Origin of the sequence: Serratia sp. MMO-28 (assembly GCF_037199905.1) — a bacterium.
GTDB lineage: Bacteria > Pseudomonadota > Gammaproteobacteria > Enterobacterales > Enterobacteriaceae > Chania > Chania oryzae.
On record NZ_JBBCVB010000001.1, the window covers coordinates 230687 to 288357 of the forward strand.

The following is a 57671-nucleotide window of genomic DNA, read 5'->3' on the forward strand; positions in this document are numbered from 1 at the left end:
CGGTGTTGACGATGTTCAAACTGATATCCAGCGTTTCGTCTGGCAGTAACCTTGATGCGGACAACTGCAGATTACGGTAGGCGAATTGGGTATAGCTCAGGCCGAACCCGAAAGGAAACAGCGGGGTGAGACGGCGTTTGTCGTAGTAGCGGTAACCGACAAAAAGGCCTTCACCATAATAATGGCGTAAATTCTCTCCTGGGTAGTGCAGCCAGGCCGGGGTTTCTTCCAACGTGTTGGGGATCGTGACCGTCAGTTTGCCGCTAGGGTTGGCCCGGCCAAAAAGAATATCGGCAATGGCGCGGCCCATTCCCTGGCCGGCAAAGAATGTTTCCAGCACGGCCTTACAGCAGGGCAACCAAGGCATCACTACCGCATCGCTGTTGGCCAGCACCACCACGACATTAGGCTGAACCTGTGCCACTGCGCGGATGAGGGCTTCATGGGACGGTAGGATATTCAGATCTTTGCGATCGCCGTTTTCACCGTCTTCACCGATGGCAGTGCTGACAAAAATCACGGCAACGTCCGCCTGGCTGGCAAGATCGACCGCTGCTTGCTGTGCGGGTTCATCTATCAGGTTATCGTTAGGGGTGCCAATGGCATATTGGATCTGAAAATCATGACTGGCGACGTCAAAAATCTCATCCAGTGGCCGATCAAGCAGATAAGGCCGGGTGGTCGCACAGCCAGAACCCTGTATTACCGGTTCCTGTGCCGGTTTGCCCAGAATGGCGATCTTATGTGTATGGGCAGGCGTCAACGGCAGTAATTGTTCCTCGTTTTTCAGCAGCACGATAGACTCTGCCGCCAGTTGCTGGGCCAATCGGTGATGGTGGTCAAAATCCGCCCGCACATCTTGGCGGCGATTGCGCTGCACTTTATCAATCAGCGTCAGCATACGCATACAGGAGCGATCCAACAGTTCTTGCGGAATATCTCCCCGCTCAATGGCGGCGAGTAACTCTTCTTTATAACCCCGTGTTTCCGGCATGGCCAAATCGTTACCCGCCAGGAGCGCAGCAGGGCGATCTTTGATGCCGTACCAGTCGGACATTACCAGCCCCTGATACTGCCACTCATCACGCAACACGCGGGTGAGCAGAAAGGGATCTTGAGAGGTCTGCACGCCATTGAGCCGGTTATAAGAGGACATCACTGTCCAAGGGTTGGATTTCTCAATCGCGCGCTGAAAGCCTGCTAAATAGATTTCTCGCAGAGCACGTTCCTCAATCACCGAATCCATCTCGGTGCGGCGATATTCAGAGTTATTACCGGCAAAATGCTTGAGGCTGGCACCAACGCCGGCATCCTGTAAGCCATTGATCAGGGCGGCCGCGAGATCGCCACTGATAACCGGATCCTCGGCATAATATTCGTATCCTCGCCCGGCCAGCGGCGTACGGCGAATGTTGATTCCAGGGCCAAGCAGGATGCCGACGCCCATCTCCTGGCATTCATGAGCCAGAGCCTGGCCCATCTGGTACAGCAGTGCAATATCCCAACTGCAGCCGAGGGTAGAGCCATTGGGGAAGCAGGTCGCTGGCTTTGAGTGGCTGAAGAGTGCTTCCGAGCCGCCGCGGGCGGGTTCTGGGTTCTGAACCAGATCGCCCGCGTTTTGCGTGATAACGGACAGGAAATCATCCATGCTCCAGTTTTCACCCTGATCAATCTGTGCGGTGCTGTAGCGGACGCCATAGGTACCGTCCGTCATCACGATATCTTTTATTCCGTGCTGCGGCTGTGAGGACGTGCGCCACAGCCCGCTGCCGGTCAGCAGCGCCACTTTCTCGGCCGCAGACATGGCCGCAATGGTTTCTTGAAAATGGTTATTCATCGTTGTAATCCTTGGTATTACAGTGAGCTTTGTTTGCGTAGGGTTATTTTTTGGATGATGTCCCGATAGGTTTTTTCATTTAGGGAATAGAAGGTCACGAATATCCCACCAAGGAAAAGCAGGGCTGCAGGGAATAACGTCATCATAATGTTGATGCCCTCTAAAGCGCTGCTGCTAATATTTTCAGAACTATAATCAAAGTAATCCAGCATTAAACCGGCGCAGCCACCGCCGATCGCCATGGCGATTTTGGTGATAAAGTTAAAGAAACCGTAGATAGCCCCTTCGGTACGGACATTATGTTGCCACTCGGCATATTCCACGGTGTCTGCAATCATTGACCACATGGTAACGAATCCCATACCCAGCGTGATGCTGTAAAGGCAAACCCCGCCCATGATTAACCCGATGTTGTGGCCTGCCAGAAAGTATTGCATTAACAGGCCGATGATACCTATTGCCAGTGCCAGCAGGGTCATGTTCTTTTTCCCCATGGCGGCGATAAGCTTCTCGGAAATAACGGTGCCGGCAATATAGGCGACGGACTGAATGGCAAAAAACGTGGCGGTGAAACCTTCATCCTTAATAACATATTTAATGAAGTAAATAGCAATCGCCATCCAGACGGTATAGGCAATATAGAAAAACACGGTGAAAAGCGACAGATTAATCAAGGGAGTATTGCGGCTTACCGCCGTGAACATCTCTTTCAGCGTTGGCGAAACGGCAATATCTTCGTCAACCGCGACACGTTCTTTAGTCATACCGAAGCAGGCCAGAAAGAAGAAGGTCGCCAGTAGCGCAAAACAGGAAACCGCGAAGACATATCCGGTATGTTGCTCAGTAAAACGGCTGATAATGGCGTCTGCGCTCGTGGATACCATCATATAACCGATGATCGCAAAGACGAAGCGGTAGACGGACAGTGAAGAACGCGAAACCTCATGTTGTGTCAAGCGGTTGGTGAGGGCCGAATAGGGGGTGTTAACGGCCGTATAGGCCAGGCAATAAAGGGTGTATGAGATTAAAGCGTAATAAAATTTAAATTCACCGCTAAACGTCGTGAAACATAATATGGTGAGTATTCCCAGCGGAATAGAGCCATAGAGTAAATAGGGGCGTAATTTGCCATGGCGGCTGTGGGTTTTATCGACGGCATAACCGATAAAAATATTAAAAACGGCATCGAGCACCCTGGCGATGACAAAGATTAAACTGGCTTCTGCTGCTGAAATACCATAAATATTCGTGTAGAAATAAAGTAAAAACAGCGACACAAAGCCAAATGAAAGGTTAGAGGCTAAATCGCCAAAGCCGTAGCCAATTTTTTCAAGAGTACCTATTTTTATATAGCTATGAGAAAGTTTTCCCTGGTGTGTATCCATTGCGATGATCTCACGGATGGTGTTCCCCTAGTATACTTTGGCATTTTTATCCGTCTTTCCGTTATTTGTTCGCTGAGTTGCCTTTTTTTGTCTTTTCCAATGCTTTTAAATAGAGTGTGATGGCCATCACGGGAGTGCTGCAATATTCACCGTGATGTTCTATCGTTTGCAGAGTACAGAAGATAGAAAAGCCCTCTTTATCGCTAAAGAGGGCCTGGGAAGAAGAAGGGTAAATCAGGCTTCGGCTTCAGCCGTCACCTTGTTTTTGTCGGAATTCATACAGCTGTAGATGACCGGCAGCACCAGCAGCGTCAGCACCGTAGCAAAGCCCAGGCCGAACATGATGACCACCGCCATACTCTGGAAGAAGGCATCGCTCAGCAGCGGTGCCAGGCCGAGCACGGTGGTAAAGGCGGTCAGCAGGATCGGGCGTAAACGCGAGGTGGCTGCATCGATAATCGCCTCCAGCATCGGTTTCTCCTGGCGTTGCAGGCCGATCTCTTCCACCAGCACGATCCCGTTACGGATCAGCATACCGCTTAAGCTCAGCAGGCCGATCAGCGCCATAAAGCCAAACGGAATACCGGTGAGCAGGAAGCCTAACGTGACCCCGATCAGCGCCAGTGGGATGGTGAGCCAAATCGCCACGGCGTTTTTCAGTGAGCTGAACATCAGCACGGTGATAATGAACATGATCACAAAGGCGATCGGCAGGCTGGTGAACAGCCCGGCCTGTGCCTCTTTGGTACTTTCATAGTCACCGCCCCATTCCAGCTCATAGCCGCGCGGCAGCGGGATGGCGTCAATCCCCGGTTTGATGCGTTGCAGCAGTTCTGCAGAGGTTTCACCGCTCTGGGTGCTTGGATCTGCCTGCACGGTCAGAGTACGTTTGCGATCCAGACGCATGATTAACGGATCTTCCCACTCGGTCTTGAAGCCGCTGACCACGTTATCGATCGGGATAAACGCCTGGCGCGCCTGGCTCCAGATCATCACGTCGTTCAGCCGTTCGGCATTCAAGCGTTCGGAATCCGGCGTTCTCAGCACAATCGGCATCAGCCGGGTGCCATCGCGGTACAGCCCCACGGTGACGCCGCCAAAGCTCATACGCAATGCGCTGTCGATTTCGCGTTTATCCACTCCCAGCTCACGGCCAAGGTAGTCGGAGAACTGCGGACGGATCACCTTGCTGCGTTCCTGCCAGTCGTGCATCACGCCATCGGCATTCGGATCTGAACTGGCCACTTTCTCTGCCTTGGCAGCGAGCGTGCGCAACACGTTCGGATCCGGTCCAATAAAGCGCGCTTCGATCGAGCTGTTGTTGGACGGGCCGAACATGATGCGTTTGGCCTGGGCGTTAACCTGCGGGTAATTATCGCGTACATAGGCTTCGATTTGGCCGATCATGCCCGGGATCTGGTTGAGCTGTTTGGCCCGCACCATCACCTGCGCATAGTTGGAGTATTGCCGCTGTGCGTTATAAGTGAGCATAAAGCGCATGGCGCCCTGGCCCACGGTGACCATGGTATCGCTGACGCTCGGCTGCTCCTTGATATGCTGTTCGATCTGGGCGGCGATCTTCTCGGTATAGGCGATATCGGTGCCGTACGGCAGCCAGATGTCGACAAAGAAGATCGGCGTGTTGGACGGCGGGAAGAAGCTCTGGCGTACGCTGCCAAAGCCGATCACCGACGCCACCATCAGCGCCGCCAGCACCGTCAGAGTCACGGTACGTTGGCTCAGCAGTTTGCTCAGCAGGTTGCGATAGACGCGGAACAACCAGCCATCGTAAGGGCTTTTGGCCGACTCACCCTCTTTCGGTTCGGCGATTTTCTGCTTTTCAAACGCCCATTTGGTGAATACCGGCGTCAAGGTCAGCGCGGTGAACCAACTCAGCATCAGCGAGATCAGCAGCACCTGGAACAATGACTTACAGTATTCCCCGGTGGCGTCGTTGGACAACCCGATCGGAGCAAACGCCAGGATGGCGATGATGGTGGCACCCAGCAACGGGAACATGGTGCGTTTCACCACATTACCAATCGCTTTCAGGGTGCTTTCCCCCTGCTGCCGCCCTACCAGCACGCCTTCGACAATCACGATGGCGTTATCCACCAGCATACTCAGGGCGATCACCAGTGCCCCGAGCGACACCCGCTGCAGCTCGATGTTGAACAGCTTCATGATCAACAGCGTGCCGAGCACGTTCAGCGCCAGCGACGCGGCGATCACCAGGCCGCTGCGCACCCCCATGAAGATCAGTAGGGTACCGACCACGATCAGCAGGGCCAGCAGGAAGTTCATGATAAAGCCGTTTACCGCCCCTTCCACTTCATGGGACTGATCGTAGAAGACGCTGATGTCCATCCCGGCGGGGCGTTCGGCTTCCAACTGGGCCAAACGGGCTTTGACCGCTTCCCCCACCACAATTACGTTGACGTTCGGCGCAAAAGAGACGCCGATGGACAGCGCAGGTTTGCCGTTGGAGCGATAGATATTGTTAGGGGAATGCGTAAAGCCCTGAGTGATGGTGGCGATATCACGCAGGTACACGCTCTTGGCACTGCCCGGTTCGCTGATCAGCAGGTTGCCTAATTCCTGCACGTTAGAAAACTCCCCGGTCGGGTGCAGCCTGATCGACTCACTGCCGACCAGCAGATCCCCGGCATTGGACACCACGTTCTGCCGGCTCAGCAGATCGAACAACCGCTGCGGGATAATATTAGCGGCGGTCATCTGGGCGCGGGAGATTTCGATCTGCACTTCTTCCGGGATGATACCGACAATGCCGACTTTCCCGACGCCGGGCACCACCACCAGTTCACGGCGCAGCAGTTCGGCGAAGTTACGCAGTTCCTGGTTGCTGTAACCATCCCCAGACAGTGAGAAGAAGAAGCCGTACACATCCCCGAAATCATCATTGACGATCGGCGGGCTGGAGCCAGGAGGCAAACGCAGGGTGGCATCGTTGATACGACGACGCAGCACATCCCAGATTTGTGGCAGTTCCGCCGCGCCATATTCAGCACGAATATTGACGGTGATCTGTGACAGGCCGACGCTGGAGATCGAGGTCACATTATCAATGTAGGGCAATTCCTGGATGGCGTTTTCCAGCGGCAGGGTCACCTCTTCTTCCACCTGCTGTGCGGAGGCCCCTTCGTAGCGAGTGACCACCACCGCCGTTTTAATGGTAAATGCCGGATCTTCCAGCCTGCCAATGTTGAGAAAAGCGATCACGCCGCCAATGCCCAACAGCAGGATCGCCAACCAGATACGGGTGCCATTGTTGATGAAGTTCTCTGTCAGTTTCATCACAGACCTCGCTCACGGACCCAGGCGCGCACTTCTTGATTAGGGCGCAATTCACGGGTACCGGCTGCTACGATCCGTTCGCCATCGGCCAGACCGGAAACGATCTGGATACCATTGGCGGTTAATTGTCCGGTTTCAACCCGGCGTGATTCCACGAACAGCTTCCCATCCTTTTCTTTCACTACCCAGACGTGGGGCTGATTACGCGGTGTATTATCCGGATCAAATACCGCCTCTACGGGCACCACAATATTGTTGGCCTGCGTGGCGTTAGCCAGGTTGCCGAGGTTTATTTTTACGCTACCGCTCATGCCGGAGAGCATCGGCAGGTCTTGTGGGCGTGCCATGCTCAGTGTCATTTGATAGGTCAACGAGCCTGACGTGGTGTTGGTGGTGTGTTCTTTATACTGAGCGGTGAATTCGCGGCCCGGTAAATTATTCAGAACGACTCGAGGTTGATACTTGGCGTTGTCTGCATCAATGATGATGAACAAGTTCTCGGGAATGCTGAAAATAACATCCAGCGAATCCAGTGCGTTCAAGATGGCGATAGGCTGGCCTGCCGGGACAACCTGATAGTTACGCGCATCCACAGACGCAATGATGCCCGCGAAGGGGGCGCGGATTTGCATATCGCTCAATTCTTCCTGAGCAAGCTTCAGCGCGGCCTGGGCTGAATCACGAGCGGCCCGTTGTACGTCAAGCTCGGCACGTGGGATCACATTGCGTGCGCTCAGCGTGGCGAAACGGTTGAACTGTGCCTGTGCCAAATCGAAGGTTGCCTGGCGATCTCTAAGGCGCAACCGAGCATCATTGCTGTTGAGTTCAGCAATCAGCTGCCCTTTGCTGACGCGTTCACCTTCACGCACCAGCAACTGTTGCAACTGGCCAGGGCGTTTAAAGGCCAAATAGGTTTTATCACCGGCTACGATCCTGGCGGGGAAGATCCGCTCGCCTTGCTGGGCAGTGTTCATAACATCAAAAATGCTGACCGGACGCGCGCTTTCGTTATTTTCAGGAGTCCCTCTGTCACAGGCGGAAAGGGAAAGTGTGAAAAGCAGAACGGCAACAAGTTTTATATTCACGATGCAATCTCTTGGGATCAGATTTTAAGGGAGCGATGATTTAACTCATTTACCTGCGTACGCTTGCGCGCTGCGGTTTATCGCTCGTCTGGGCCTACTCCGGCCCTTATTCCCGCACCAGATGGCGAGAATATAAACGACTCGTGGCATCTGTTCGGATGGGGTAACAGGCAACGAGCTAAGTTTTCAAAAAGGTACAACAGCACCACGATAGTCAGGGAACCCAAACGATGGGTGGTTCACACCACAACCATCCCGTCTCTTCATGCATTTACAGACAACAAATGCAACTGCTTCATCCTCCTCTTTATGTTGAACATGACTCTTACGAGAGTAGGTCATAACTACGCCGGACGACAGGGAAAATCTGTTATTTCAATCATCCCTGTGTTGTGCTCAAGGTTGCAATCGTTTCCTTCAGTTTCAACCACTCGCAGCTTTTACAAGTTTAGTGTGCCTATGGCAATTGCGATGAAATTATCTTCATGACATGACGATTGAACGCTATCTAAACCCTTACCCAAGCCCCTTGAGGCGTGTAGTCTGGCAGATACCTTGCAGAGTATGTGACACGTTTGTGTCCCTCTTGGTTGAGTTTAAGATGATAAAATGGTTGAAGTCACTAGTAGATCAGGAACTTTCTCGTGCAAAATACCTATAAAGTCAGAGGGAATTCTCGCTTTGGTTGTTTGGCAGTGCCAATCAACTGACAGTTTCCCCATGTCGAAGAGCCGTGATGGGGGAAATGACCGCATTTCCAGAAAAATACCCTTTGGTACTTTGTGAGATTTCCTTTAATACTTTAGTGAGACCACCATGGTAGAATTTCTATATAAGAAATATCCTGGCCATATATTTTATGGTTTTTTAGATGAATGGTGGAGCTAATTGATTCTTGTAATTCTTTATCTAAGAATTTATAAGAAACATCCTGTTTAAATAGTTAAACTGTTTCTAAATATCGTGTTTTCTTTGAAAAAATTATATTGATCTGCTTCTGGCGTCACGCTATCCTTGGCACCTATACAAATGGAACGTAAATAACTTACCTCAATACTACGCTTTAATAAAGGCATGAGTCTCGTGCCTTTATATCAAGCGTAGATTTGTTCTATCGTTAAGAGGAACAATGCTAGGGTTGGTTTTATTTCACTTTTATATAAGGATGATGTTGTGAAAAAGATTAATTTGTTCGAAGCTAATTCAATCGTTGGCGGTACTTGCGAGACGACTTGTACTGTTCGTTACGTTAAACAATCAGCTACCGTTTGCAACGCAGTAACCACTTGTGTAGACAAGAATGGTAAAGAGATAAGCACTTCTTCTGCTCCTACCAGCCTGACCGACTGCGGTATCATTACTGCAGGCTAAGTATTAGCTTAATTTTCCTGTACTTCAGGAAATAACTTCAGCGCTGGTGCGGGAAGAATTTTCGCATCAGCCTGTTTAAGTGTTGTGCTTTTTAATGGACAGGGATGTGATTGCTGCTGGCATTATAAGCAGCGCAAACGTGCTAAAAAGACAATGATTGTCCCTCCTGTTATAAGAGCTAATTAATATGCCTTTTTAGGACGTATTGTTTATGTTCAAGAAACCCTTGTATCTCATCGCTTACACCCTTTTTGTGATTGTTATATCTTCTCTGATAACAACCGCTTATTTCCATTATTTTATTCTTAATCAGAGTTCGGGTGATGGTGCAGAGCAGACTAGCCTGCAGGCAGTGAGCGCTCAAGAGGTACAAAACAGTCCAATAAAGGACGATAACAGCATCATCGAGTTATTCTCTTATGCTTGCCATTACTGTTCAATTAACGAAGAAAATGTGGATAAGTTGGAAGCGCGTATGCCGCAAGGTTCCAAATTAATCCGCCTGCACGTTAATGGCGATCAAATGGGGGCATTTTCACATTCAGCACCACTGTTTGCGACGCTGACCGTGATGGGTATTGAGCCGAAATACCGTGAAAGCGCGTATAAAGCCGTTATCAAAGATAAAATTGACCTGAGCAACACACAGAATCGCGATCGTTGGTTACAGGACAATGGTATTGATCTGGCTGCCTACACCAAAGCCAGCCAGTCTCAGCAAGTGAAAGACCTGCTGAATTATATGACCGAAGTGTCAAAATATTACAAAATTAATGCTACACCGACGTTTATCGTTAATAAGAAATGGTTAGCGCAACAGGATCGAGAATTCCCTGAATTTATCGATAAACTGCTGTCGTTGTTACAACATGACAAGCCGCTGGAGCAATAATGCGCTTATTTGCCGTGTGGTTTTATTTGGCCTGGAGAAATTCTCTCACCAAAATAGCGCGGAGTTTCAATCCAATCCGCCGTGCACACGGTAGGGTGATTTGTTGGATGCTGCGGTATGGCGATTATCGGCTATTACTCGGGCTGGCGGCCGTAGGCCGCTGGCTCAAGTTGAGTAATAGGGGAGAGCGACAGCGTGCCTTTGTGGCCGCTGCCAATAAAAGATGTTTGATTGATGACGATCGCCAGGTCGATTTTGTCAAAATCAGCCAGCGCCGTCGCCTGTTGGAACTGGCGGCAACCTTTGGCCAGAATTCACAGGTGATGGCTCAGCTAGAGCGCTGTAAAGCCGAGCTTAACGCCGTGGTTGAACCTTTGCATCAGTCTGGTTCACCCGTGGTGTTGGCTCCGTTGCATATGGTTTCCGATATGTTGGCGGGGTTGGTGGGGGGAGCGGCATATCCTGGTAAAGCGACGGTGATAGTGTCTGCCAGCATCGAGATTTATAACGAAAAATTTCGGCAGCGCGGGGGAGTCGATCTCTCTTACTGCTCTATTCATGATGATAATCGCGCGATTGCTGGCAATTTAATGACGGCAATTATGGAAGCCACTGAACACCAGCGCAATATTATGATATTCCCGGATATCACCCCGGATTACACCGTAAATGCCAGTAAGGCCGAGACCGCAAAATTACACTGTAGATTATTTGACCGCCCAGCCAATGTGCACAGCGGGGTGATCCGTATTGCCAGAGCGCTGTCGGCGCAGGTGGTTTTTTATTATTTGTATTATGACAAAGAAATAAAAATTCATATTTATCCGCCAGTACCAGCCCGCAAACTGAAAGCGGAGTTGCCCGAAATTATTGAAGCATCCATCACCCGGCACCCGGAAGACTGGCTGCTTTGGCACTCACATTCGTTATTTTTTATCAATGAATAACCTGGAAATTTAAGAAGTCAGATCATGGAAAAGATAATCCCGACGCTGGTTTTTCAAGGCGAAACGAATGAATGTGGGTTGGCCTGTATCTCCATGATGGCCGAGACGCAGGGTATTAGTGCGCCGCTGGAAAGTTTGCGCGAACGCTATCCTGCTTCACAACATGGCACTTCGTTGGCCACGCTGTGTACCATTATGTCGGAATTGGCGATGCCTGCTTATCCGGTGGCCTTTGAACATGATGAACTGGCCGAGTTACCGCTGCCAGCCATTCTGCATTACGGTGCCAGCCACTATGTATTACTGGCTTATCGTAAAGGGAATTACGTCTGCGTAATGAACCCGGCGATTGGCCAGCAATTGCTGCCGATAGAGTCTTTAAAACGGGAAATCAGCGGCTATGCGTTGGTATTGGACGGCGAAACGCAGGCCGATCCCCAGGCACTGGCCAACGTGAAGCGTAGCAAGGGCTCGCGCGCCATGGAGTGCATGAGCCTGAAAGAAACCGCAAGTATCCCCGGTATTTACCGCCTAATGGTGCTGGCGTTTCTGATTTCTCTAACCCTGTTCATTATGCCGACGATGGTCAGTAGCGCCATTAATAAAGTGTTCTCCTCGGCGGGTGAAACTGATTTCCCGTATTTCTACTTCCTGCTGGCGTTTGTGGTGTCGACCACGCTGGCATTTGCCGTGCGCTGGATCACCGAGCGGTTTATCAAACGCTTTGTGGTGGTGAACAGCGTGGCGGGTTTCTCGCGTTTACTGAGTAATTCGCTGAACTTTTTCGATAAACGTGCGCCGGGTGAGGTATTCAGCCGTTTTGCCAACTGGCAAATGGCCTCGGGGATCAAGATTGAGTTGGATAACGGCCTGCGTACCGACTGGATCATCGGCGCGATCGCACTGGCGGTGATGTGTTACATGAGCCCGCTGTTGGCAACGGTGTCGGGGATTGGCGTTACGCTGATGGGGTTGGTCAGCGTCTGGGCAATCTATCGCGATCGTTTCTACACGCAGCAGATGCAGGTCAAAACGGCCGAGCAGAGCGATTTTATTCTGGAAAGTATCCAGGGGTTTTCCACCATCAAATCGGCCGGCCTGGATAGCCAGCGCAAGAGCCTATTTGCCAAGTATGCCCTGTCATTGTTTACCTGCCGTCAGCAGCAGAAGGTTTATGAGCAGGTGAAAAGCAGCCTGTATCAGATGATTGGCAGCCTGGAGATGGTGTGCTTTATGTTCCTGGCATTACCGCTGCTGAAAAACGGCTCGATTACGCTGGGTGAGTTCTTTGCCTATAGCTTTGTGCGTGAGATTTTTACTTCGTACATCACCAAAATCTTCTATGCCATTCTGCAGAAAAACCAGCTTCATGTGATCGACACCCGTGCACGTGACCTTTTCCCGCCGTTGCCAGAGCGCAATGAAGCGGATGATGCTATTCCTGCACCGAGCCCAGCGTTCACCGCGCAGTTGCGTTATCACAATATTGCTTTTGCCTATGATGCCCAACAGCCGGTGTTGCAGGATCTCTCGCTGTCGCTGGAACCTGGCCAAAGCATTGCCATAGTCGGTGAGTCTGGCGCAGGCAAAAGCACCCTGCTGAAAGTGATGACCGGCCTGATGGCTCCGCAGCAAGGTGAGGTGATAGTGGATGGCAAGCCAGTCGACTATCGCCAGGTCTATTCCCTGTTCTTCCTGCAGAGTCAGGAAGATATTCTGTTCAACGCCTCGGTGTTGCAGAACATCACGCTGTTTGATGAGGGGTTTGATGAACATAAACTGCAGCGGATTGAGCATTCTCTCAAGGGCTTGAACCTGACCCCGGTGGTGGAGAAACTGCCGGGTGGCCTGAATGCCCTGATCCGTGAAAGCCATGCCGGGTTGTCATTAGGCCAGCGTCAGCGCTTGCTGTTGGCACGCGCGATGTACAGCGATTGCCCGGTTCTGGTGTTAGATGAACCTACCGCCAATCTGGATGAAGACACGGCACATCGGGTGATGACCACCCTGCTAGCGCACTGTCGCGAATACCATAAAACGCTGATCACCGTTACCCACAGTGAAAGTGTACTGCCGATGTTCGATCGTGTTTACCGTATGTCCAGTGGGCGTATGGAGCGTGTTTCTGCGGAGTTTGAGCCTCAACCTACTCTGACGGCGGCGGTGTGCTGATGAAAACGCCAAGTCAAAGAAAGATGCGGATACTGATGTTGATGGGTCTGCTGGGGATTGCGGCGCTGGTTGGCGTGGCGATCTGGTATTTCACCGCACCTAAGCAGACTCAGGCACTCAATACCGCGGTAGTGACACAAGGTGATATAGAGAAAACCGTGCTAGCTACCGGCATCCTGAAACCGGCACTGCAGGTGAGCGTCGGTGCACAGGTTAACGGGCAGTTGACCAAGCTGTATGTGAAACAGGGCGATCGCGTTACCCGCGGGCAGTTGCTGGCGGAGATTGATCCAACGTTACAACAGAATGAATTACGCAAATCAGAAGCGGCACTGCAAAGCGCTCAGGCACAGAAACAGGTCACGCAGGCAACGCTGCGTCAGTATCAGCAAGAGCTTAATCGCCAACTGCGGCTGGATCGTGACAGGTCCGGCGTTAAAAGCGATCTGGAAAAGGCGCAGGCTTTGTACCAGACGCAGGTAGCACAGTTAAAAGTTAACGAAGCACAGATTGTGCAGGCTGAGATGGCACTGGAAACGGCTAAAGCCAACCTGGGTTTCACCCGTATTGTGGCCCCTATCGACGGTGAAGTGCTGGGGATTGTCACCAAGGAAGGGCAGACCATCGTCTCATCGCAAACCGTGCCGACCATTCTGGTGCTGGCGGATCTCGATACCATGACGGTTCACACCCGCATTTCTGAAACCGATATCCTCAAGGTGCGCGTTGGGCAGCCGCTGTGGTTTTACGTGGTGGCCGATCCTAAACAGCGTTATGACAGCGTAATGGGCTCGATTCAGGAAGCACCAAACGATGCTTTGCAGGAAAACAATCTATCGACATCGACGAATCAGCAGCCTTCAGCGGTCTATTACAATGGCGTTTTTGCTATTGCTAATCCTGAGCGCCTATTGCGTACCTCAATGACTGCACAGGTATTTATCATCACCGAGCAGGCGAAAAATGCCTTGCGCGTACCGATCACCGCGTTAGGTGCGCAGCAGGAGAAAGATCGTTACCAGATACAGGTGATGGAAGGGGATCAGCCGGTGTCACGCTGGATCCGCGTAGGGGCCAACGACAGCCAGTTTGTGGAAGTCAAAGAAGGGCTGAAAGTGGGTGAGCGCGTGGTATTACCGGGGGGCACAGGTCATGGCTGATCAGCGCTCTCCATTGATTGAGCTGCGTGGCATCTCACGCCACTTTGTCTCCGGGTTACAGACGGTCGCGGTGCTGAAGAATATTTCTCTGACTATTCAGCGTGGCGAAATGGTGGCGATCATCGGCGCTTCCGGTTCGGGGAAATCCACGCTGATGAACATCATTGGCTGCCTGGATAAGCCGACAGAAGGTGAGATGCGCATCAAGGGTATCTCAACGCAGTTGGCCAGCAGTGAGCAACTGGCGCAATTAAGAAGCCAGTACATCGGATTTATTTTTCAGCGTTATCACCTGATGCCTTACCTGAGCGCCGCTGAAAACGTGGCTATTCCGGCACTGTACACGGCGATGCCCTCCGCAGAGCGGCAGACGCGCGCGGAATACCTGCTGACCCGGCTCGGGCTGCAACAGCGCATGGAGTACAAACCGGCACAGCTTTCAGGTGGGCAACAGCAACGCGTCAGTATTGCCCGTGCGCTGATGAATGGGGCTGAAATCATTCTGGCCGATGAACCGACCGGGGCGCTTGATAAGGCCAGCGGTCAGGAACTGATGGGGATCCTGCATTCGCTGCATCATTCCGGCCACACCATTATTATCGTTACCCACGATCGCGACGTTGCCAATCAGGCGCAACGGATTATTGAAATCAGCGATGGTGAAATTATCGCCGACAGGCACAACGAAGCCGTACCGCCACAGGATACCAAACCGGCGATGCCGGTAGCCGCAGCCACCGGGCGTGCGCTGTTCTGGCAGAGCGTCAAAGAGGCGGTCAAGATGGCCTGGCGGGCGCTGCTTGGGCACCGGGTGCGGGCCTTTTTGTCGATGCTGGGCATTATTATCGGCATTTCTTCCGTCGTATCGTCCATGGCCGTCGGCGAAGGTGCACGGCAAAGTATTCTTGAGCAAATCAGCCAACTTGGTACCAGCACGCTGGAGGTCCGCCCTGGTTTGGGTTGGGATAAACCCCGCCCTGATTTTGCCCGCTCTCTGAAGCTGTCGGACGTTGAGCTGTTGGCGCGTCAGCCCTATGTTGACAGCGTTTCCCCGGTGTTCAGCAACAGCGTGACGGCCGTGCGCGGGGGGAAAGAGGTGTATGTATCGCTCTCCGGCATCAGTGACGCCTATTTTCGCGTGCGTGGCCTGCGCTTTCTTTCCGGTAACAGCTTTACCCAGCAGGATCTCGATGAGCGGGAACCGGTGGTCATCATCGATCCCGAATTGCGCTCGACGCTGTTTGCAAAAAATGAACAGCCTGAAGGGGAGATTATTCAGCTTGCCGGCGCACCCTATCGGGTTGGCGGCGTCGCTGAACCTAAAGGGGGCAAATTCAGCGGTATGATGCTGGGGGCGTGGATGCCCTATACCTCATTATTGGAACGTATGTCTGGCAACATGCCGCTTGAATCGATCACCCTGCGTTTACGTGACGGTTTCTCGCTGAGTGAAGCACAAACTGACGTGGAACGCTTGCTGGAGCAGGCGCATGGTCAGCGTGATTTCTTCACTCAGACCAACGATCAGATGACTGAGACCATGCGCAAAGCGTCGGATTCAATGTCGCTGCTGATTACCGCCATTGCGGGCATCTCGCTGCTGGTGGGCGGGGTCGGCGTGATGAACATCATGCTGGTTTCGGTTACCGAGCGGACTCATGAGATCGGTATTCGTCTTTCCGTTGGCGCGCGCCCGGCTGACATTATGCGTCAGTTCCTGATTGAAGCCATGGTGATCTGCTCGCTGGGCGGGATGATTGGCATCATTGGCTCCGGGATCGCCGGATTGATTTTTGCTCAGGTTACGCAGCAATTCACCATGATTTTCACCTGGCCACCCATCGTGCTCGCCTGCGGATTTTCTGCGCTGATCGGCCTGGGGTTCGGCTTTTTCCCTGCGCGCAACGCGGCGCGTCTTCACCCGACGGAGGCGCTGGCGCGCGAGTAATGATGAATAAAATTTCTCTAGCCATAACGATCTCACTCTTGCTGACCGGCTGCGGCTCCTTAGTGAAAAGTGATTATCAACAGCCAATGTTGTCGGTGCCGAAGCAGTGGCGGGTGCAAGACACCGGTTCGGGTTTTCTTAAGCAAACCGATCACTGGTGGGATAACTTCAACGATCCGCAGCTCTCGATGCTGATCGGCCGGGTGCTGACCAGCAACAACGATCTGGCGATCGCCGGTTTGCAACTGCGGCAGGCGCGCTTGGCCGCCGGGTTGACCAACACCAACCTGACGCCGAATGTTGCGGTAAATGGCGGTGCCAGCAACACCAAGAATCTGCGGGAAAACCGGGAGCCTGTGGAGGCTTACAGTGCTTCGGTTGGCCTGAGTTATGAGCTGGATCTGTGGGGGAAACTGGCACGTGCGCGTGAGCAGGCCGAATGGCTGGTCAAAGCATCAGAACAGGACCGGCAGAACACGGCGTTAACGCTGATTGGTACCACCGCACAGCTTTACTGGCAGATTGCCAACGTTAATCAGCAGATAGTGCATCAGCAGGCGGGCCTGGAGATTGGCAAGCAAACGCTGGAGATCGTGCAGTCACGCTATGCGGCCGGTAGCGCCGGGCAGATCGAGCTGTTACAGGCGCAGCAATCGCTGCTCGATCGTCAAAACCAATACCAGAACCTGCTGCAACAGCGCGAAGCGGCACGCAACGCCATGGCGATCTTGTTCAACCGTTCACCGAACGATCGTCAGCCTGAGCGGGCGTCATTGGATGTCACGCAAAACGTCCCTATCGCCCAGACGCTGCCGCTGGACGTGATCTCCCGCCGCCCAGACGTTCAAGCTGCCGAGGCTCGTTTGCGCGCGACCTTGGCCGGTTCCGACGTTGAACGCCTGAGCTTCTACCCAACGCTGTCGCTGAGTGCCACGCTGGGCGCGGGCAGCGCTATTTTCCAGCAGTGGTTCAGTAACCCGTACCGAACGCTGGGCACTAATGCCGCACTGCCGTTTGTGCAGTGGAATACGGTGCAGTTGACCATCGAGAAATCGGATCTGGACGTGCAGCAGGCGGCGATCACGTTTCGTAGCAAGGTCTACAACGCCCTGTCGGATGTGGATAACGCCATGACGCAGCGCCTGAGTTATCAACAACAGCGCGCTAATCAGCAACAGAATCTGCAGCTTGCTGAGCAGCGTTGGGCGTTGGCGAAAAGCCAATATGAAGCGGGAGCTATTTCCTTCCAGGCACTCTTGGATGCTGAAGATGCCCTGCTGAACAGCAAAATCAATCTGTCGCAACTGCAGTACAACTACCTCAACGCCACCATGACGCTGTGGTTGGCATTGGGCGGCGGCGTGGAAAAAGACAATGATAGGAAAGGAATAAATCATGAATAGTAACGCGTTGCCACGTCGTGTAGTGGTTACCGGATATGGCGCAGTGACTCCCATGGGGATGAATGCGGCGCAAAGTTGGGCGGCAATGATGGACTATCAGGTTGGTTACCGTCATATCGATAAATCCCAGGCCGGGATCCAGTCATGTTTCATGGGGCTGATTGATGACGAGCCTAACCTGAAAGGGATCCCCGCCGCGATCCGCCGCCGCCTGCCACGCTTTGCCCGCCTGGTGCTGGGGGCCGCACGTGAAGCGATGGAGATGGCGTTTAACAGCGCGAGCCCGGCGGATTATTACGACTTGCTGGATTGTGGCACCATCATCGGCAGCGGCTGGGCCGGCCAGGATGAAACGATCGTGAATTATGATTCTTACCTCAGTACCGGGTTGGGATCGCCGTTTGGCTGTTTCATGAGTATGCCGAACGTCGCCACGGCGGCCTGTAGCCTTTACTGGGGCCTACGTGGTTACCAAAACTCACCGATTGCAGCCTGCGCCACGGGTACTATCGCCATTGGCGATGCCTTTGAAGTGATCCGCAGCGGGCGAGCATCCATGATGCTGGCCGGGGCTGGTGAGTCTTTACGTGCTGACCTTACGGTTTGGAACATTGATGTCTTGCGTGCGTTGGCACGTGAACAGGAAGATATCAAAAAGGCCTGCTGCCCATTCAGCCTTGATCGCAACGGTTTCGTGCTGTCTGAAGGTGCAGCCGTGCTGTGCCTGGAGGAGCGTGAAGCGGCATTGGCGCGCGGTGCGACCATTCTGGGTGAGATCAAAGGGTATGGTAACTATTCTGATGCCTTCGATTTCACTGCGCCTGCTGACGACAAGATTGCCAGGGTAAAAACCATTCAGTATGCGTTGAAACAGGCTGGCTTGGCGGCTACCGAGATTGACTATATCAATGCGCATGGCACCTCAACGCCGCTTAACGATCTGAACGAAACCGAAGCGATCAAGCTCGCATTAGGTGAAGCGGCTTATTCCACACCGCTTTCCAGCACCAAATCCTACTCTGGGCACCTGATCGCTGCCGCAGGTAGTTTTGAGTCCATCATTTGCCTGCAGGCATTACAGCATCAGCTGATGCCTGCCACTTGCCACCTGAACAATCCCGATCCGGCCTGCGATCTGGATTATATCAGCGAGGGACATCGCCCGGCTAAGTTGCAGAATACGTTGAATCTGAGTTTTGGTTTTGGCGGTGCCAATGCCGCTTTGGTGATCGGGCAGGCATGAGCATGATCCTCAACTATAGCGTGCGTGATGCAGAAGAGTGGGCGGCCTTTTCCGGGGATTACAACCCGATCCATTTTGACCTGCAGTACGTGCGCAACATGGGGGCTGAGCAACTGAGCGTTCACGGCATGCGCGCCATGCTGGATATGAAACGGCACCTGAGCGCAGCGCTGCTTGCGGCAACGCCAAAGGAAGATTTTTATAGCTTCAGCACGCGTCTGCGTCACCCGGTGCTTTGCCATACCCCCTACCAGTTACAGATTACGGAGAAGGGTTCGCAGGTCACCGGCAAGTTGCTTGACAGTGCCACACAGGAAATCTGTTTCAGCAGTAAGTTGACGGCGGCTCAGCCGTTGGTGCAGGTGAATGGTGGGCAGGAACATCGGTTAGCGTTGGCAGAGGTGATGGCGCTTAGTCAGCAATTCCCAGGGGATGCGGCAGACGCTGCTCAAACCTGGGGGTTCTTCGATGCGTTGCTGTTCCAACTGGTAGTGAAGTCACCCGAAACCTTGGCCATGGTGACAGAGACATTGCCAGAGCTGACGGCGGCAACGCTGATCGAGGTGTTTGCCCAGATCCCGGTAGTGCAGACGCATCATGAAACCCACTTCAGCGCGAAATTATTGAGCCCAGACGCGCATTTTCACCTGGTGGATCATGTGGATTACGCCATTCAGCCGATGTTAATCATGGGCAACCGAGAAGGCGGTTTTGTATTACGCACCGAGATCCAGGCCAGAGTGCAACAGCAGCCGCTGATAACGACCGCAGTCACATTGAAAACATGGCCGTTGGCCGGTAATTAAATAAGGATATAAAAATGGAAAAGTACGAACAGGTTTACAGCACCGTTTGCGAAATGATTTGTGATGCGAAAGATCTGGAGATGTCCGATTTATCGCCAGAAATGCCTCTGCACCAGCTGAAGCTGGATAGCCTGGACTATGTCGAATTGATGGTGTTGGCCAAGCGTGAGTTTGGTGTGACGCTCACCGCTGAAATGTTTATCGATAAGCCGGAAATGACGCTGGGCGAACTGTGTCAATATTTGGTAGAGCAGCAAGACTAACGCTATGACTAAACAATGGGTATTGGTTACCGGCGGCAGCCGGGGCATTGGCCGTGCGCTGGTGGAAGAGTTGGCCAAACAGTGGAATGTGGTATTTACCTGCCGCAGTAGCCATGCGCAGAGTGCTGAGGTGATTGAAGCCTGCGCCGGTTTACCCGGCTGGGTAGAAAGTTGCGTCTGTGATGGCAGTGATGAAGAGGCCGTTAATCGGGTTGCTCCCGAGCTGCTGGCGCGTTTGGGCGCGCCTTTTGCGGTGATCCATAATGCGGGTATTACGCTGGATGGTTTGCATATTCAGCAAAACGGCGACAACTGGCGGCAGGTGATGGAGACCAATCTGAATGCCATATTCTATTGGAACCGGCACCTGTTGCCAGCCATGTTGGCGCAGGGGGAGGGGGCATTGGTCTTAATGTCTTCTGTCTCAGGGATCAAAGGCAACATTGGGCAAACGGCCTATGCTGCCACCAAGGCGGCGATGATTGGCATGGGCAAATCGTTGGCGCTGGAAGTGGCACGCTTTGGTATCAGGGTCAATTGCCTGCTGCCGGGCATTATTGAAAGCGACATGACGGATGCGATCCCCGCCGAGGCATTGAAAGCGCTGCGCAAGCAAATTCCACTGCGTCGTTTGGGTAAAGCCAATGAGGTGGCTCGCGCGGCGGCGTTTATGATTGGCGATGACAGTCGCTATATGACCGGGCAAACCCTGGTACTCGATGGCGGTTTAACCGTTTGATCTCGTGTTTTACCCAGACTCTAAATAATTCGAGTTGTATGCAGGTGGCTGCAGCATTCCCGATGGGGCGAGCAATGTAGCCAAGACCCATACAGCTCGAAGTATGACTCGCCTATTGCTGTATTGGGGAGATCTCACCGTCCCTCTCTTCTTTTTTAATCTCGTCTATTCCGATAGCCAACAAATTTTGCGGTGCTCACTGCCAATATCTTGCTATGGGTAAGCATGGCTGCATTGATATTTTTCACTGATGAATGAAAGTTTTTTAATTGCGGGTTTTTTCTTGTTTATAAACAAGCTTAATCCTGTAAATTATTGTTAATGTATTAATGGTTGTTCGTAATTAATTGGTTTTTATTGTTGTTTTTAATTTGTCTTTTTTTATGGGTTGGCGTTTTTGTTGGGATTATTCTTGCCTTGTTTTTTCGACACTTATACTTTGATTTTTTGACTTAAACGTTATTTATCAGTAAATTGACTTGCCGCTGCTTTGTTTTTTATTTATTGATTTTATTGTGTTTTTATCATGCCGATGGATTTTTGTTGTTTTTCTATGCAGAGTAATGTCGATTAGGATTGGGTTAATTAAAGCATAATATATTTAAAATCCTGCTGAGTCACCTGAAGAAATATAGTGGCGATTACTATGGTTTCATTGATGCTGGTTATAATTAATTACCTGGGCGCCATTATTTATAGGCAAGGGAGGTAGGCGCAGGGTTAAAAAAATAGACATTGCAAAGGAGTTCTATTAGATTGTTTTTGCCTGCTTTTTGTTTTTTATGTCAAAGAACGGCTTCTGTAGCAGGTATTTAATCCGCCGTTTATTATCCAGAGTTAAAATTAATTTAATCCAAATTGTTCCTATTTCCTTGGATGGAGATGTTATTCATGAGTAAAATAATTAGCTCGATAGGCAATACCTCATTAAACCGCCTCACGCTTGCTATTCTGGGCAGCCTGGCGTTCAGTTCCTGCTACGCGGCCGATCTGCCTGCCAGTGGTGTGGTGAAGTTTGGTTCCGGTACCATCAGCCAGCCCACCAACCAGCAAATGCAAATCAGCCAAAGCAGTGACAAGCTGGCGATTGAATGGCAGAGCTTTAATATCGCCGAAGGTAACAAGGTCAATTTTCAACAGCCGAGCAGTAACTCGATTGCATTAAACCGGGTGGTGGGCACCGAAGGCTCCAAAGTGATGGGGCAATTGAACGCCAATGGCCGGGTATTCCTGGTCAACCCGAATGGCGTGCTGTTTGGCAGCAATGCGCAAGTGAACGTCGGCGGGCTGGTGGCATCTACTCAGGATTTGACCACCACCAACTTCTCTCTCGGCAAGTACAATTTCAGCGGCGGTAACAGCCCAGCCAGCGTAGTCAACCAGGGCACCATCACTGCCAAAGACGGCGGGGCGGTAGTGTTATTGGGCGGCCAGGTCAGCAACCAGGGGAATATTCAGGCCAATCTTGGCAGCGTGAAGCTGGCAGCCGGTAAAGCCACCACCCTGGACTTTGGCGGTGATGGGCTGGTAAATATTCAGGTCACCGGCGCGGCGGCCAATGCGCTGGCGGAAAACAGCGGTTTTATCCAAGCCGATGGCGGCCAGGTGGTGATGAGCGCTGCCTATGCTAACAGCAACGTGCTGCAAACCGTGGTGAATAACACCGGTACGATCCAGGCACAAACCCTGAGTAATAAAGCAGGCAAGATCGTGCTGAGCGGTGGCCAGCAGGGGGGGGTTAACGTGGACGGCATTCTGGACGCCAGCGTTGCTGACCAAGGTAACGGCGGTAATATTGAAACCAGCGGCCAGTCGGTGAATGTTAACGCCAGTGCCAGTGTGGATACCCGCGGCTTTGGCGGCCAGACCGGTACCTGGACCGTGGCTGCCGACAAGCTGAACGTGAATGACAGCACCAGCAGCAACAAAGTCTCGGCACGTGCGGTCACTAATAGCCTGCGCACCAGCAATGTGGAACTGATCAGCAATAGCAGTGACTTGACGTTGGACAACGACGTCAGTTGGAGCACGGCCAATCAGTTGCTGCTGGCGGCACAGGATAACATTGTGCTGAATGCCAACCTGAAAGCCACCGGCAAAAATGCGGGCGTAGCCTTTATTGAAGGCGGCGACTATGTGCTGGCTAAAGGGAAAAGCGTTACCCTTTCCGGCCAGGGTGCCAGCTTCAGCAATAATGGCCAAAGCTATACCGTGATCCAGAATGTGGCCCAGCTACAGGCGATGGAAAACGATCTGGCGGGCTACTATGTGCTGGGCAATACCATCGATGCCAGTTCAACGGCGCAGGGGGCAGGGTTTAGGCCTGTGGGGAGCAGTGCTAGTTTTAATGATGGGAACTCTTTTAGTGGTATTTTTTCAGGATTGGGGAATACCATCAACCAGTTGACCATAAAACAAACACCTATCAGTACCTATGATTCTTCTGCATATTACTCTATGAGTTATATAGGTTTATTTGGAACCTCTATGGGTGAGATCCGTAACGTAGGACTGATTGATACAGATATCAATCCTGTGCATATAGATAGTGTTCAGCCTATAAATTATTATGTAGGTAGTCTTGTTGGTCGGCAATATGGGGGACTTATTCATGATGTCTATGCTAAGAATGTTAATATTACTGTTAATGCCAGTAAAACGTCTGACTATTCTCAAATCGGTGGATTGATTGGAGGGGCTTCAAGTAATATTAGTAACGTATATGTTACTGGGACAGTAAAAAATAACTCCCCACATGGACAACAAACCAATACTGGTGGTCTGATAGCTTCATTATCAGGCCAGCTTGATAATGCCTATGCTGCAGTTGATGTCACTGGTGGAGACCATGCTGGCGGGTTGGTCGGAATTGTCTTTGACGGAGGGATCAGTAACTCATATGCAACCGGTAATGTATCTGCTGCAAGTAATGTTGGGGGATTAGTTGGTACTGCTCGTGGTGTATTCAGCGATGTTTATGCTACGGGGAATGTTAAGGGGATAAGTAATGTAGGTGGATTGTTTGGAGAGATGGATACTGCTGGTTATCAGGTGTCATTCCTGAGTAATGGATATGCTACTGGTCTAGTTAGCGGTAATCTATTATTCGGTGGGTTGATAGGTAGTATCTTTGAGGCAACGATTATTAAGTCTTATGCAACAGGTGATGTAATTCATAACAGTGATGGTTCCGCTCTTATGGTATTAATGGGGGGGTTGGTTGGTTATGCTGGGAAATCCACTATTAGTGACTCTTATGCTTCAGGAAATCTGATTGCTGATACTTTATCGATGTATGAGATGATTGCTGGTGGTCTTGTGGGTAGACTTGTGGGTGTGAATATTAATAATTCCTATTCTACGGGGGATGTGATCGCTAGTGAGGGACGATACAATACGAAGGTTGGCTCACTTGTCGGTGACATCAATAGCGATTTTAGTTCTAGTATCACCAACTCCTACGGTTATGGCACCGTAAACGGCAAAGCCTGTACTGGGCAGTCATACTGCGGCCTGTAACACCCAAAATTCAGCCTGGCGCAAGCCAGGCTTTTTATTGCCTATAGCTGGCTATCCAGCGTCACCTGATTTGACAATATAATGACAAACAATAAAAAAGACTCCCGGCCACACAATATCTGGCCCTTGCTCCCCCTATTACTGGGATTCAGCAACGTACAGGCGGCAACGCCAAATATACCGGATGCTGGGCAAAGCCTGCGTGAGATCGATACCCGTCGGCCAACTCTGGCACCTTCAACCACTCCAGAACTGGGTTTACCCACTCCGCCCACGTCGGCACCGGCTCAGCCCGCCAGCGCTGAACAGCCGACGGTCAAGGTGAATACTTTTACCCTGAGCGGCAACACCCTGTTCCCCAATGCGATTCTGCTGGCGCAATTGCAGGAATACACCGGCCGTGAACTCACGCTGCCGCAACTTTATGAAGCGGCGCAGCGTATCACTACCTATTATCAGCAGCGTGGCTATGTGCTCAATCGGGCCTATCTTCCAGAACAAGAAGTTGAAAAGGGCGTGGTCAAGATCGCGATACTGGAAGCGCACTATGGCGAGATCAAAACCGACAACAGTTCGCGCCTTTCTGATGCTACCTTGAAGCGCCTGATTGGCCGGATTACGCCAGATGCCGCGATTAACGCCGGTCAACTGCAGCAAACCCTACTGCTGCTGAACGATACCCCCGGCGTGCAGGCCCGCTCGACCCTGCTCACCAGCAAAAAAGCCGGAGCCGCCGATCTGCTGGTGGAGGCCAAACCCGCCCCTTTGTTTAGCGGCAATCTCGATCTGGATAACTATGGCGGCAAATATACCGGCAAAAACCGCTTGAATGCCGATGTCTCGGTTAACAGTCCGTTGGGCTTGGGAGATCGCCTGCGCCTGCGCGGTTTGGCCAGCGATGCGCGGCAGTATTATTACTTTCTGTCGTACGATGCTCCGGTTAATCGCTGGTTTACTCGCGTAGGCGCTTCTTACTCCAATATGGATTACTCGCTGGGCAAAGACTTTGCCGACTTGGACGCACACGGTAATGCCCGCACCACCAGTGCCTATGTTTCTCACCCCTTGTACAGAAGCCGAACCCTGACTCTCAGCGGCCAACTGCAGTTTGACGACAAACGGCTGCGGGATGATATCGATTTATTCGACAGTAAAAGCCACAAAAACAGCCAGCTGTGGACGGCCAGCCTCAGTGCCAACGGCCAGGATAGCGTTGGTGGCGGTGGCTTGAATTTTGTTTCTGCCAGCGTCAGCAACGGCCATCTGGAGATTACCGATCCGTTCACCGCACAGAACGACAGCAAAACCGCGCGCACTGCGGGCAACTTCAGCAAGTTTAATCTGACCGCACTACGCCTACAGATGCTCAGCGAACGCTGGAGTGTCTATGGTCAGTTCAGTGGTCAATTGGCGTCGAAAAACCTCGACTCCTCAGAGCAATTTTCGCTGGGGGGCGTCAACGGCGTGCGTGCTTACGCTTCTGGCAACACCAGTGGCGATCGGGGTTGGCTGACCAATCTGGAATTGCGTTACGCGATAACCCCGGCCTGGCAGTGGAAAACCTTCTTTGATTACGGTGGAGTGAAAACCAGTAAGTCGCCATGGACGATGGATAAAAACCACCAGCGGCGCGGCGCGCTGGGAACCGGTGCCAGCTGGTTTGGTGATAAACGCCAGGTTTCGCTGCAACTGGCGTGGCGGGTGAATCACCCCGATGACAGTGACAGTCAACGGGATGGCCAGCCGCACATGTGGCTACAGGCCTCACAGGGTTTTTAGCACTGGTTGCTCGCTTCAGCGCCCATCGTCACCCAATGGGCGCTGAGGCAATGCAATCAATAGAATCTATATTTTACATCATGCAAGTGGCTTGCAGCGATCTGCAGGGGGTTAGGTATGTGCCGAGTCGTGCAGCCAACCTCATACAACTTGAAGTATGATGGGTATACACTTATCCGCTCTGAACCGAAATAAACATCAATAACACTGAAGCGTGCTCTCCCAGCGACGGTGTTTTCGCTCTGCGTTGTTACCGAGGGCCCTTTCTTTTGTGTTTCTTCTGACATAGTAACTAACCTGTACTGATTTGGTGATTACCTCCCTAGAAATGACCACACACTGGGAAGGTGGATATAGGTTATCGTTACAAGCTTTAAGGATGATTCTGGTATTTTTTCTGGAATTGTCTTGTTTTTAATTTTTGTGGTGATTTAATCCAATTGTGAGTGTTTTAATAGATAATAATATTGCCTCTGAGTTTTTTATTTGGAGGGGAGTATTAGTGTTAATTCACTTTTTCTATTTGCTTATATCTATTCTTCTTTATGTTTTTTAACCATTATGTATAAAAATTAGTTAACTTGCTAATTTTAGTTTAGCCCTTTTTATCTGGATTTAACATGAGTAATGCTTAAGTTTGTGCGCGGGTATTTTAAGCGGACTAATATCGTGGCTGTTACATTTACGCTTATCGGCTATACTCTATTCAGGATTCAGGATTCAGGATGTTATCCGGAGGCAGGAGTTAACGCTCCTGAATGTTACTGTGGAAATGACAAAGGAAAAAGCAATCCACATTTTTCTTTGTAAAGATTAACGAGGTACTATGACCAGTCGTAAGCATTTAACACCTTCTGAGGTGGAAAGGCTGCTTGAAGCAACCCTAAGGGGTAAGAATCCTGAACGCGATTATTGCTTGATTTGGATGTGTTTTATCCATGGATGTCGAGTGAGTGAGATCAACAGTTGGCGGCTGTCTGATATCGATCTTGATGGGGGCAATATCTATATCCATCGGTTGAAGAATGGCTTTTCTACCATTCACCCCTTGTATGTCCGTGAGAGGAAATGCTTACAGCGTTGGATGGCAAAAAGAAAGTATTACCGAGGGGCTGATAGCGAATGGTTGTTTCTTTCTAACCGAGGTTCGCGTTTATCACGTCAGCGAATCTATTGGTTAATTCGTAATTACAGCGAGGCAGCAAATTTAGAAGTAAATGCTCACCCACACATGCTTCGTCATGGCTGTGGTTTTGCATTGGCAGATAGAGGAATAGATACGCGCTTGATTCAGGATTTTCTTGGCCATAGGAACATTCAAAATACTGTGTTATACACAGCAAGCAACGCTAGAAGGTTTAAAGAAGTATGGTGATTAGTACGTAATTAAATATGTCTAATGAGTCACTTTGAACTAAATTGCAACATACTCTAAGGATGCCCCAAAATAATGTCAACAATAACGATTTAATATTTTTCCTTTTCGTTAAAAATTAAATTAAAACAATGGGTTAATCAATTTATTCTGCTTAAAAAATTCTTAGGAAGATCTAAGTTTTTTCTCAATTTTTGCAAGGCCATGCCCATCCGCAAAAGAACTTTCCTTTCCATTCAGAGTTTATGACTATTTTATTTAATTTAAAAGAATATTATTCTGATAATAAATTTAAAAAAATTACATTTTAGATAATTTAACTAAAGGAGTCACTTTAGTTCAAAATGAATCGTTTGGCTGGAAAGGTTAGCACTGCTCAATACCTATTGACGGAGGTAGCTTCCAGACAATGAACTAAATAAAAAGGAATGACATAGGATTATGTCAGAAATAAACAAGTGCGCGAGAAGTGCATTATTTTAAAGGAAAAGTAGTATGAACAAGAATCTTGTCGCCGTTGCCGTGTTAGCTGCCTCCGCGTTTACCGCCAATGTGTTCGCTGCTGATGGTCAGGTTAACTTCACCGGTACTATCATTCCACAGGGTTGCGATATCTCCACTTCGACCAAAAACCAAACCGTTGATCTGGGTAAGATTGCTGCGTCTTCTTTCCCATCTGCTGGTTCAGTATCTGGTTCTAAAGGATTTTCTCTTGTATTGAGCAACTGCCCGGATACCGTTACTGCTGCTAGCGTCCGTTTTGATGGCAACCAGGTACCAAATAATAACTCTATTCTTCAGTTAACTGACCCTACCGCTGCTACTACTGCTAAAGGGGTTGGCATTCAGATCGCTGATGGTAACAACAAAGTGATCAACCTGTATCAGGACTCTACTCCTCAGACATTGCAGCCAGGCACTGCTATAAATACTTTGAGCTTCGTTGCAAGCTATATTTCAACTGCAGCCTCTGTAACCCCAGGTGCAGCTAACGCAGTTAGCAACTTTACCATTGTTTATCAATAAGTTTTGTCTGCCTGATTTAATAACGGCAGTATAAAGCCTGGTCAGGGGGGGGATGCCGCCCCTGGCTTTTCTCTCAATGGTTTACGTGGGTAATAAGAAATGAAAGTTTGGCGGAGCGCGACGGTCGCAGTGCTATTATTGGCGTTTGGCTTGCAGGCTCAGGCGGGAGTTATTGTTGGTGGAACCCGCCTGATTTACGATGGCGCAAAAAAAGAATCCTCTTTAGGCATCAGTAACCCTGACAAAGTCCCTTATCTGATTCAATCTTGGGTAGATTCTCAAGACGGCGATACTTCTAAAGTCCCATTTATTATTACTCCGCCTTTGTTCCGCTTGGATGGCGGGCAAGATAATATTCTGCGTGTAGTTCGCGCTGGCGGTAACCTGCCCACAAATAAAGAATCCTTATATTGGCTGAACATTAAGTCTATTCCGTCAGCTGAGAAAAAAGACAATACGTTGCAAATTGCGATTAAAACCCGCATTAAGTTGATCTACCGTCCTCAGGGCTTGCCGGGTTCACTGGAAGAAGCTGCTAAAGCATTAACGTGGCAACGCAGTGGCAACGCAGTTCAGGTTACCAACTCTTCACCGTACTACGTTACCTTCTTCAAGGTTAAAGTAAACGGTAACCAAATTAAAAATGCCACTATGGTTGCACCGCAGTCCAGTGCTCGATTTGAGCTGCCTGCGGGAGTTAGTGGTGGTGCTTTGAGCTGGGAAATTATTAACGATTACGGTGGCACCAGTAACCCCTTCACCGGGAATTTATAAAGCACACGTCAAGATAACTAAAATCAATCCCTGTACAGGTAGTAACGGGGAAAGGACGCGGCTGGCCGGAATCTACTGGCACTGCTGATAAATGGAGTTAAATGGATGAATAACCCGAAGCGTTTAGGCTCTCGTGGATTTAACCGTACCCCCCTGGCTTTGTTGATTTCATGTCAGGTCGCAATGTTAATGGGGCTTTCCGGTGGTGCACAGGCGCGCGATTTCTTTAACCCGGCATTGTTGGAACTTGATAACCCGTCTCAACGTGGGGCTGACCTAACGGTTTTTGAAGATGGGAGTACTCAGGCTCCAGGTAGATACCGGGTTGATGTTTATTTGAATGGCCAGATGGTCGACACTCACGATCTTGATTTTTCGTTGCAGAAAGATGCGACAGGCAAGAATAGCCTGCAACCCTGCCTAAGCAGTGGCATGCTTGAATCGATGGGCGTGAAGGTTGACTCTTTTCCTGCGCTCAAAGCCTCTGGGCAGTGCGCTAATTTAGCTCAGGCTATTCCGCAGGCTTCGGCTACCTTCCGTTTTAATCAGCAGCGCCTTGACCTGAGTATTCCTCAGGCTGCGTTAAATCTTGCTGCACGTGATTATGTTTCACCGGATAAGTGGGATCAGGGGGTGCCTGCGTTATTGGTGAACTATAACTTCACCGGGGCTAACAACTGGAGCCGCAATAGCAACAATAACAACAATATTGTTAATAACGGTATTGATGGTACAGGCAACACCAATAATATCAACGATAACACCAGTACCTATTTCCTTAACCTCCGTTCTGGTGCAAACCTCGGCGCATGGCGCTTGCGCAACTATTCTACCTGGAACCGTGATGCTAATGGTGAGCGTCACTGGAATTCTATTAATACCTATTTGCAGCGCGATATTATTGCACTGAAGAGTCAACTGGTACTGGGGGAAAGTAGCTCACCGAGTGACGTATTTGATAGTGTGCCGTTCCGCGGTGGTCAGTTGGCTTCTGATGACGATATGCTGCCAGACAGCATGAAAGGTTACTCACCGGTAGTGCGCGGTATTGCTCGTAGCAACGCGCAAGTCACCATCCGTCAGAACGGTTTTATCATTTATCAAAGTTATGTCGCACCAGGGGCGTTTGAGATCAAGGATCTTTACCCTACAGCAGGTAGCGGCGACCTGAACGTGTCGATTAAAGAGACTGACGGCAGTGAGCAGACGCTGGTGGTGCCATTCGCTTCTGTTCCTGTATTACAACGTGAAGGGCGATTCAAGTATAGCCTGACCAGTGGTCAATATCGTTCATCAAACAGTGATGTGGAAAACACGCCATTCACGCAGGGCACCGGAATTTACGGCCTGCCGTGGGGGGCGACAATCTATGGTGGGGTGCAGGCAGCCAGCAAATACCAGTCACTCGCTCTTGGCTGGGGGCAGAACATGGGTGTCATCGGTGCGCTTTCTGCTGACATCACACAGGCTTGGTCTAAACCTGAAGATATGGGTAAGGAAAGCGGCCAGTCTTACCGTCTCCGCTACGGCAAGAGCTTTGTTGAAACTGGGACCAACTTCAGTTTGGCGAGTTACCGTTATTCAACAGAAGGGTTCTATACGCTGCAGGAAACGCTGGACACCTATACCAATGGTAGATCCAGTCCTTACCTTGACCATAAGAAGAGCCGTGCTGAACTGACGCTGAGCCAAAACTTGTGGGAAGGTGCCGGTTCTGTCTCTCTTAGCCTGGTCAGTGAAGATTACTGGAATAACGATCGTCGCAGCCAGTCGGCAAGCGTGGGCTACAACAACAGTTGGAGCGGTATCAGCTATGGGCTGAACTATACCTACAGCAAAAATGGTTATAACAGTAATGGCGAGCGTACTGATTTTACCGACCAGCTCTTTGCCTTAAACATCAGCGTGCCATTAAGCAAATGGCTGACCAACAGCAGCTACGCCACCTACAACATGAATACCAGTCGCCGTGGTTCGACCAGTAATATGGTCGGGCTTGGCGGCACCGCACTGCCAAGCGGTAATCTGAACTACAACATTAGTCAAGGCTACACCAGCCAAGGGCAGGGGGCGAGTGGTAACGCCAGCGTTGGCTATAACGGCGGTTTGGGCCAGGTGAACTTGGGTTATGGTTATGATCGCTCGCAACAGCGCCTCAACTACGGTGTACAGGGGGGGATCATGTTGCATGAAAATGGCCTTACCTTGTCGCAGTCACTGGGTGAAACGGTGGTATTGGTGAAAGCGCCGGGTGCTAAGGGTGTCAATATCGCCAACCAAACCGGGGTGACCACCGACTGGCGGGGTTATGCGGTGGTGCCTTATGCCTCTGCCTATCGCAAAAATATCACCGGGCTGGATACCACGACGCTGCCGGATGACGTAGATATGACGCTAACCAGCCAAACGGTGATCCCAACTCGTGGTGCGGTAGTGCGTGCTGAATTTAAGCCGAATGTTGGTCAGCGTGTATTGATGACCATGTTGATGCAAGGCGGAGCACCGGTGCCGTTTGGTGCCACGGTGACAGACGCCGATGGCCAAAATGCCAGCATTGTTGGCGATAGCGGCCAGGTTTACCTCACCGGGATGTCCGGCAGCGGCAAGCTGAATGTGAAATGGGGCAATGCAGCTTCACAACAGTGCCAGGTGTCTTACTCTGTGGTTGAACAGAAAGAGAATACTGGTATTCGACTGATGAATGGCCAGTGTTTATAAAGGTTTAAATATGAAAATATTATTCTCAATAATACGTTATTCAGCGCTTTTTGCTATGTTGGCCGGTTGGTTAGGTTTCCTGCAGCAGGCTCATGCTGCTACTGGTGATTGTTGGACAACAAATGCAAGTGGCAATAAAATTACAGGGACCACTTATGCTTTCAGTTTTCAAACTCAGTTAACTGATCCTAATTTAGGGGCAGTAACAATACCTAATGCCAGCGGAGACAAGTGGAATGCCCCGGGAACTTATAACATAGTATGTAGTTGTACGGGGGCTGTGGCTCCTGCATATATTACTACTGTGGTTCCAAGCTCGTTACCGGCGGTTGGTGGTGGGAAATATCAACTCAATGATTTTCTTCAGTTTGGCGGTAGGGTACATATTGTTGGGAATGTCAATCAGGACTTCACTATTCCTTTGCAAAGTGTATCAAACGGTTTTGTTGCCAACACAGGACAAACATGTAATTCCCCTTGGCCATATTCAAGCGGAGCAACTGGTCAGATCGATCTCTATATAACAAGATCTTTTACCGGAACGAAGGATATAGCACCAACAGATTTACTTTACGTGTATATCGCTTCACTACCTAACCATTCGAGCCCAGATTGGGTAGCGAAGGTGAGTTTACTTGCAAGTCAAGTAACTGTACCACAAAGTTGTGAGATTAACCCCGCGCCGGTAACTATCGACCTTGGCGAGATTTTGGCGGCTAATATAAAAACTGCTGGCGCTAAACCAACGGGGTATACACCAGTTAGTAAACAATTGATATTGAAATGTAGAAATATCCAGGATAGTGCGGTTATTAATCTTAGTTTTAAAGCTGAAGCAAACTCTAAGTTTAGTGACGCATTGAAAACTGATAATAATGATATTGCAGTAAGAATTGAAGATAAGAATGGTAATGTAGTTGCGCCAAATGGTGGTCTACTGCCGGTTGATATCGATTATGGCGCTCAACAGGGAACAGCTCAGTTGAATGTATATCCAATCAATACCAGTGGTAACACCCCGGCAGTCGGTACGTTTAATGCGACAGGCACTGTCACTGTGACTATTCCGTAACCTTTCTGCCGTCTGAACGGCAGCGGTGTGTTATTGCATATTAACTAAATGGATAAGGATATTTATGAAAGTCTATAATCTGTTACTAAAGAAAACGATGGTATGCATCGCTATTATGGGATTGTGGAGCAGCTATTCTGCATTAGCGGCAGATATCGGCAGTGCGCAGTTGAACATTACCGGTACCGTCAAAGCATCTCCATGTACAGTTGATTCAACTGACGGCCAAAATGTTAATGTCAATCTAGGTACCGATATTCAGGCCACCAGCCTGTCTACGGGAGGCCAGGGCTCTACATTGATACCGTTCACCCTTCATTTGAAAGACTGTCCGACATCAACCAGTTCTGTAACCGCCACGTTTAGCGGGGTTCAGGCAGATGAGGACGCAACGTTATATAAGAACACGGGTGATGCTACTAGGGTTCAAATAGAGCTGCAAGATACGGCTGGTAATAAAAAGGGGAATGGTTCCACCATGACAGCGAATGTGGTATCAGCGACTAGCGATGCCAGTTTCCTATTACGTGCACGCGCTTATACCGTTAACGGTGGCGTAACCCCTGGCAGCATCGTCGGCACCGTCCAAGTAGCATTTACTTATCAGTAACCATTATCAGTACCTCTCCATCATGAGATGTGCCCCCGGCTCATGATGGATTTGTCCTGACCTGTGTCTATGTAAATTGTTGTTGGGGGCGTTTTCTTATTGTGGCTTAGTTTCATTTTTTGAGCAGTTACCAGGGAAGAAAGAAAGCCTCATCACTCCCGGTTAAGAAAGGGAGGAGAGCAATGTTTTTAAAGGACGCAGTAAAGTACCAGTAACCTGCAGCAAGGGAGAATAACTATGACCATAGCTCATACTTATCAAAGAGTGAGTGCGCCTGCTCCACATCCTTACGGGCAAAAAGGGGAAAGTGTGATTGTAATGGAGTCCTGCCCAATCACTGCACTCGGTATACGTAACATCTTGGCCCAGTCTTGTGGATTTACGGACGGGGTACAACTTGTCAGCAACCTATCGGAAATCCCTACATTGATGCACCATCGCCCCGCTAAATTGCTGATCATGGAATTATGTGGGGAAGAAGAGTCTGTGCTGGATGGCCTGCGGCTGATTGCACTTTGTCTGGAACACTGGCCAACCACTTCAATGATTGTTTGTACCGCGCTTGACGACCCACGGGTGCTGCAACTGTTGACTGCATCGGGGATCAAGGGGCTGGTACTGAAACAGGAGCCCGCGATCGCACTGACGCAATGTGTGCAGCAAGTGATCGCAGGCCGCCGCAGTTATAGCCATAAAGTCAGACAGCTACTGGCCAATCATTCCGCTGGCGGAAAGGCGTTAACGGCCCGTGAATTGGATGTGCTGGCTTATCTGTTTTCCGGTAAAAGCGTGACCACGGCTGCCCTGATGATGCATCGTGATGTCCGCACCGTTAGCACCCACAAACGCAATGCCATGCACAAGTTAGGCTTCCAGAGTGATGGTGAGCTTTATCTGCAGGGTAAATGGATGGCAAAAACCGGCCCGGTATTTGCCCGCTAACGTTTATACAGATGGTACTCATTCCCGGATGGAATGAGCGTGTCATTCATACAGGAGTAGAGTATGGCCCCTTTGTCGCAAAAGCCAATCGGCATAGCCCTGATGGATCGCAGCCCGCTCACATTGACCGGACTGTCGTGTTTTATTGGAACGCTGAGCGTACCGAGTGAGATTATTGTACAGGAAACCAGCATGGCAGCGGTTTCCGAAGGGTTGTTGTATCAGCCTGTCGATATTCTTATTACCGAATTAAATGGCCTGAATGAAACCACGGCTCAGGGGCGTGAAGCGTTATTGAGTTTGTGCACACAGTTGCCCACGCTACGAGTGATTGTCTACACCCGCTGTCAGAAGGGCGAGGATCTGGGCAAATTGCTGGATGTTGCCAATATCAGCGTGATTTCCCGTGGCGATGACCTGAAGCTGGTAGGGGAATTCTTCAATCGCGTATTCAATGGTGAGCGTGTGTTGAGCCCAATGATTGGCTCCTATCTTGCCCGTGCTGATTCTGATGATGTTTCCAGTCTGCATAGTTTGACGCGTTGCGAGAACGATGTGTTGACCTTCTTGTTCAATGGCATGAGCCTGCGCGAAATTGCTGAGTTGCAGCATCGTAGTATTAAAACCATCAGCGCACATAAATGTAATGCTATGAGAAAGCTGCAGGTCAAGAATGACAGCGAGCTGTTTTCGCTCAGGAAGCATATCACCCAGCAGTTTGCATGTGACTGATGAGATTGCGAATAGGGGGCCCCTATTCGCTTCTCAGATACTCAGGCATCGCAGCTAAGGCTGGTGGGCAGTTAGCCCTCATTCTCATGGAAGGGAATTCTCATGACTCTACGCAGTCCACCATTCTCACGTGTCGCACTGCTGATCCCTTGCCAGATGATGGCGAGCGGCATTGAACATCACTTGAAAGAACAAAATAATGTCTGGCAGTGCTGGCGGATGCACTCTCTGACTGAAGCCCGACTCCGGTTGGTCACCTCTAATATTGAAATGCTGGTTATTGGTTTTAGCTGGCAGCAAGCCAATTGGCAACAACAGCTGCAGTTTATTCGGGCATTACGTCAGACCCGGCCAGGTATGAGAATTGTCGCCATAGTGGATGTCTACATACCTTATTTCCTGCGGGAGTTATCTGAACTGGATGTAGACGCTATTGTAAGTCAGCACGATTCCTTGGCAGAAATTGCGGAGGCTTTCGCGCAAATTGGCCATGGAACCTTTTACTGCAGTGCTAGAATAAAAAATGTATTGTCGGATAACTTGAGCAAAGTTTCAGATGAGGTAACATTGCGTCTGATGGAACTGAGGGTATTACAGCACCTACTGGATGGCGACTCGGTAAAGCGTACCGCTAAATTGCTGCTGCGCAGCGAAAAAACGGTGATGGCGCTTAAAGGGAAAGCCATGCACAAGTTGGGGATCACCCACTGTGCTGAACTGGTGGCAATGAAAGATATGCTGGAATACCTGTATCTGGAGTTGGTTCTGCATGACGACACAGATCACTCGGTTGACAGTCTCTCGAGCCGTATTTGCGGCCATAATAGAGAAATAAAAACATTGCCGACATGGTTACCCCCTCCGGTGAAGGTGATCCACTCCAGGGTGGTAATGGCAGGTCATTATCCAGCAAGGAAGGAATAGAATTTGGAACAACTTCAGAAAACTAACAGATGTAGCAGGCGACTGTTGGTTGGATTTATCATCAGTAGCGGCTTGTTATTGGCCGGTTGCGAAAACAAAAACAGTAGCCCTTCATCGAAGATGCAACCCGTTGTCTCCTCTCCCGCCGCAATTCAACCGCCACCTCAACCCGTGATTGAAAAGCCTGAGGTGAAAGAAAATCGTTTAGGTCTCTGTCAGAGTGAACTGGCTTCGTTGCAGGCGGTCAACCCAAAAGCCTATGCCGCCAGGAAAGCCTATTTTGACAGCTTGGTGAGAAATGCGTCGGTTTACAGTGCTGTTCGGGGGGATGTGAACATACAGACTAAAGATACGCTGGATGCCTTGTATAAATATAAAACCAACCAGGTGTGTGCTGAAATTGAGCGCGATGTGTTGAATGGGCTGATCCGTAGAGGGGAGAGCGTTAAGTGAATCAGGCATTGAAATATGGCTTTTTTTTTACGTTGGCACTTCCCTTGGGCGGCGCTTTTGGTTCTGATAAGCTGCAAGATGATATGAGTAAAACGCTCGAATCGTTGAATGCGATCACCAGCAAAGTGGATGAAGCTCCGGCATTGCTGTTGCTCACGCCCTCCCAACTTGATGCAGCGACGCCACCTCCACCGCCTCGTGAAAAAAGAAGTACCGCCAAACCCAGCAAAAATGCGCTGAGCAAGCGGGAAAGTGAATCCCAGTCAGCTCCCGTTGCCGAGTTAAAAGCCTTGCAGGCCAAAATCAATCAGTTGAATGCCACGGTGAGTCAGCAGGATCAGGCATTGAAACAGCTGCGTCAAACGGCTCAGCAGGATGTTGATGCCCGTGCCGAAGTTGCCCGTTTGAAGCAAAACCTGCAAGAAAATCTGCAAGCAACAGAGCAGATGCAGCGGGATTTGGCGGCCGCTACGGCAGCAAAATCAGAAAATCAGCAGGGGGCCAGCCGTCTGCAGCAGGCATTGGACAAAAGCCAGCAACAAAGTTCGTCATTGCAGAAACAGTTGGATGCATTAGCACTCTCGCAAAACGACAAAAACAAAGAGAATCAGGCGCTCCAAACACAACTCAACGAAAGCCGTAAGCAAAACGAAGAGATACAAAAAACCTTGGCCGTGTTAACGGCAAAAGCCAGTGAAAAAGAACAGAAAGCATCAGCGCTACAAAAGCAAGTGGAGGCTATGACAGCGGCGCAGGCGGGTAAAAGCAGCGAGCAAGATGCTCTGAAAGCGCAATTGGTGCAGGGTAAGAAACAGGCTGAAGTGGCGCAGCAGCAATTAGCTCTGTTGACGGGTAAAGCGGCAGAAAGTGAGCAGCAAGTGGCCGCATTGAAGAAACAGCTAGAAACGCTGGCGGCGTCGGAAAGTGAGAAAGCTAAAGGCAGTCAAGCATTGCAGGTGGCTTTGGATGAGAGCCGCAAGCAAGGGGAAGAGTTGCAAAATCAACTCACTGCATTGCGGGACAAAGCAAGTGAAAAAATGCAGGAAAACAGCGCATTGGAACAACAGCTGTCTGTGCTGCAGAAAATGCAGAAAGACGCGGTGGTGGAGCCGAAAACCGAGAGTGAAATTCGCGATTATGCCATCGGCAGTTCGTTGGCCGATGATATGTTGGCGTTGCTGAAAGAGAGAGCCGCGCAAGGGGTTAAGATAGATAATCGTTTGGCGCTGGCAGGTGTGCAAGATACGTTTGCTGGCAATGTTAAACTGCCACAAGCGCAGATCGATAAAGCGCTGCGTGCCACCGAGGCTGCGTTGAGTGCTAACGAGAAGCAACGCATGCAGGAAACTGAAGCTGCAGGTGCGCGTTATATTGCTCAGTTCAAAAAGCAAAAACAGGTGAAGAAAGATAGTTCTGGTTATTTCTATCGTATCGACAATGCGGGTAAAGGTAAGATTGACGATGCCAGCATTGTCTCTGTAGTGGTAAAAGAAAGTCTGACGAATGGTAAGGTAATCAAAGATATGGCAGCTGCTGGCACGTCGATCACACAGCCATTAGGCAGCTACCCGCCGATGTTTAGATCTGCGCTGTCCCAGTTGCAGAATCACGGCAGCATGACGATGGTAGTGCCGCCAGCCTTGGCTTATGGCGATAAAGGCCTACCACCCGACATCCCGCCGGGTTCTACAATGGTATACAACGTAAGTATATTAGACGTAGTCGCTCCTGCTGATGTTGTTGCTCCTGTAAGGTAAGAGACGATCTTTATAATGTTGAGCGCTGGATATATTTGGCATAGTACATATGTGAGTTAAATATGTATTACCCTAAAGCGCTCAACGTTACTCGCCGTATAAATCACCGTGTTTTGAATGTTTCTATGCCCGAGATAATCTTGAATTAGCCGCGTATCAACGCCTTTATCGGCCAGTGCATAGCCACAGGAGTGGCGGAGCATGTGAGGATGTACCTGCACGCTGATACCAGCCATTTCACCGTAGGCTTTTATTAAACGATAGAGCTGTTGCCGTGAAATTTGTCCTCCGTGACGCGAAAGAAATAACCAAGGGCTATCGGACTCCAGATAGCGCGGGCGCTGAGCCAGCCATTTATTCAGTGCCAAGCGTTCGCGGATTTGAATCGGATGTTGAACAGAGAAACCGTTTTTTAAGCGGGAGACGTGCAGTCGATTAGTCGTGAGATCGATATCCTCCAAACGCAGCCCCCTGAGCTCACTCACGCGTAATCCATGAATAAAGCACATCAACAGCATACAGCGATCTCGACAGCCATTGGGTCCATCCGGTATTGCAGAGATCATTCTCTCAATCTCAATATGACTAAGATATTTGCGTTTTTTCATTATCTTTTCCCTAAGTTATAGAAAGCAAATATTGTTAGAACGTGGTCATTTAAACACCTAATACCTGGGTTCAGCAATTAAAATAACGTCACTCCAGTCTAAGAACTTTCTGTTAAAATTTAGTGGAAGCGAGACTCTAAGAGGCATTGCGCATTGTTGATGTGAAAAAAAATAGCGCATCAGCTCATAAAATGATCATGTTTTTATGGGCTGATATCGCATCATAACCTCTGCTCATTGAAATAATTGCATTTTTTATAGGGGTATAGGCTTTTTCTGAGGGTTGCTGTAATGAATGAGTTTGTTATGGTCGCTGAAATATCTAAATATAATTGATTCTTTTATTTTCATATCAATACGGCTTATTACAAACAGTGTGGTTCTGTAATTTTCTATAGTTCTCTTTTAACTGTCTTTGTTATCGTAGTTTTCAAAATGATGATGGCTGGTAAATTCTATGATGGTTTATTCCCTAAACTTGATTTTGCTGTGTGGTGCATCGGACAATGACAGTAATTAATTGGCGGTGGGCAGGTTATATTCACCAATCAGTGATAAGTGGGTTGATAAGAAGTGTCGACAAGAACTGGCTCTGTAGCTTTGATTGCCTGACGTGGGTAACGCAGGCGAACGTGAAGGTCTTTATGGTTGTTTTTTAATCAATCTAGCCATGCTATTCATTATTTTTTTGTGAGTAACTTCTATGTGGTTTATCTATAGTATTGGCCTTATATATTCTTTTTTGAACTTAATGTAGCTATTTCATAGTGTTATCGTCGGTGTTTTCTGCGTAATGTCCCGAGAATGTTTTGCATAATTAATTTGTTAGGATTTTTGCGTGAGAATAAACTAAAGTATCTATCGTTTAAAACGACAATAAGGAATTTGGCGATAGATTTAGCTTATATATTGGTGGTCGCTTTACCTGAATGAGCAATGTCATGGATGAAAAAGCCTGTTTGGCCTATGTGGAACCAGGTGTTCTTGGGATTGCGGTCGTCACTCATTAGATACAGGGTAGTCAGGAACGAGCTTATGGATAATGAATCACAGACTCCTCATGGGGATACTCAGTTGCCAATTAAAGCAGTATGTCCACCTGCTTGGCAATTGAACGACTTGCAGCGTGCTTTTATTGAGGAGCTCTGGCAGCCAGAGGTGTATGACGATGAAACGCCGGGTTCTGTGGATATGCTGGCCGTGTCTGATTCACCTGCTGTGCAGCGTTGACTCGGGCGAGAGTGCGGCAAGGAAATATCACTTATTGGTAGTAAGCCCACGCTAAATCCCGGGAACGGTCTTCGCCCGCTGGCGGAGCGTTACCCCAAGATCGACTTTCGGCGACAAATAACCCGACAAAGGAGAGCGAGTACAGTAAACTGACTGTTGATCTGTATAAAATTAAGAGGAATCACCATGCCCTATTATAATCCCCGCCGCATTGCCCTTTATACCGCTGCAGTTATTCTCATTTTAGTGGTTGTTGGCTTGGTAACTTATGTCGGCGTCGGTTTGCTTAATTAAGCGAATTGATTTTTTGTGAAATAGATCAACTCAGGGAAGGAAAGCCTGTCCGCTCCTTTTTAGCAGAAACGCGTTAAACCTGGGCTGACCCGCTCATGGCAAGCGTTCGGGTGAAACGCGAAAAGGTTGCTGCAGAGGATATTTGAAGTGGGGGAGTTGCCTAAGGTAACGGCCCTCACTTCGCAGCAGAGGGCCATGATGATTCTCACTTGAAGGAGAAGAAACCGGTCAGCTTGGCATCGGTAACGGGCTCAACGCCATATGCGCCAACCCTTTCTCGTCGCGGCTGAAGCGCCAGCAGGTCTGGTGATACTTCGCCACGCTGTTGCGGTGTGCCACGCTGACCAGCGTGACATCCGGCAGCTCATCCACCAGCAGGCAATACATCAATTGCTCGGTTTCATCATCCAATGCACTGGTGGCTTCATCCAGGAACAAAATATCTGGGCGAATCAGGATGGCGCGGGCAAAGGCCAGCCGCTGTTGCTCACCCGGCGATAAGCGATGGCTCCAGTTGGCGCTGGTATCCAGCCGAGACTGCAGATGTTTCAGGCGGCAGTTTTCCAGCACTTTCAACAGTTGTTCATCGCTGTAGTCTTTATCCGGATGTGGATAGCTCAGCGCTTCGCGCAGCGTACCGATCGGAATATAGCTGCGCTGCGGCAGGAAAAGGGGGCTTAACTTCTGATCCAGGCCGATTTCACCGGAACCGTAGGGCCAGATGCCGGCAATGGCGCGTAGCAGAGTGGATTTACCACAGCCTGAAGGGCCGACGATCAGCACGCGTTCACCCCGCTTCAGCCCGATCGTGGCCGCGCTCAGCAGCGGCTGCCCATCAGGCAACGTCATGCTGAGATTCCTTAGTACCAGCGGCTGAGCACTTTCTGGTTGCAGTTGAATGCCGCGAGTCTGGTTATGCACCTCGTCGATTGCTGCGTTAAAACCCGCCAGACGGTTAACACAGGCTTTCCAACTGGCCAGGTTGGTGAATGCGTCGATAAACCACGACAGTGCCCCTTGCACCTGACCGAATGCGGAGGCGATCTGCATCAGACCTCCCATCTGGATCGCACCGGAGAAGTAGCGTGGGGCCGCCACCAGCAGAGGAAAAATAATGGCAAACTGACCATAGAAGTTACTGGCAATATTCAGCCGCCGGGTAATCCGCATAATCGACCACCAGTTACTGCGGATCGCTTCAAAGCTATTGCTCAACTGCTGCTTCTCGCGTGGCTCACCGTGGTACAGCGCAATGGCGTCGTTGTTCTCACGGATGCGGATCAACCCGAAACGAAAGTTGGCTTCATAACGTTCCTGATTAAAGCCCAGCATGACCAGCGGTTTACCAACCCACCAGATCACCAGTGAACCCAGGGCCGCGTACAGGAGAGCAAACCACACCATATAGCCAGGCAGGGTAAAAGAGTGTTGAGCGATCGCGAAAGTCATCGGCCCACTGATGTGCCAGAGAATGCTGACAAACGAAGCCAGAGTGACCAGGCTGGAAAGCAGGCCGAGTGACAGCGACAGCGTATACTGGGTTAGCACGTTGAGGTCGTCAGAAATACGCTGGTCTGGGTTATCGATAATCTGCTTCTGTTCGGTATGGTAATAAGCCCGATGAGCCAACCATTTGCCCATAAATTTTTCCGTCATCCAGCGTCGCCAGCGCATCTGCAAGCCCTGTGTCAGATAGACCTTGTAGACCGCCAGCACAATGAAGCTCAACGCCAGATAGGTAAAGCGCCACAGCTGTTCCTTGAACACCGGGTAGTTCTTATTTTGTAGCGCGTCGTAGAACACCTGATTCCATTGGTTAATCAGCACGCTGATGTAAACCAACCCCAGCGACAGAGCCACGATGGCGATCAGCATCGCCCAGGCACGCCATTTCTCTTCCGAAACCCAAAAGGGCTTAATTAATTGCCAAACGGCATGTTTCTGCGAAATAGTTTTGTTCATGATGTTCCAGAATGTATTGTTTCCTATCAGCATGGGCGTACGCAGGGTAACAAACAAACTATGACATGTAAGCAGTTTTGACGCCGCTAACTATTTGAAATAGGGTGACTGCGGGTTTGGTTTTAACGTGTGTGTCGAAGGGCGGTTCGTGCGGGTGAAATAACTCCCTCAGAGGCTTGCCCTTCCTCAAGCGAAAGGGCAAGTCGTGCTCAGTGCGCGGTGTTAATCAGCAATTCTTTCCAGCCGGCAATATCCGCCAGGTAATGTCCAACCGGGAGTGGGTGCAGATGCCCATCGCTACGCCGTAAGGCAAAGGTCGGGAAGCCCTGACCTTGTACCTGAGCAAGCAGTGCGCGGCTTTGCGCAATATGCTGTGCTGTCGGCGCCCCGCTCTTGAAGCGCATCTCGGCAATAAAAGCGGCGGATGCCAGGCCCAACTCTTTTGCCAATGTGGTTAAAACCGGCGTATCGGCAATGCGCTGTCCTTCTTGATAATGGGCTTCCTGGATGCGGTGCAGCATATCAATGCCCCGTCCGGCGAGCTGTTCGGCAGCCAGAATGGCGGTAATCGGTGGTATCGAGTCCATCACCGCCGTGGTATCACGCAGCAGTCCGTTGAAGTATTTTTCACCGAATGTCTGCCCAGTCAACTCGGCAATACGCTTGTCGTGCGGCATGACGTAGTTGCGCCATTCGTCACTGATCCGGCGGCGGTTGCTGCCTGTCATCATCCCTCCGGCGTGCAGGGTGATGTTCAGTCCTGGGATCGTCTGGGCGGCCTTCACCAGCGGCGCGGCACCATAGCACCAGCCACACAGCGGATCGAAAATGTAATGCAACGTTGGTGTTTTCATCGTTATACCTCCGCTATCAGGCTTACTGCGGCCACTTCATTTCGCCTTTCAGTACTTTGGCGCTCAGTTCCAGGCTGGAACCATCTTTCAGGTCCGGGTAATGTTTTTTCATGGCAGCGATCAGTTCGCCAGAATTTTTAGCCTTCGGCAACTCGGTTTCCAGCGTGGCCAGGTAGTTTTGGGTAAAGGCCACCGACGTCAGCGACTGGGCTGCGCCCGGCAGGAAATGCCCCGGCACTACAACCTGTGGCTTCAGCACCTTGATGCTTTCCAGCGTTTGCTGCCAATGAGCGCGGGATTCCTTGCTCTGGTTGTCCGCAAGCCAGGGATGGATGTTGTTACCGGCCACCGCGACGCCGCCAACCACCGCTTGCAACGCGGGGATCCACACATAGGTGCGATCCGGCGTCGGGCCGTTCAGGCCTTTCACTTCCACTTTCTGGCCGTCGAGAGTAAAGCTATCGCCCTGCAAGGGTTGCGGAACGACGATCGCTTTTGGGGCATTTTCCTTGAGGATGGGGCCCCAGTAAGCCATTTTGCCGTCTTTGCTGGCGTTGATCGCGCTGATTGTCCCCGGTGAAGCGATGATTTTCGCCTGCGGGAATGCAGCCTTGATCACATCCAAACCGAAATAGAAATCCGGATCCGAATGGCTGATATACACAGTGGTGAGTTTCTTACCGGTTGCTTTGATTTTTTTCACCAAGGCTTCGGCATCGTTACGCTGGAATTGGGCGTCAATCAGTGCCACTTCATTTTTGCCGCTGATGATTTCAGAAGAAACCGGGAATAGGCTGTTTTCACCCGGATTATACACTTCCAGAGTCAGCGTGTTGGCGGCAGTGGCATATGTGCTGAAAGCGGTGATGCCGGTTAAGGTCAGGGTCAGTAATGATTTCTTAAACATTTGGCAGGTGCTCTTTGGGGATCGGTTAGTGTTGCCAAGATATTACGTTGCATAAATCGAGAGAAAAATCGGATAATAAGCAATTATTCATTGCATAAATCGAGCGAATTATGGGTCGCATTACCGCTGCTGAGGTTTTTGTCACCATCGTGGAACGCGGCAGTATGATCGCGGCGGCAGAACGGCTGGAGATGTCGCGTGCCATGGTGACGCGTTATCTGGCACAGATGGAGCAGTGGAGCGGGGCTCGCTTGCTGCACCGTACCACGCGTAAGCTGAGCCTGACCGATGCGGGGGAACGCACGTTGGTGCGTTGCCGCAAGATGCTGGCGTTGGCCGGGGAAATCGATCTGGTGGATAACCTGCAGAGTGACGAGTTACGCGGTCTGCTGCGCATGACCTGCTCACAGTCCCTTGGGCAAACAGCGCTGGTGGGGGCCGTGGCGCAATACCTGAAACGCCATCCTCAGGTGGCGGTGGATTTGCAAATGAACAATCAGGCGGTCAATCTGGTGGAAGAGCGTATCGATCTGGCGCTGCGCATCACCAATGAACTGGATCCGAACCTGATCGCGCGGCCACTGTCTACTTGTGCGTCGGTGGTCTGTGCTGCTCCTGCTTATCTTGCCGCCCAGGGTACACCGCGCGATCCGCAGGATCTGGCGACCCATAACTGCCTGACCTATTCCTATTTCGGCAAAAGCCTGTGGCATTTTGACCGTCAAGGAGTGAAATCGGCGGTGGCGGTCAGCGGTAATCTGAGTGCCAATGAGTCAGTGGTGCTGCTGGCGGGCACGGTGCAAGGGGCGGGCATTTCACTGCAGCCATACTATTCGGCGGCTCCGTTGCTGGCAAAGGGCGATCTGATCGAACTGTTGCCCGGCTATATGCCGCAAGCCATGGGGATCTACGGTATTTACACCTCGCGCCGCCAGATGCCAGCCACGCTGCGCACCATGCTGGATTTTCTGGTGGAGTGGTTTGCAACCGATCCAGACTGGCTCTCCACGCTGCGCTGACGGTTAGCGCCGAATCACCGCGGCTAAACGGGCCGGGAGTTCTTCCGCCTGCTGCTGTAAATGCTGCATAAACGCCGTCACCAGCGCAGAAGAGGGGCGGTGCAGCGGCCGGATCAGGCTAACGGTGAATGGCACTTCCACGCTGAACGGCCGCAGATGCACGCCGTTATTGGCGTAATCCAGTGCGGTCAAAGGATTGACGATCGACACGCCAACGCCTGCTTTTACCATCGCACACACCGAGGCGGCGCTGTGGGTTTCCAACACCATGCGGCGATCGATGCCCTGTTCATGGAAGAGGGCATCCAGCAATTGCCGATAGCTGTCGGTGCTCGACAGGCTGATAAAATTCTCTCCGCTGAAGTCCTGCGGCGTCAGTAGCGCTTTCGCCAGCAAAGGGTGTTTGGCGGGCAGCACGCAGACTTCATTCATGGTCATCAGCGTGACCCGTTCGGTGCCCGCGGGAGTCAGGGTGTTTTCCGTCAGCCCCAGATCGTGGCGTTGCGCCGATAGCCATTCTTCCAGTAATGGCGACTCTTGCGGGATCACGCTGAAGCTGACTTCCGGGTAACGATCGATAAACGGTTTGCAGACGGCAGGCAGCAGCGATTGAGAAAACACCGGCAGGCAGGCGATAGAAAGCTGCGCCTGCTGGAACTGGCGGATACCGGCGGCGGCATTCTTGATGCGATCCAGGCCATAGTAAGAGCGCTGCACTTCCTCGAACAACCGCAGGCCCTGCACCGTCGGGTACAGACGACCACGCACGCGATCGAACAGCTGCAGTTGGATCAGCTTCTCGAAGCGCGCCAGCTCGCGGCTGACGGTGGGCTGCGAGGTTTGCAGCAGCGCTGCGGCTTCGGTCAGGTTGCCGATGGTCATCACCGCATGAAAGATCTCAATCTGGCGCAGGGTAATGCTGTGCATAGCGTGTTCTACAAGGAGAGAAATCCATATCATAAATGAATAGAGTGTGGAGAAATAGATATTTTTCAAATCAACTTCCCTACGGCATGATGATGAAAAATTTACTTTTGAGAACACACCGATGCCACGCGCTTTAAACGACACCTCTACCGCACTGAACGCCACTAATCTGCTGGCACTCCCGCAACGCTTTGGCTGCCCGGTCTGGGCCTACGATGCTGAGATTATTTGTCAGTGTATCAGCCAGTTGCGTCACTTTGACGTGATCCGCTTTGCACAGAAAGCCTGCTCGAATATTCATATTCTGCGCCTGATGCGCGCGCAGGGCGTGAGAGTGGACTCGGTATCATTGGGGGAGGTCGAGCGTGCGTTGCAGGCCGGTTTTGTGCCGGGTGGGGAAGAGATTGTCTTTACGGCTGACGTTTTCGATCGCGCCACACTTGCCCGCATCAGCGAACTGAAGATCCCGGTCAACGCCGGTTCTATCGATATGCTGGAGCAGCTTGGCCAGGTTTCGGCGGGCCATCCCGTCTGGTTACGGGTTAATCCCGGTTTTGGTCATGGCCATAGCCAAAAGACCAATACCGGTGGCGAGAACAGCAAGCACGGTATCTGGTATGCCGATCTGCCGCAGGCGGTGGCTAAAATTCAGCAATACGGCCTGAAACTGGTTGGTGTGCATATGCATATTGGTTCCGGCGTTGATTATCAGCATCTGGAAAGCGTGTGTGACGCCATGGTGCAGCAGGTGATTGATTTAGGGCAGGACATCAGCGCGATCTCAGCCGGTGGTGGGCTTTCTATCCCTTATCAATATGGGGAAGAGGCGATTGATACCGAACACTATTATGGTTTGTGGAACCGCGCACGCGAGCGCGTGGCCGCGCATTTGGGCCATCCGGTAAAGCTGGAGATCGAACCCGGGCGTTTCCTGATGGCCGAAGCGGGCGTGCTGGTGGCCGAAGTGCGTGCGGTGAAAGACATGGGCAGCCGCCATTTTGTGCTGGTGGATGCCGGTTTTAACGATCTGATGCGCCCGGCGATGTACGGCAGCTACCACCATATCTCGCTGTTACCGGCGGATGGCCGTGATACTGCGGGCCAACCTCTGCGTGATACCGTGATCGCCGGGCCATTGTGTGAGTCCGGTGACGTCTTTACCCAACAGGCGGGCGGCGGTATCGAAACCCGTGCTTTGCCACCGGTCAACGTAGGGGATTATCTGGTGTTCCATGATACCGGGGCTTACGGTTCGTCGATGTCATCCAACTACAATAGCCGCCCGTTGCTGCCGGAGGTGCTGTTCGAAAACGGCGAACCGCGTCTGATTCGCCGCCGCCAGACCATTGAAGAACTGATCGGTTTAGAACTGATTTAACGCCGCTCAGCCGGCATAGGGCCCCGGAACCACGGATTCGCGCAGTTTCAGTTCGCCGGTAAACGGGGTTAGCGGTTGCACGCTTTCGCCGTTGATCAGGCGAAAAGCCTGCGTGATGGCGGCCTCGATCATCGCATCGATCGGCAGATACACCGTGGAGAGGGCCGGTTGCAGGTAGGCGGCGCTGGGCTCGTCGTCAAAGCCAAACAGCGAAACGTCCTGCGGCAGGCGTTTACCCGCCTGGTTAAGCGCTTTCATGGCACCGATCGCCATATCATCGTTGCTGGCAAACAGGGCGCTGAACGGCGCACCGGTGTGCAGCAGCGCTTTGCAACTGTGATACCCCCCTGGCACGCTGCTGTCGCCGTAGGTAACCCGTGCATCAACCAAGCCAATGTGATGATGCGCCAATGCCTGACGATAACCGGCGAGCCGTGCTTGGGCGGTGGGGGTATCGATCGGGCCGGTGATGCAGGCGATGTCGCGATGTCCTTGGCGGATCAGATAATCCACCACGTTGAAGGCGGCTTGTTGCTGTTCGAAGAACACGCAGCGTTCACGGGCCTGTGGCAGATCGCGGTTAATGATCATTACCGGAACCGGCAGGCTGTCCAGTAGCGCCATCAGCGCGCTTTCGCTCATAAAGCGGGTATACAGGATAATGGCGTCACAGCGGCGATCTGCCAGCAACTGCACCGCCTGCAGTTCATCTTCCGGCGTATCGTGGCCGTCGGTCACGATCAGGTGTTTGCCGCTGGCTTCGATCAGCTTGGCGGCCTGGCGCAGCAGGCGGCCAAAATAAGGCCCGTCGAAATTGGACACCACCAGGCCGATGCTGTTGGAGCTTTTATTCGCCAGCGATTGCGCGAGAAAGTTCGGCCGGTAGCCCAGCTCATCCATGGCTTTGAATACCGCGTCGCGGGTGCTCTTTTTCACCTGTCCGGTGCCGTTTAACACGCGTGAAACCGTGGCTTTAGAAACCCCCGCGCGAATGGAGACATCCAACATGGTGATCATCAGTGGCTAACCTCTTTCAACGTTCGCTGCGGTAAATAATGCCCAGTTTAGCATAGGGTTAGGCCGGGTTGTGTCTTGCATTAACCGTGGTTTGCGCCCTAGCATGGGGAATGGATTTTTTGAAGGAAACGAAAGTGCTCCGTATTGTTCATCTGGCGGACTATCCGCAACATCAGCAACAGGTTATCGATTGGCAATGGCAGGCATTTGGCAGCGACAACAGCCGGGCATTTTTCGCCAGCGTGGTCGAAAGCAGCCTGCGCCGTGACGGGCTGCCCATCACATTTATTGCGCTGTTGGATGATAAACCGGTGGGAACCGTGGGGCTATGGCGCTGTGACCTGATCAGCCGCCAGGATCTGACGCCGTGGCTGGCGGCACTTTACGTCGATGAAAGCCAGCGTGGCAACGGGCTTGGGTTGCAGTTACAGCAGTTTGTGCAGGATTACAGCCAACAGGCCGGGTTCAGCGAACTGTATCTGTATGCCGAATTCAGCGGTTACTACGAACGCCATGGCTGGCAGTATATTGGCGATGCGTTGGATTACCCGGATCGCCCGGTACATCTATACCACCGCCGTTTAGGCTAGCTCTGCTCGAACACGTTATTAATACTGGCTACAGAATGGCGGCGCACCAGCGTGGGGCTGAACATATTAGTGATTTCTGGCAGCGGTTGATGGTTGGCCAGGGCTAATGCCAGTTCGGCAGCCTGGGTAGCCATGGCGACGACCGGATAACGGATGGTGGTCAGGCGTGGGCGCAGGTAGCGTGAAATCAGCACGTCATCAAAACCAATCAGCGATATCTGGCCCGGCACCTCAACGCTGTTGTCACTCAGCACCGAAAGTGCTCCCGCGGCCATCGGATCGTTATAGCAGGTGACGGCGGTGAAGTTCTTACCGCGCCCCAGCAGTTCGGTCATCGCGTGTTCGCCCCCGATTTCATCCGGTTCACCGTAGGCAATCAGTTTCTCATCCACCGCGATGCCATGTTCTGCCAGCGCATCCAGATACCCCTGCAAACGGTCCGCAGCATCGGAAATCTGGTGGGTAGAACAGATAATGGCGATGCGCTGATGGCCTTGCTGGATCTGGTGGCGCGTAGCCAACCAGGCACCGTAGCGATCGTCGAGTGCCACGCAGCGTGTGGCAAACTCCGGCAAGGTGCGATTGATCAATACCATCCCCGGAATTTGCCGCATCCAACCCGCCAGCTCTTCATCGGTCAGCTTTTTGGCATGCACCACCAGCGCGTCACAGCGATGGCGTACCAGTTGCTCAATCGCCTGGCGCTCTTTTTCAGCGTCGTGGTAACCGTTGCCAATCAGCAGAAAATTATGCGTAGCATAGGCGACTTGCTCCACCGCTTTGACCATCGCACCAAAAAAGGGATCCGAGACGTCGGAAACGATCAGCCCCAGGGTTTCTGTTGATTGTTGAGCCAGCGCTCGGGCGTTGGCATTCGGGTGGTATTGCAGCGCTTCCATCGCGGCCTGCACCGCGCTGCGTGAAGCTTCGCCCGCTTTGGGGGAGTTATTTATTACACGAGATACCGTGGCGACGGAAACACCCGCCAGCCTGGCAACATCCTTAATCGTGGCCATATCTGTCATGACTTCCTGGGTAATCGCTTACATTCCTCAGTTTTGCGGAAAACACACGGGGCTGCAAGCGCTGGTATGCGTAACTTGTGGCGGCCATTGCAGATATGCTGATTTTATTATCGCTATTCCGGCAATAGGGTGACTGTTGTAGCGAGTTATTACTGGCCGGTGTGGGAAATTTACAGCTGGTTGCATTTGGAGCAGAACTCTTGCGATTCAGGGATAGTTTCTTAATCGGCTCCCCTTTAGAGTAGTAGTCCCAGAGGTATTGATTGGTGAGAAATCAACATGCTCTGTATGTTGAAGCCATTTTCAATTGCACCAACCTACGCAGATGCGTAGGTTTTTTTTTGCCTGCCATATAGTATCCTCTCTCTCTACAATGAGTTAAGGCCATCGACCCCCAGGGAGAGTGGGATGATTTTTTCTATGTTACGCGCGGTATTTCGCCGGTTGTTCCGGGTACGCGTTGAAGGCGACGCCCGGTATTTAGACCAGCAGAAATTGCTGATCACCCCCAATCACGTTTCTTTTATGGATGGCGCGTTGCTGGCGTTATTCCTGCCGATTAAACCGGTGTTTGCCGTCTATTCCAGTATCTCCGAACGTTGGTTTATGCGCTGGCTGAAGCCGTATATCGATTTTGTGCCGTTAGATCCCACCAAACCGATGGCGATCAAGCAACTGGTGCGTATGGTGGAACAGGGCAGGCCGATCGTGGTGTTCCCTGAAGGGCGCATTACCGTGACCGGTTCATTGATGAAGATTTATGACGGTGCGGCGTTTATTGCCGCCAAATCGGGTGCTACGGTGGTGCCAGTGCGGATCGATGGCCCGGAGTTCAGCCCGTTTGGCCGTATGGCCGGGGTATTCAAAATCCGTTGGTTCCCGCAGATCAACATCCATATTTTGCCGCCTACTCAGTTGCCTATGCCGCAGGCGCCACGCGCACGGGAACGCCGGATCATGGCCGGTGATAAGCTGCATCAGATCATGATGCAGGCGCGAATGGATACCCGCGAGCCGCAAACCCTGTTCAGCGCACTGCTGGCGGCGCAGCAGCGGTATGGCCGCAGCAAGCCTTGTATTGAAGATATCGCTTTCAAAGAAGACAGCTATCAGGGTCTGATTAAAAAGGCGTTGGGCGTCAGCCGTATCCTGCAGCGCTTTACTGCGCAAGGCGAACATGTCGGTATGCTGCTGCCGAACGCTACCATTACTGCGGCGGCGATTTTTGGTGCATCGCTGCGGGGCCGGGTACCGGCGATGCTTAACTACACCGCCGGGGCTAACGGGCTGAAAAGCGCGCTGACGGCGGCGACGATCAAAACCATCGTTACTTCGCGCCAGTTCCTGGAGAAAGGCAAGCTGACTCATCTGCCCGAGCAGGTGCCGGAAGCCAACTGGGTGTATCTGGAAGATTTGAAAGATACCGTTACGCTGGCGGATAAACTGTGGATCCTGCGCCATCTGTTGCAACCACAGCGGGCGATGGTGCCACAGCAGCCGGATGATGCAGCGCTGATCCTGTTTACCTCCGGCTCGGAAGGCAACCCGAAAGGCGTGGTGCATTCCCACGCCAGCCTGCTGGCTAACGTGGAGCAGATCCGCACCATTGCGGACTTTACCCCGCGCGATCGCTTTATGTCGTCGCTGCCGCTGTTCCACTCTTTCGGCCTGACGGTGGGGTTGATTACGCCACTGATGACCGGCAGCCGGATTTTCCTCTATCCCAGCCCGCTGCATTACCGCGTGGTGCCGGAACTGGTGTATGACCGCAATTGCACCGTGCTGTTTGGTACTGCAACCTTCCTCAATAACTACGCGCGTTTCGCCCATCCGTATGATTTCGCCCGTTTGCGCTACGTGGTGGCGGGTGCCGAGAAACTGGCTGAGAGCACCAAGCAGATCTATCAGGACAAATACGGCATCCGCATTCTGGAAGGCTATGGGGTGACCGAATGCGCACCGGTGGTATCGATCAACGTGCCGATGGCGACGAAGGTTGGCACCGTGGGCCGCATTATGCCGCAGATGGAGGCTCGCCTGATGGCGGTACCGGGTATCGATCACGGCGGCCGCTTGCAGTTGAAAGGCCCAAACATCATGAAAGGCTATCTGCGCGTGGAGCGCCCAGGCGAACTGGAAACACCGGCCGCTGAGGATGAAAACGGCGTATTGCAACCGGGCTGGTACGATACCGGTGATATCGTCACGCTGGATGAGCAGGGCTACTGCACCATCCGTGGCCGCGTGAAGCGCTTTGCCAAGCTGGCGGGGGAGATGATCTCGCTGGAAAGCGTAGAGCAACTGGCATGGCGTATCGCTCCAGAAGGGCAACACGCGGCCACGGTGAAGAGTGACAGCAGTAAAGGTGAGGCATTGGTGCTGTTCACCAACGATAGCAGCATTACCCGCGACGCCTTGCTGCGTGTGGCGCGTGAACAGGGCAGCCCGGAGTTGGCAGTACCGCGTGATATTCGCTTGGTGAAAGCGTTGCCATTGCTTGGCAGCGGCAAACCGGATTTCGTTACCTTGCGTAAAATGGCTGAACAGCCGGAGAATGTCTGATGAATGCTACCGATTCCCCCCTGCTGTCGCGCGGCATGATCGCGGTGATCTGCGCGCAGTTTCTGTCGGCGTTCGGCGATAATGCCCTGCTGTTTGCCACTTTGGCGTTGATTAAACAGCAGATGTACCCTGACTGGAGCCAACCGATACTGCAAATGGCGTTTGTGGCGACCTATATCATTCTTGCCCCGTTTGTTGGCCAAGTGGCCGACAGCTTCGCCAAAGGGCGGGTGATGATGATGGCCAATGGCCTGAAACTGGCCGGGGCGCTGGTGATCTGCTTTGGCCTGAACCCGTTCCTGGGCTACAGCCTGGTTGGTGTGGGGGCTGCGGCGTATTCACCGGCGAAGTACGGCATTCTGGGGGAAATCACCAGCGGTGAGAAACTGGTGAAGGCCAACGGCCTGATGGAGGCTTCCACCATTGCCGCGATCCTGGTGGGGTCGGTCGCCGGAGGCTTGCTGGCAGACTGGCATATCGTGGCCGCATTGGCAGTTTGTGCATTGGTGTATGGTGCTGCCGTGGTTGCCAACCTGTATATCCCGCGTTTACCCGCGGCGCACAAGGTCACTTCCTGGCATCCGCGTGCAGTGGGGAGTAACTTCTTCAACGCTTGTGTGGTGCTGTGGCGTGATGGTCAGACGCGTTTCTCCTTAATCGGCACCAGCCTGTTCTGGGGCGCCGGGGTGACGCTGCGTTTTCTGCTGGTGCTGTGGGTGCCGGTGGCCTTGGGGATTACCGATAACGCGACGCCAACGCTGCTCAATGCCATGGTGGCCATCGGGATTGTGGGCGGCGCTGGCGCGGCGGCGCGTTTTGTTACGCTGGAAACCGTCAGGCGCTGTATGCCCGCCGGGATATTGATTGGCGTCGCGGTGGCGTTTTTCGCGGTACAGACCACCATGTTGAATGCCTATGTGCTGTTACTGGCCATCGGCGTGCTGGGCGGGTTCTTTGTGGTGCCGCTGAATGCGCTGTTGCAGGAGCGTGGCAAGCGTTCGGTCGGTGCCGGCAATGCTATTGCGGTACAGAATCTGGGTGAGAACACCGCTATGCTGCTGATGCTTGGCCTGTATTCGCTGGTGGTTAAGCTGGGCGTTCCGGTGGTCGGGGTTGGCATTGGTTTTGGCGTGGTGTTTGCCTTGGCGATTACCGTGCTGTGGGTTTCTCAGTTCCGCGCCAAATAAAGCGGGGGCGCGCAGGCGCCCCTGAATCATTTAGGGTGCAGGAATGGTAAAGCGGGTGTGGATCTCTTCGAGCGCCTGCAACACGTCTTCTTCCAGAACAACATCAAAACTGTCGATATTGCTTTTTAACTGTTCCAACGTGGTGGCGCCCAGCAGGGTACTGGCAACGAACGGTTGTTGCCGCACAAATGCCAGCGCCATCTGCGCAGGATCAAGACCGTGTTTCTTCGCCAGCGCAACGTATTCGGCAACCGCCAGTTGGCTTTGCGCGGAAGTGTAGCGGGTGAAGCGGCTGAACAGGGTATTACGTGCTCCTGCGGGTTTGGCACCGTTCAGGTATTTACCAGACAGCGTACCGAATGCGAGGCTAGAGTAGGCCAACAGCTCAATCCCTTCGTGCTGGCTGATCTCGGCCAGGCCAATCTCAAAGCTGCGGTTCAGCAGGCTGTAGGGGTTCTGGATGGTGACAATACGGGGTAACTCGTGCTTTTCCGCCAGTTGCAGGTAGCGCATCACCCCCCATGGCGTTTCGTTCGAGACGCCGATATAGCGGATTTTACCCGCGCGCACCTGCTCGGTGAGCGCCTCCAGGGTTTCCAGCAGCGTAACGGCGGCCTTCTCATCGGTGTATTTATAGTTCAGCTTGCCAAAGCAGTTGGTTGAGCGCTGTGGCCAATGTACCTGATACAGATCGAGATAATCGGTGTTCAGCCGTTTCAGGCTGGCGTCCAGCGCCGTGCGGATGTTTTTGCGATCCAGCGCCTGCTGCGGGCGGATGCTGCTGTCGTTGCCGCGTACCGGCCCAGCGATTTTGCTCGCCAGCACGATTTTATCGCGGTTGCCGCGCGCCTTGATCCAATTACCGATGTATTGCTCGGTCAGCCCCTGAGTTTCCGGGCGAGGCGGCACGGGGTACATCTCTGCGGTATCGATCAGGTTGACGCCAGCGGCTAATGCATAATCCAATTGTGCGTGGGCATCGGCTTCGCTGTTTTGCTCGCCAAAGGTCATGGTGCCCAGTCCCAGCACGCTCACTTCCAAAGAACTGTGGGGAATACGGTGGTATTGCATTAACGGCCTTCCTTAATTTTAGCGCTTGCGAACGGTGGAACAAGAAACGGCAGTGAAAACGCCTCTCTCGACTATAACCAAGCCGTGCAGATGGGGGAAGTAGTATCCAGTATCGAGGTGAAACAGAAGGCTATCTGCTGAGCGGCGATAGCCATTGTGGGGGTTAACGCTCAATAAGTTGTGAGATCTGATCGCCGCTGATTTGGCGCTTGTTGCCCTGCTCGTCTTGGTAGCTGATCAAACCGGTATCTTTGTCGAGTTTGGGTTTACCCTGGGTCAGAATCATGTTGCCGTCTTTGGTTGCCATCACATAATCACTGGAACATCCTGCCAGCCCGGCCACTATCGCCAGGGTTGAGATGGCCATTACCCACTTTTTCATTCTGCGTATCCTTAACTTTTGCAGAAAACAATGCTTTTAGCTTAGCAAAAGCGGCGTTCAGATGTGCCCCATCTCTGTAAGAGAACATAACGGTGGAAACGGGGCACGGTCTGCCATATCAATGGGCAGCGTTGTTTTTCTTGCCACGCATCAGGTTAAGCGCTTCAACTGCCATAGAGAAGAACATCGCAAAATAGATGTAACCTTTCGGCACATGCACCTGGAAACTTTCCAGCATCAGGGTGAAGCCCACCAGGATCAGAAACGCCAGCGCCAGCATTTTTACCGAAGGGTGACGGTTGACGAATTCACCAATCGGCCGGGCAGCAAACATCATCACTCCGACGGAGATCACCACGGCGGCCATCATGATAAACAGGTGATCCGACAAACCTACCGCGGTAATCACTGAATCCAGGCTGAAGATAATATCCAGCAACATGATTTGCACGATGGCGCCAAAGAAGCTGTGCACCTTGGTGTGATGCTGTTCTTCCGAGCCTTCGATCGTTTCATGGATCTCTTTGCTGGCCTTCCAAATCAGGAATAAGCCACCGAGTAACAGAATCAGATCGCGGGCAGAAATGCTGTGGTCCATCACAGTAAACAGTGGATGGGTCAGGCGGATCACCCAGGCGATAGAGGCCAGCAACGCCAGACGCATCAGCATGGCCGCCGCCAGGCCGATACGGCGTGCCTTGTTCTGCTGCGCCTTCGGCAGTTTGGCAACCACCAGGGAAAGAAAAATAATATTATCAATACCTAACACGATCTCAAGAATGGTCAACGTACCTAACGCCAACCAAGCATTGGGATCTATAATCCACTCGAACATTGCCCTGAGCACCTTAAGAAAAAATGAAGCGGGAATTATACGCGTTTATTGTGATGGCGATACGTTAACTTAAACGTTACATCAACATAATAAGGAATAACCTACGCGCTTTGATTATTTTACTTGCAATCTTCAGAAAATGGCGAGTTTTCGGGATAAATACCTAACAGAGAAATCGGCTAGATCGCGAAGTGCCTTGCCAGCAGCGCGCTCGTAAAGCTTTTTTTCAGATAGAAACCGCGTGGCAGTGTGAGGATCGGCTGGCCCTGCTCGCCAATGGCTTCGGTTAAGGCTTTGCTGTTGGCGGCTTTCGGCCGCAGTTGCAGCACCTCGCCATGGCGTGCGGTAATGCGCTCTACGTGGCCGAGCACGATGAGATCCATCAGTTCTTCCCAGTCGCGGCGCAGCATATCCTCTTCTTCCTGATTCGGTTGCCATAACAGCGGTGAACCAATGCGGCGTTGCGCCAGCGGGATTTGCCGTTCGCCTTCCACCGGTATCCACAGCACCCGAGCCAGCTTGTGGCGCACATGGCTGCTCGCCCAGGTCACACCACTGTTACCGGTGAGCGGTGCCACGCAGACAAAGGTGGTTTCCAACGGTTTACCGGCGGCATCCACCGGGATGGTTTTCAACTCGATACCCAGTTCAGGGAAATCCTGTTCCGGTTTGCTGCCGGACATCGCTCCCAGGTACAGCTCCAATAGCATCCCTACCCAGCCTTTATCGCGTTTCAGATCGTTGGGGATCACAATTTGTGCTCGGCCAGCCAGTTCACCCAAGCTGAAACCGGCCAGTGCCTGCGCGCGTTCAAACAGCTGCTGTTCATTTTCCGGTGGAGGAGGAAGGGGGGATAAAAACGCCATAAATCAAACCTGTGAATTCTGGTTAAAAAACGCACTGCATTTGTTCACAACCGAAAGCAGCGGAATGAAACAAGCAGAAAGAATGATAGTAGCATGATTTTTCATGACTTTTTTCCAAAACGGCGGCAGGTAAAAAATCTTGCTCTGTGCTTGTGCACCTGAAGCCACCGACAATGAACAGGATCTTACACCTATTTATCCACAGATTTATGGGATAACCCGAAATTTTACCGATCACTGGTTTGATTTACAGCCTTGACGCAGGCACTTTTTTGCGAATTTGTCCGTTTTGTGTGTAACTCAGGCGGATAATCTGTGGATAAAATCAACGCTGGTGGATCTTTCGCCAGAGAAGGATCCTTACCGTGCATGGATCACATTTTTGCCCTGTATATAAGTGGTTTTATGTGTTTAATGTTATGTTTTATATGAAATAATTTAAACTCTTTATCATGGGGGGCTTTAGGTTCCATGAAGTTTTACCGGCTTATCCCTGGAGTTCTTCACATACCTATCCACAGAAAAAGTGAATAAAAACGGCGTAAAAGCGTGGTGCATGTTTATAACTTTGCCATTATCTGTGAGTTATCCCAATGTTATCCGGCGCGCCGCGTTGCAAAGCAGTGGTTTACCGCCTGTAGCTTGTGTGAAACAATCAGGTTATCTATACGAATTTATGCTTATCGAGGTAGTCCGGTGATCGATGATGA

The 57671-nt window shown here is 51.5% G+C and carries 46 protein-coding genes (2 of these 46 running past the window's edge); 31 read left to right on the forward strand and 15 right to left on the reverse strand.

Annotated features, from left to right (window positions below; translation table 11 throughout):
- The 4 genes from WG891_RS01070 to WG891_RS01085 form a co-directional block, all read right to left on the reverse strand.
- On the reverse strand, nucleotides 1-1837 hold the 5' portion of the coding sequence (locus WG891_RS01070) for a beta-glucosidase family protein (protein WP_337261261.1). 521 nt of this gene lie to the left of the window's left edge; 1837 of the gene's 2358 nt are visible here — the first part of the coding sequence; its start codon is at nucleotides 1835-1837; its stop codon lies beyond the left edge, outside the window.
- A 17-nt stretch (nucleotides 1838-1854) separates the two neighbouring features.
- The gene (locus WG891_RS01075; protein ID WP_337261262.1) at nucleotides 1855-3222 is read right to left on the reverse strand and encodes an MFS transporter; all 1368 of its coding nucleotides are present in this window, start codon (nucleotides 3220-3222) and stop codon (nucleotides 1855-1857) included.
- A 234-nt stretch (nucleotides 3223-3456) separates the two neighbouring features.
- A complete protein-coding gene (locus tag WG891_RS01080; protein ID WP_337261263.1) occupies nucleotides 3457-6537 on the reverse strand; it encodes an efflux RND transporter permease subunit in 3081 nt (1026 codons plus the stop codon).
- Nucleotides 6537-7622 carry an efflux RND transporter periplasmic adaptor subunit gene (locus tag WG891_RS01085; RefSeq protein ID WP_337261264.1) on the reverse strand — a complete coding sequence of 362 codons (1086 nt, stop codon included), beginning with the start codon at nucleotides 7620-7622 and terminating at the stop codon, nucleotides 6537-6539. Before WG891_RS01085 ends, WG891_RS01080 begins: the two co-directional genes overlap by 1 nt.
- A 1173-nt stretch (nucleotides 7623-8795) precedes the next feature.
- Here WG891_RS01085 and WG891_RS01090 point away from each other — a divergent pair.
- The 24 genes from WG891_RS01090 to WG891_RS01205 all read left to right on the forward strand — a co-directional run bounded on the left by WG891_RS01090 (nucleotide 8796) and on the right by WG891_RS01205 (nucleotide 38247).
- A complete protein-coding gene (locus WG891_RS01090; RefSeq protein ID WP_337261265.1) occupies nucleotides 8796-8993 on the forward strand; it encodes a DUF4762 family protein in 198 nt (65 codons plus the stop codon).
- A gap of 211 nt (nucleotides 8994-9204) precedes the next feature.
- Nucleotides 9205-9885: a DsbA family protein gene (locus WG891_RS01095; protein ID WP_337261266.1), complete on the forward strand. Its 681-nt coding sequence runs from the start codon at nucleotides 9205-9207 to the stop codon at nucleotides 9883-9885.
- Nucleotides 9885-10832 carry an ABC transporter gene (locus WG891_RS01100; protein ID WP_337261267.1) on the forward strand — a complete coding sequence of 316 codons (948 nt, stop codon included), beginning with the start codon at nucleotides 9885-9887 and terminating at the stop codon, nucleotides 10830-10832. The genes WG891_RS01095 and WG891_RS01100 overlap by 1 nt, the downstream gene beginning before the upstream one ends.
- 24 nt (nucleotides 10833-10856) lie before the next feature.
- Nucleotides 10857-13004: a peptidase domain-containing ABC transporter gene (locus WG891_RS01105; protein WP_337261268.1), complete on the forward strand. Its 2148-nt coding sequence runs from the start codon at nucleotides 10857-10859 to the stop codon at nucleotides 13002-13004.
- Complete coding sequence (locus WG891_RS01110) at nucleotides 13004-14164, forward strand: efflux RND transporter periplasmic adaptor subunit (protein WP_337261269.1); 1161 nt, start codon at nucleotides 13004-13006, stop codon at nucleotides 14162-14164. Before WG891_RS01105 ends, WG891_RS01110 begins: the two co-directional genes overlap by 1 nt.
- Nucleotides 14157-16112: an ABC transporter permease gene (locus WG891_RS01115; protein WP_337261270.1), complete on the forward strand. Its 1956-nt coding sequence runs from the start codon at nucleotides 14157-14159 to the stop codon at nucleotides 16110-16112. The genes WG891_RS01110 and WG891_RS01115 overlap by 8 nt, the downstream gene beginning before the upstream one ends.
- Nucleotides 16112-17515 carry a TolC family protein gene (locus tag WG891_RS01120; RefSeq protein WP_337261271.1) on the forward strand — a complete coding sequence of 468 codons (1404 nt, stop codon included), beginning with the start codon at nucleotides 16112-16114 and terminating at the stop codon, nucleotides 17513-17515. Before WG891_RS01115 ends, WG891_RS01120 begins: the two co-directional genes overlap by 1 nt.
- Entirely contained in the window at nucleotides 17508-18758 is a 1251-nt protein-coding gene (locus tag WG891_RS01125) for a beta-ketoacyl-[acyl-carrier-protein] synthase family protein (protein ID WP_337261272.1), read from the forward strand. Before WG891_RS01120 ends, WG891_RS01125 begins: the two co-directional genes overlap by 8 nt.
- Nucleotides 18759-18760: 2 nt before the next feature.
- Nucleotides 18761-19564: a hypothetical protein gene (locus WG891_RS01130; protein ID WP_443005998.1), complete on the forward strand. Its 804-nt coding sequence runs from the start codon at nucleotides 18761-18763 to the stop codon at nucleotides 19562-19564.
- A gap of 14 nt (nucleotides 19565-19578) precedes the next feature.
- Nucleotides 19579-19827, forward strand: coding sequence for an acyl carrier protein (locus tag WG891_RS01135; protein WP_076943627.1), 249 nt, complete (start codon nucleotides 19579-19581; stop codon nucleotides 19825-19827).
- A gap of 4 nt (nucleotides 19828-19831) precedes the next feature.
- Nucleotides 19832-20566 (forward strand): SDR family oxidoreductase, encoded by a 735-nt coding sequence (locus tag WG891_RS01140; RefSeq protein WP_337261274.1) that lies wholly within the window; start codon nucleotides 19832-19834, stop codon nucleotides 20564-20566.
- Between the two features lie 882 nt (nucleotides 20567-21448).
- Nucleotides 21449-24085, forward strand: coding sequence for a two-partner secretion domain-containing protein (locus WG891_RS01145; RefSeq protein WP_337274572.1), 2637 nt, complete (start codon nucleotides 21449-21451; stop codon nucleotides 24083-24085).
- 81 nt (nucleotides 24086-24166) lie between these two features.
- Nucleotides 24167-25864: a ShlB/FhaC/HecB family hemolysin secretion/activation protein gene (locus WG891_RS01150; protein ID WP_337261276.1), complete on the forward strand. Its 1698-nt coding sequence runs from the start codon at nucleotides 24167-24169 to the stop codon at nucleotides 25862-25864.
- A gap of 826 nt (nucleotides 25865-26690) precedes the next feature.
- On the forward strand, nucleotides 26691-27239 hold the full coding sequence (locus WG891_RS01155) for a tyrosine-type DNA invertase (protein ID WP_337261277.1): 549 nt from the start codon (nucleotides 26691-26693) through the stop codon (nucleotides 27237-27239).
- 495 nt (nucleotides 27240-27734) lie between these two features.
- Complete coding sequence (locus tag WG891_RS01160; RefSeq protein WP_337261278.1) at nucleotides 27735-28265, forward strand: fimbrial protein; 531 nt, start codon at nucleotides 27735-27737, stop codon at nucleotides 28263-28265.
- A 99-nt stretch (nucleotides 28266-28364) separates the two neighbouring features.
- On the forward strand, nucleotides 28365-29039 hold the full coding sequence (locus WG891_RS01165) for a fimbrial biogenesis chaperone (RefSeq protein WP_337261279.1): 675 nt from the start codon (nucleotides 28365-28367) through the stop codon (nucleotides 29037-29039).
- Between the two features lie 105 nt (nucleotides 29040-29144).
- Nucleotides 29145-31757: a fimbria/pilus outer membrane usher protein gene (locus tag WG891_RS01170; RefSeq protein WP_337261280.1), complete on the forward strand. Its 2613-nt coding sequence runs from the start codon at nucleotides 29145-29147 to the stop codon at nucleotides 31755-31757.
- A gap of 10 nt (nucleotides 31758-31767) precedes the next feature.
- Nucleotides 31768-32829, forward strand: a complete 1062-nt coding sequence (locus WG891_RS01175) for a fimbrial protein (RefSeq protein WP_337261281.1) — start codon at nucleotides 31768-31770, stop codon at nucleotides 32827-32829.
- Between the two features lie 64 nt (nucleotides 32830-32893).
- Nucleotides 32894-33439: a fimbrial protein gene (locus tag WG891_RS01180; RefSeq protein ID WP_337261282.1), complete on the forward strand. Its 546-nt coding sequence runs from the start codon at nucleotides 32894-32896 to the stop codon at nucleotides 33437-33439.
- Between the two features lie 429 nt (nucleotides 33440-33868).
- Entirely contained in the window at nucleotides 33869-34381 is a 513-nt protein-coding gene (locus WG891_RS01185; protein ID WP_241680006.1) for a LuxR C-terminal-related transcriptional regulator, read from the forward strand.
- 63 nt (nucleotides 34382-34444) lie between these two features.
- Nucleotides 34445-35113, forward strand: a complete 669-nt coding sequence (locus WG891_RS01190; RefSeq protein ID WP_337261283.1) for a response regulator transcription factor — start codon at nucleotides 34445-34447, stop codon at nucleotides 35111-35113.
- A gap of 102 nt (nucleotides 35114-35215) precedes the next feature.
- Nucleotides 35216-36037 (forward strand): LuxR C-terminal-related transcriptional regulator, encoded by an 822-nt coding sequence (locus WG891_RS01195; RefSeq protein ID WP_337261284.1) that lies wholly within the window; start codon nucleotides 35216-35218, stop codon nucleotides 36035-36037.
- A gap of 3 nt (nucleotides 36038-36040) precedes the next feature.
- Nucleotides 36041-36490 (forward strand): hypothetical protein, encoded by a 450-nt coding sequence (locus WG891_RS01200; protein ID WP_337261285.1) that lies wholly within the window; start codon nucleotides 36041-36043, stop codon nucleotides 36488-36490.
- A complete protein-coding gene (locus WG891_RS01205) occupies nucleotides 36487-38247 on the forward strand; it encodes an FKBP-type peptidyl-prolyl cis-trans isomerase N-terminal domain-containing protein (RefSeq protein ID WP_337261286.1) in 1761 nt (586 codons plus the stop codon). Before WG891_RS01200 ends, WG891_RS01205 begins: the two co-directional genes overlap by 4 nt.
- 56 nt (nucleotides 38248-38303) lie before the next feature.
- Here WG891_RS01205 and WG891_RS01210 read toward each other — a convergent pair whose 3' ends face one another.
- Nucleotides 38304-38855: a tyrosine-type DNA invertase gene (locus WG891_RS01210; protein ID WP_337261287.1), complete on the reverse strand. Its 552-nt coding sequence runs from the start codon at nucleotides 38853-38855 to the stop codon at nucleotides 38304-38306.
- 1035 nt (nucleotides 38856-39890) lie between these two features.
- On the opposite strand from WG891_RS01210, the gene WG891_RS01215 reads away from it, so the two are divergent.
- Nucleotides 39891-40085 carry a hypothetical protein gene (locus WG891_RS01215; protein ID WP_337261288.1) on the forward strand — a complete coding sequence of 65 codons (195 nt, stop codon included), beginning with the start codon at nucleotides 39891-39893 and terminating at the stop codon, nucleotides 40083-40085.
- 522 nt (nucleotides 40086-40607) lie between these two features.
- Here the strand turns inward: WG891_RS01215 and WG891_RS01220 are convergent.
- The 3 genes from WG891_RS01220 to WG891_RS01230 form a co-directional block, all read right to left on the reverse strand.
- Nucleotides 40608-42341 carry an ABC transporter ATP-binding protein/permease gene (locus tag WG891_RS01220; protein WP_337261289.1) on the reverse strand — a complete coding sequence of 578 codons (1734 nt, stop codon included), beginning with the start codon at nucleotides 42339-42341 and terminating at the stop codon, nucleotides 40608-40610.
- 209 nt (nucleotides 42342-42550) lie between these two features.
- Complete coding sequence (locus WG891_RS01225) at nucleotides 42551-43195, reverse strand: DsbA family protein (RefSeq protein WP_337261290.1); 645 nt, start codon at nucleotides 43193-43195, stop codon at nucleotides 42551-42553.
- 22 nt (nucleotides 43196-43217) lie between these two features.
- On the reverse strand, nucleotides 43218-44102 hold the full coding sequence (locus WG891_RS01230) for an MBL fold metallo-hydrolase (RefSeq protein WP_337261291.1): 885 nt from the start codon (nucleotides 44100-44102) through the stop codon (nucleotides 43218-43220).
- Nucleotides 44103-44212: 110 nt separating this feature from the next.
- Between WG891_RS01230 and WG891_RS01235 the strand changes: the two genes are divergently transcribed.
- A complete protein-coding gene (locus WG891_RS01235; protein WP_337261292.1) occupies nucleotides 44213-45121 on the forward strand; it encodes a LysR family transcriptional regulator in 909 nt (302 codons plus the stop codon).
- A gap of 3 nt (nucleotides 45122-45124) precedes the next feature.
- Here the strand turns inward: WG891_RS01235 and WG891_RS01240 are convergent, their stop codons facing one another.
- Nucleotides 45125-46048 carry a LysR family transcriptional regulator gene (locus WG891_RS01240; RefSeq protein ID WP_337261293.1) on the reverse strand — a complete coding sequence of 308 codons (924 nt, stop codon included), beginning with the start codon at nucleotides 46046-46048 and terminating at the stop codon, nucleotides 45125-45127.
- A gap of 121 nt (nucleotides 46049-46169) precedes the next feature.
- On the opposite strand from WG891_RS01240, the gene lysA reads away from it, so the two are divergent.
- Entirely contained in the window at nucleotides 46170-47426 is a 1257-nt protein-coding gene (gene lysA / locus WG891_RS01245; protein ID WP_337261294.1) for a diaminopimelate decarboxylase, read from the forward strand.
- A 6-nt stretch (nucleotides 47427-47432) separates the two neighbouring features.
- Here lysA and WG891_RS01250 read toward each other — a convergent pair whose 3' ends face one another.
- A complete protein-coding gene (locus tag WG891_RS01250) occupies nucleotides 47433-48443 on the reverse strand; it encodes a LacI family DNA-binding transcriptional regulator (RefSeq protein WP_337261295.1) in 1011 nt (336 codons plus the stop codon).
- Nucleotides 48444-48577: 134 nt separating this feature from the next.
- On the opposite strand from WG891_RS01250, the gene WG891_RS01255 reads away from it, so the two are divergent.
- Nucleotides 48578-49033, forward strand: a complete 456-nt coding sequence (locus WG891_RS01255; RefSeq protein ID WP_076943650.1) for a GNAT family N-acetyltransferase — start codon at nucleotides 48578-48580, stop codon at nucleotides 49031-49033.
- On the opposite strand, the gene galR is transcribed toward WG891_RS01255, so the two are convergent.
- A complete protein-coding gene (gene galR / locus WG891_RS01260; protein WP_337261296.1) occupies nucleotides 49030-50049 on the reverse strand; it encodes an HTH-type transcriptional regulator GalR in 1020 nt (339 codons plus the stop codon). The genes WG891_RS01255 and galR overlap by 4 nt on opposite strands.
- 417 nt (nucleotides 50050-50466) lie before the next feature.
- Here galR and aas point away from each other — a divergent pair, with 417 nt between their 5' ends.
- Both aas and lplT read left to right on the forward strand, forming a co-directional pair.
- Nucleotides 50467-52620: a bifunctional acyl-ACP--phospholipid O-acyltransferase/long-chain-fatty-acid--ACP ligase gene (aas, locus tag WG891_RS01265; RefSeq protein ID WP_337261297.1), complete on the forward strand. Its 2154-nt coding sequence runs from the start codon at nucleotides 50467-50469 to the stop codon at nucleotides 52618-52620.
- Complete coding sequence (lplT, locus tag WG891_RS01270) at nucleotides 52620-53807, forward strand: lysophospholipid transporter LplT (protein WP_337261298.1); 1188 nt, start codon at nucleotides 52620-52622, stop codon at nucleotides 53805-53807. The genes aas and lplT overlap by 1 nt, the downstream gene beginning before the upstream one ends.
- A 30-nt stretch (nucleotides 53808-53837) precedes the next feature.
- Here the strand turns inward: lplT and WG891_RS01275 are convergent, their stop codons facing one another.
- The 4 genes from WG891_RS01275 to mutH all read right to left on the reverse strand — a co-directional run bounded on the left by WG891_RS01275 (nucleotide 53838) and on the right by mutH (nucleotide 56961).
- Nucleotides 53838-54878 (reverse strand): NADP(H)-dependent aldo-keto reductase, encoded by a 1041-nt coding sequence (locus tag WG891_RS01275; protein ID WP_337261299.1) that lies wholly within the window; start codon nucleotides 54876-54878, stop codon nucleotides 53838-53840.
- A 163-nt stretch (nucleotides 54879-55041) separates the two neighbouring features.
- Nucleotides 55042-55260 (reverse strand): YgdI/YgdR family lipoprotein, encoded by a 219-nt coding sequence (locus tag WG891_RS01280; protein WP_337261300.1) that lies wholly within the window; start codon nucleotides 55258-55260, stop codon nucleotides 55042-55044.
- A gap of 118 nt (nucleotides 55261-55378) precedes the next feature.
- On the reverse strand, nucleotides 55379-56095 hold the full coding sequence (locus WG891_RS01285) for a TerC family protein (protein ID WP_076943655.1): 717 nt from the start codon (nucleotides 56093-56095) through the stop codon (nucleotides 55379-55381).
- 179 nt (nucleotides 56096-56274) lie between these two features.
- Nucleotides 56275-56961 (reverse strand): DNA mismatch repair endonuclease MutH, encoded by a 687-nt coding sequence (gene mutH, locus WG891_RS01290; RefSeq protein WP_337261301.1) that lies wholly within the window; start codon nucleotides 56959-56961, stop codon nucleotides 56275-56277.
- A gap of 696 nt (nucleotides 56962-57657) precedes the next feature.
- Here mutH and rppH point away from each other — a divergent pair.
- Nucleotides 57658-57671: the 5' portion of an RNA pyrophosphohydrolase gene (gene rppH, locus WG891_RS01295; RefSeq protein ID WP_076943657.1), read on the forward strand. 514 nt of this gene lie beyond the right edge of the window; 14 of the gene's 528 nt are visible here — the first part of the coding sequence; it begins with the start codon at nucleotides 57658-57660; its stop codon lies off the right edge, out of view.

Coding starts and splice junctions, on each gene's coding strand:
- galR (WP_337261296.1), bottom strand. CDS start 50,049: ATGGCCACGATTAAGGATGTTGCCAGGCTGGCGGGTGTTTCCGTCGCC.
- WG891_RS01240 (WP_337261293.1), bottom strand. CDS start 46,048: ATGCACAGCATTACCCTGCGCCAGATTGAGATCTTTCATGCGGTGATG.
- WG891_RS01135 (WP_076943627.1), top strand. CDS start 19,579: ATGGAAAAGTACGAACAGGTTTACAGCACCGTTTGCGAAATGATTTGT.
- WG891_RS01185 (WP_241680006.1), top strand. CDS start 33,869: ATGCACCATCGCCCCGCTAAATTGCTGATCATGGAATTATGTGGGGAA.
- WG891_RS01165 (WP_337261279.1), top strand. CDS start 28,365: ATGAAAGTTTGGCGGAGCGCGACGGTCGCAGTGCTATTATTGGCGTTT.
- WG891_RS01275 (WP_337261299.1), bottom strand. CDS start 54,878: ATGCAATACCACCGTATTCCCCACAGTTCTTTGGAAGTGAGCGTGCTG.
- WG891_RS01180 (WP_337261282.1), top strand. CDS start 32,894: ATGAAAGTCTATAATCTGTTACTAAAGAAAACGATGGTATGCATCGCT.
- WG891_RS01250 (WP_337261295.1), bottom strand. CDS start 48,443: ATGATCACCATGTTGGATGTCTCCATTCGCGCGGGGGTTTCTAAAGCC.
- WG891_RS01195 (WP_337261284.1), top strand. CDS start 35,216: ATGACTCTACGCAGTCCACCATTCTCACGTGTCGCACTGCTGATCCCT.
- WG891_RS01115 (WP_337261270.1), top strand. CDS start 14,157: ATGGCTGATCAGCGCTCTCCATTGATTGAGCTGCGTGGCATCTCACGC.
- WG891_RS01125 (WP_337261272.1), top strand. CDS start 17,508: ATGAATAGTAACGCGTTGCCACGTCGTGTAGTGGTTACCGGATATGGC.
- WG891_RS01120 (WP_337261271.1), top strand. CDS start 16,112: ATGATGAATAAAATTTCTCTAGCCATAACGATCTCACTCTTGCTGACC.
- WG891_RS01170 (WP_337261280.1), top strand. CDS start 29,145: ATGAATAACCCGAAGCGTTTAGGCTCTCGTGGATTTAACCGTACCCCC.
- WG891_RS01145 (WP_337274572.1), top strand. CDS start 21,449: ATGTTATTCATGAGTAAAATAATTAGCTCGATAGGCAATACCTCATTA.
- WG891_RS01210 (WP_337261287.1), bottom strand. CDS start 38,855: ATGAAAAAACGCAAATATCTTAGTCATATTGAGATTGAGAGAATGATC.
- WG891_RS01150 (WP_337261276.1), top strand. CDS start 24,167: ATGACAAACAATAAAAAAGACTCCCGGCCACACAATATCTGGCCCTTG.
- WG891_RS01160 (WP_337261278.1), top strand. CDS start 27,735: ATGAACAAGAATCTTGTCGCCGTTGCCGTGTTAGCTGCCTCCGCGTTT.
- WG891_RS01215 (WP_337261288.1), top strand. CDS start 39,891: ATGGATAATGAATCACAGACTCCTCATGGGGATACTCAGTTGCCAATT.
- WG891_RS01130 (WP_443005998.1), top strand. CDS start 18,761: ATGATCCTCAACTATAGCGTGCGTGATGCAGAAGAGTGGGCGGCCTTT.
- mutH (WP_337261301.1), bottom strand. CDS start 56,961: ATGGCGTTTTTATCCCCCCTTCCTCCTCCACCGGAAAATGAACAGCAG.
- WG891_RS01285 (WP_076943655.1), bottom strand. CDS start 56,095: ATGTTCGAGTGGATTATAGATCCCAATGCTTGGTTGGCGTTAGGTACG.
- WG891_RS01235 (WP_337261292.1), top strand. CDS start 44,213: ATGGGTCGCATTACCGCTGCTGAGGTTTTTGTCACCATCGTGGAACGC.
- WG891_RS01230 (WP_337261291.1), bottom strand. CDS start 44,102: ATGTTTAAGAAATCATTACTGACCCTGACCTTAACCGGCATCACCGCT.
- WG891_RS01155 (WP_337261277.1), top strand. CDS start 26,691: ATGACCAGTCGTAAGCATTTAACACCTTCTGAGGTGGAAAGGCTGCTT.
- WG891_RS01280 (WP_337261300.1), bottom strand. CDS start 55,260: ATGAAAAAGTGGGTAATGGCCATCTCAACCCTGGCGATAGTGGCCGGG.
- WG891_RS01075 (WP_337261262.1), bottom strand. CDS start 3,222: ATGGATACACACCAGGGAAAACTTTCTCATAGCTATATAAAAATAGGT.
- WG891_RS01080 (WP_337261263.1), bottom strand. CDS start 6,537: ATGAAACTGACAGAGAACTTCATCAACAATGGCACCCGTATCTGGTTG.
- WG891_RS01225 (WP_337261290.1), bottom strand. CDS start 43,195: ATGAAAACACCAACGTTGCATTACATTTTCGATCCGCTGTGTGGCTGG.
- WG891_RS01140 (WP_337261274.1), top strand. CDS start 19,832: ATGACTAAACAATGGGTATTGGTTACCGGCGGCAGCCGGGGCATTGGC.
- WG891_RS01190 (WP_337261283.1), top strand. CDS start 34,445: ATGGCCCCTTTGTCGCAAAAGCCAATCGGCATAGCCCTGATGGATCGC.
- lplT (WP_337261298.1), top strand. CDS start 52,620: ATGAATGCTACCGATTCCCCCCTGCTGTCGCGCGGCATGATCGCGGTG.
- WG891_RS01175 (WP_337261281.1), top strand. CDS start 31,768: ATGAAAATATTATTCTCAATAATACGTTATTCAGCGCTTTTTGCTATG.
- WG891_RS01100 (WP_337261267.1), top strand. CDS start 9,885: ATGCGCTTATTTGCCGTGTGGTTTTATTTGGCCTGGAGAAATTCTCTC.
- WG891_RS01220 (WP_337261289.1), bottom strand. CDS start 42,341: ATGAACAAAACTATTTCGCAGAAACATGCCGTTTGGCAATTAATTAAG.
- lysA (WP_337261294.1), top strand. CDS start 46,170: ATGCCACGCGCTTTAAACGACACCTCTACCGCACTGAACGCCACTAAT.
- aas (WP_337261297.1), top strand. CDS start 50,467: ATGATTTTTTCTATGTTACGCGCGGTATTTCGCCGGTTGTTCCGGGTA.
- WG891_RS01110 (WP_337261269.1), top strand. CDS start 13,004: ATGAAAACGCCAAGTCAAAGAAAGATGCGGATACTGATGTTGATGGGT.
- WG891_RS01105 (WP_337261268.1), top strand. CDS start 10,857: ATGGAAAAGATAATCCCGACGCTGGTTTTTCAAGGCGAAACGAATGAA.
- WG891_RS01095 (WP_337261266.1), top strand. CDS start 9,205: ATGTTCAAGAAACCCTTGTATCTCATCGCTTACACCCTTTTTGTGATT.